At 61.4% G+C, this 45,079-nt stretch carries 36 protein-coding genes, 1 other RNA gene and 1 pseudogene; 29 read left to right on the forward strand and 9 right to left on the reverse strand.

The window, feature by feature from the left end:
- Nucleotides 1–54: 54 nt before the first annotated feature.
- The 3 genes and pseudogenes from Q1X90_RS01590 to Q1X90_RS01600 form a co-directional block, all read left to right on the forward strand.
- Nucleotides 55–1,341, forward strand: a complete 1,287-nt coding sequence (locus Q1X90_RS01590) for an ammonium transporter (protein WP_300765914.1) — start codon at nucleotides 55–57, stop codon at nucleotides 1,339–1,341.
- Nucleotide 1,342: 1 nt separating this feature from the next.
- A complete protein-coding gene (locus tag Q1X90_RS01595) occupies nucleotides 1,343–1,681 on the forward strand; it encodes a P-II family nitrogen regulator (RefSeq protein ID WP_300765915.1) in 339 nt (112 codons plus the stop codon).
- A 139-nt stretch (nucleotides 1,682–1,820) separates the two neighbouring features.
- Nucleotides 1,821–3,644: pseudogene (locus Q1X90_RS01600) on the forward strand (nucleotidyltransferase domain-containing protein); the annotation flags it as partial.
- Between the two features lie 46 nt (nucleotides 3,645–3,690).
- Here the strand turns inward: Q1X90_RS01600 and Q1X90_RS01605 are convergent.
- Nucleotides 3,691–5,055 (reverse strand): MATE family efflux transporter, encoded by a 1,365-nt coding sequence (locus Q1X90_RS01605; protein WP_300765916.1) that lies wholly within the window; start codon nucleotides 5,053–5,055, stop codon nucleotides 3,691–3,693.
- A gap of 322 nt (nucleotides 5,056–5,377) precedes the next feature.
- Here Q1X90_RS01605 and dnaB point away from each other — a divergent pair, with 322 nt between their 5' ends.
- The 6 genes from dnaB to Q1X90_RS01635 all read left to right on the forward strand — a co-directional run bounded on the left by dnaB (nucleotide 5,378) and on the right by Q1X90_RS01635 (nucleotide 12,029).
- On the forward strand, nucleotides 5,378–6,799 hold the full coding sequence (gene dnaB, locus Q1X90_RS01610; RefSeq protein ID WP_300765917.1) for a replicative DNA helicase: 1,422 nt from the start codon (nucleotides 5,378–5,380) through the stop codon (nucleotides 6,797–6,799).
- Nucleotide 6,800: 1 nt separating this feature from the next.
- On the forward strand, nucleotides 6,801–8,165 hold the full coding sequence (locus Q1X90_RS01615) for a MurT ligase domain-containing protein (RefSeq protein WP_300765918.1): 1,365 nt from the start codon (nucleotides 6,801–6,803) through the stop codon (nucleotides 8,163–8,165).
- Nucleotides 8,166–8,185: 20 nt separating this feature from the next.
- Complete coding sequence (locus tag Q1X90_RS01620) at nucleotides 8,186–8,935, forward strand: glutamine amidotransferase (RefSeq protein WP_300765946.1); 750 nt, start codon at nucleotides 8,186–8,188, stop codon at nucleotides 8,933–8,935.
- A gap of 44 nt (nucleotides 8,936–8,979) precedes the next feature.
- Nucleotides 8,980–9,243, forward strand: a complete 264-nt coding sequence (locus tag Q1X90_RS01625; protein ID WP_300765919.1) for a hypothetical protein — start codon at nucleotides 8,980–8,982, stop codon at nucleotides 9,241–9,243.
- Nucleotides 9,218–10,927, forward strand: a complete 1,710-nt coding sequence (locus Q1X90_RS01630) for an AarF/UbiB family protein (protein WP_300765920.1) — start codon at nucleotides 9,218–9,220, stop codon at nucleotides 10,925–10,927. The genes Q1X90_RS01625 and Q1X90_RS01630 overlap by 26 nt, the downstream gene beginning before the upstream one ends.
- 73 nt (nucleotides 10,928–11,000) lie before the next feature.
- A complete protein-coding gene (locus tag Q1X90_RS01635; protein WP_300765921.1) occupies nucleotides 11,001–12,029 on the forward strand; it encodes a glycerophosphodiester phosphodiesterase family protein in 1,029 nt (342 codons plus the stop codon).
- A gap of 45 nt (nucleotides 12,030–12,074) precedes the next feature.
- On the opposite strand, the gene upp is transcribed toward Q1X90_RS01635, so the two are convergent.
- The 4 genes from upp to Q1X90_RS01655 all read right to left on the reverse strand — a co-directional run bounded on the left by upp (nucleotide 12,075) and on the right by Q1X90_RS01655 (nucleotide 17,161).
- Nucleotides 12,075–12,713 (reverse strand): uracil phosphoribosyltransferase, encoded by a 639-nt coding sequence (upp, locus tag Q1X90_RS01640; RefSeq protein ID WP_300765947.1) that lies wholly within the window; start codon nucleotides 12,711–12,713, stop codon nucleotides 12,075–12,077.
- Nucleotides 12,714–13,055: 342 nt separating this feature from the next.
- Complete coding sequence (locus Q1X90_RS01645; RefSeq protein ID WP_300765948.1) at nucleotides 13,056–13,739, reverse strand: hypothetical protein; 684 nt, start codon at nucleotides 13,737–13,739, stop codon at nucleotides 13,056–13,058.
- Nucleotides 13,740–13,743: 4 nt separating this feature from the next.
- The gene (locus tag Q1X90_RS01650) at nucleotides 13,744–14,844 is read right to left on the reverse strand and encodes an NUDIX hydrolase (RefSeq protein ID WP_300765922.1); all 1,101 of its coding nucleotides are present in this window, start codon (nucleotides 14,842–14,844) and stop codon (nucleotides 13,744–13,746) included.
- Between the two features lie 79 nt (nucleotides 14,845–14,923).
- Entirely contained in the window at nucleotides 14,924–17,161 is a 2,238-nt protein-coding gene (locus tag Q1X90_RS01655; RefSeq protein WP_300765923.1) for an RNA degradosome polyphosphate kinase, read from the reverse strand.
- 823 nt (nucleotides 17,162–17,984) lie between these two features.
- Here Q1X90_RS01655 and Q1X90_RS01660 point away from each other — a divergent pair.
- The 14 genes from Q1X90_RS01660 to leuA all read left to right on the forward strand — a co-directional run bounded on the left by Q1X90_RS01660 (nucleotide 17,985) and on the right by leuA (nucleotide 31,151).
- Nucleotides 17,985–18,689 carry a hypothetical protein gene (locus tag Q1X90_RS01660; RefSeq protein ID WP_300765924.1) on the forward strand — a complete coding sequence of 235 codons (705 nt, stop codon included), beginning with the start codon at nucleotides 17,985–17,987 and terminating at the stop codon, nucleotides 18,687–18,689.
- Complete coding sequence (locus tag Q1X90_RS01665; RefSeq protein WP_300765925.1) at nucleotides 18,664–19,719, forward strand: ATPase, T2SS/T4P/T4SS family; 1,056 nt, start codon at nucleotides 18,664–18,666, stop codon at nucleotides 19,717–19,719. The genes Q1X90_RS01660 and Q1X90_RS01665 overlap by 26 nt, the downstream gene beginning before the upstream one ends.
- The gene (locus Q1X90_RS01670; protein WP_300765926.1) at nucleotides 19,713–20,447 is read left to right on the forward strand and encodes a hypothetical protein; all 735 of its coding nucleotides are present in this window, start codon (nucleotides 19,713–19,715) and stop codon (nucleotides 20,445–20,447) included. Before Q1X90_RS01665 ends, Q1X90_RS01670 begins: the two co-directional genes overlap by 7 nt.
- Nucleotides 20,444–20,989 (forward strand): type II secretion system F family protein, encoded by a 546-nt coding sequence (locus Q1X90_RS01675; RefSeq protein ID WP_300765927.1) that lies wholly within the window; start codon nucleotides 20,444–20,446, stop codon nucleotides 20,987–20,989. Before Q1X90_RS01670 ends, Q1X90_RS01675 begins: the two co-directional genes overlap by 4 nt.
- Nucleotides 20,990–21,194: 205 nt before the next feature.
- Nucleotides 21,195–21,485 carry a DUF4244 domain-containing protein gene (locus Q1X90_RS01680; protein WP_300765928.1) on the forward strand — a complete coding sequence of 97 codons (291 nt, stop codon included), beginning with the start codon at nucleotides 21,195–21,197 and terminating at the stop codon, nucleotides 21,483–21,485.
- Nucleotides 21,482–21,859, forward strand: coding sequence for a TadE family type IV pilus minor pilin (locus tag Q1X90_RS01685; RefSeq protein ID WP_300765929.1), 378 nt, complete (start codon nucleotides 21,482–21,484; stop codon nucleotides 21,857–21,859). Before Q1X90_RS01680 ends, Q1X90_RS01685 begins: the two co-directional genes overlap by 4 nt.
- Nucleotides 21,856–22,257 carry an Rv3654c family TadE-like protein gene (locus Q1X90_RS01690; RefSeq protein WP_300765930.1) on the forward strand — a complete coding sequence of 134 codons (402 nt, stop codon included), beginning with the start codon at nucleotides 21,856–21,858 and terminating at the stop codon, nucleotides 22,255–22,257. Before Q1X90_RS01685 ends, Q1X90_RS01690 begins: the two co-directional genes overlap by 4 nt.
- Before the next feature lie 30 nt (nucleotides 22,258–22,287).
- Nucleotides 22,288–24,879 carry a DNA polymerase III subunit gamma/tau gene (gene dnaX, locus Q1X90_RS01695; protein ID WP_300765931.1) on the forward strand — a complete coding sequence of 864 codons (2,592 nt, stop codon included), beginning with the start codon at nucleotides 22,288–22,290 and terminating at the stop codon, nucleotides 24,877–24,879.
- Nucleotides 24,879–25,481 carry a recombination mediator RecR gene (recR, locus tag Q1X90_RS01700; RefSeq protein ID WP_300765949.1) on the forward strand — a complete coding sequence of 201 codons (603 nt, stop codon included), beginning with the start codon at nucleotides 24,879–24,881 and terminating at the stop codon, nucleotides 25,479–25,481. The genes dnaX and recR overlap by 1 nt, the downstream gene beginning before the upstream one ends.
- Before the next feature lie 179 nt (nucleotides 25,482–25,660).
- The gene (locus Q1X90_RS01705; RefSeq protein WP_300765932.1) at nucleotides 25,661–26,425 is read left to right on the forward strand and encodes an aspartate kinase; all 765 of its coding nucleotides are present in this window, start codon (nucleotides 25,661–25,663) and stop codon (nucleotides 26,423–26,425) included.
- 143 nt (nucleotides 26,426–26,568) lie between these two features.
- Nucleotides 26,569–27,168 carry an ACT domain-containing protein gene (locus tag Q1X90_RS01710; RefSeq protein WP_300765933.1) on the forward strand — a complete coding sequence of 200 codons (600 nt, stop codon included), beginning with the start codon at nucleotides 26,569–26,571 and terminating at the stop codon, nucleotides 27,166–27,168.
- Between the two features lie 67 nt (nucleotides 27,169–27,235).
- Nucleotides 27,236–28,306, forward strand: a complete 1,071-nt coding sequence (locus tag Q1X90_RS01715) for an aspartate-semialdehyde dehydrogenase (RefSeq protein WP_300765934.1) — start codon at nucleotides 27,236–27,238, stop codon at nucleotides 28,304–28,306.
- A gap of 112 nt (nucleotides 28,307–28,418) precedes the next feature.
- Nucleotides 28,419–29,051 (forward strand): DUF5701 family protein, encoded by a 633-nt coding sequence (locus tag Q1X90_RS01720; protein WP_300765935.1) that lies wholly within the window; start codon nucleotides 28,419–28,421, stop codon nucleotides 29,049–29,051.
- A gap of 195 nt (nucleotides 29,052–29,246) precedes the next feature.
- Nucleotides 29,247–31,151 carry a 2-isopropylmalate synthase gene (gene leuA / locus Q1X90_RS01725; protein WP_300765936.1) on the forward strand — a complete coding sequence of 635 codons (1,905 nt, stop codon included), beginning with the start codon at nucleotides 29,247–29,249 and terminating at the stop codon, nucleotides 31,149–31,151.
- Nucleotides 31,152–31,366: 215 nt separating this feature from the next.
- On the opposite strand, the gene Q1X90_RS01730 is transcribed toward leuA, so the two are convergent.
- Nucleotides 31,367–33,712, reverse strand: a complete 2,346-nt coding sequence (locus Q1X90_RS01730) for a transglycosylase domain-containing protein (protein ID WP_300765937.1) — start codon at nucleotides 33,710–33,712, stop codon at nucleotides 31,367–31,369.
- Nucleotides 33,713–33,912: 200 nt separating this feature from the next.
- Between Q1X90_RS01730 and Q1X90_RS01735 the strand changes: the two genes are divergently transcribed.
- On the forward strand, nucleotides 33,913–35,055 hold the full coding sequence (locus Q1X90_RS01735) for an inositol-3-phosphate synthase (protein ID WP_300765938.1): 1,143 nt from the start codon (nucleotides 33,913–33,915) through the stop codon (nucleotides 35,053–35,055).
- Between the two features lie 652 nt (nucleotides 35,056–35,707).
- On the opposite strand, the gene glf is transcribed toward Q1X90_RS01735, so the two are convergent.
- Nucleotides 35,708–36,892 carry a UDP-galactopyranose mutase gene (gene glf / locus Q1X90_RS01740; protein ID WP_300765939.1) on the reverse strand — a complete coding sequence of 395 codons (1,185 nt, stop codon included), beginning with the start codon at nucleotides 36,890–36,892 and terminating at the stop codon, nucleotides 35,708–35,710.
- A gap of 256 nt (nucleotides 36,893–37,148) precedes the next feature.
- Here glf and ffs point away from each other — a divergent pair.
- The 5 genes from ffs to Q1X90_RS01765 all read left to right on the forward strand — a co-directional run bounded on the left by ffs (nucleotide 37,149) and on the right by Q1X90_RS01765 (nucleotide 43,562).
- An RNA gene (gene ffs, locus Q1X90_RS01745) (signal recognition particle sRNA small type) lies at nucleotides 37,149–37,239 on the forward strand.
- Nucleotides 37,240–37,373: 134 nt separating this feature from the next.
- Nucleotides 37,374–38,477 carry a phosphatase PAP2 family protein gene (locus tag Q1X90_RS01750; RefSeq protein ID WP_300765940.1) on the forward strand — a complete coding sequence of 368 codons (1,104 nt, stop codon included), beginning with the start codon at nucleotides 37,374–37,376 and terminating at the stop codon, nucleotides 38,475–38,477.
- Nucleotides 38,478–38,758: 281 nt separating this feature from the next.
- On the forward strand, nucleotides 38,759–41,758 hold the full coding sequence (gene topA / locus Q1X90_RS01755) for a type I DNA topoisomerase (protein ID WP_300765941.1): 3,000 nt from the start codon (nucleotides 38,759–38,761) through the stop codon (nucleotides 41,756–41,758).
- On the forward strand, nucleotides 41,755–42,396 hold the full coding sequence (tmk, locus tag Q1X90_RS01760; protein ID WP_300765942.1) for a dTMP kinase: 642 nt from the start codon (nucleotides 41,755–41,757) through the stop codon (nucleotides 42,394–42,396). Before topA ends, tmk begins: the two co-directional genes overlap by 4 nt.
- Nucleotides 42,393–43,562, forward strand: a complete 1,170-nt coding sequence (locus tag Q1X90_RS01765; RefSeq protein ID WP_300765943.1) for a DNA polymerase III subunit delta' — start codon at nucleotides 42,393–42,395, stop codon at nucleotides 43,560–43,562. Before tmk ends, Q1X90_RS01765 begins: the two co-directional genes overlap by 4 nt.
- 38 nt (nucleotides 43,563–43,600) lie before the next feature.
- On the opposite strand, the gene Q1X90_RS01770 is transcribed toward Q1X90_RS01765, so the two are convergent.
- Complete coding sequence (locus Q1X90_RS01770) at nucleotides 43,601–44,638, reverse strand: LacI family DNA-binding transcriptional regulator (protein ID WP_300765944.1); 1,038 nt, start codon at nucleotides 44,636–44,638, stop codon at nucleotides 43,601–43,603.
- Between the two features lie 9 nt (nucleotides 44,639–44,647).
- Entirely contained in the window at nucleotides 44,648–44,917 is a 270-nt protein-coding gene (locus Q1X90_RS01775) for an HPr family phosphocarrier protein (RefSeq protein ID WP_300765945.1), read from the reverse strand.
- Nucleotides 44,918–45,079: the final 162 nt, after the last annotated feature.

Genomic DNA, 45,079 nt, shown 5'->3' on the forward strand with positions numbered 1-45,079 from the left:
CCCGTCCGACGTGGGCAGTGCGTTCACGAAACGAGGTCAGAGAGGGAGGTAGATATGGACTCCGGAAATGCCGCATGGATTCTCACATCCGCGTCATTGGTGTTCCTGATGACGCCCGGCGTTGCGTTCTTCTATGGGGGAATGGTCCGCGCCAAGGCTGTGCTGAACATGCTCATGCTGTCGGTGGGCGCGCTTGCCGTGACGGGTGTCGTATGGATGTTCTGGGGATGGTCGATCGCCTATGCGGGCAACGACATCGGTGGAATATTCGGCGATCCCGCATCGGGCTTCCTGCTCAAGGACGCTGTCGTTGCCAAGGATGGCGTCTTCACCGCCACGGGCCTGAACGGCAACAAATACCCCGTGAGCATCGACGTGGCCTTCCAGCTTGCGTTCGCCATGATCACCGTGGCGTTGATTTCGGGAGCTCTCGCGGAGCGCATCAAGATGAGCACATGGATGCTTTTCGTGGCTTTGTGGATCACCTTCGACTACGCGCCCATGGCCCACATGGTCTGGAACGGTGGCCTTCTGTCCAGCACTGGTGCGATTTCCACGGCCATTGGCGCCGCCGCCCATGATTTTGCAGGAGGCACGGTCGTCCACATCAACGCCGCAATCGCCGCCTTGGTGATTGTTCTGATTATCGGTAAGCGCAAGGGCTTCGGAACGGAGCCGATTCGTCCGCACAATGTCCCCTTTGTGATGCTCGGCGCGTTCCTTCTGTGGTTTGGATGGTTCGGATTCAACGCAGGCTCTGCCTTCGCGGCCAACGGAACCGCCGGATACGCATGGATCTCGACCACCGCCGCCACGTCGGCCGCAACCCTCAGCTGGCTTTTCACCGAGAAGATTCGCAGTGGCCACTACACGGCCATGGGCGCGGCCTCCGGCATGGTCGCCGGTCTGGTCGCCATCACCCCCGCGGCGGATGTTGTCTCCCCGATCTGGGCCATGGTGCTTGGTGCCATCGCTGGTGTCCTGTGTTGCTTCGCCTGTGGGCTCAAGTTCAAGCTCGGCTATGACGATTCGCTCGATGTCGTCGGCGTCCATGGCGTCGGCGGTCTGACGGGCACCGTCCTCATCGGTTTCTTCGCCGAGGGAACGGGACTGTTCGCCGGTGGCGACGGCAAGCAGCTGTTGGTGCAGATCATCATCGCGCTGGTGGCCATCGCCTACTCGGCCGTCATCACCGCGATCATCGCCTTCGCGCTGGAGAAGACCATGGGCTGGCGCGTCACCGAGGCGCAGGAGGTCTCCGGGGTCGATCTTGTCGATCAGGGAGAACGTGCTTACGATTTCGCTGGAATGTCCAGTTCGGTTCTCAAGGAGGTGAAGTGAGATGAAGCTCATCACAGCGATCATCCAGCCGCATAAGCTCGATGATGTCAAGCAGGCGTTGTCCGCCGCCGGAGTCCACGGGCTCACTGTGTCGGAGGCGAACGGCTACGGCCGTCAGCGTGGGCACACGGAGGTGTATCGCGGCGCCGAGTACACGGTCGACCTCATTCCCAAGATTCGCATCGAGGTTCTCGCCGACGATGCTGATGCTGAGACCCTGGTCTCCACCATCGTCAAGGCGGCTGGATCGGGAACCATCGGCGACGGCAAGGTATGGGTCGCTCCTCTCGACTCCGTCACCCGCGTGCGGACCGGCGAGAACGGCTCCGCCGCAATCTGATGGCGTGTGGCGTCTGATCTGACGCGTGCGAATCCCCGTATGGACGAGTGTCATACGGGGATTCCTGTATCCGCAGCGGTGTGATGGGCATGGTCGTGGACGAACACACGGCGGTCGGTGTCCGGGAAGTCGGGTTGACATGGCAAATGCGGTGGATGGTCTGAAGAAGCGTTTCATGGCCTTGGGCAGGCCCGATGCCGACGGTGTGTACAGGGACGGGGCCGTCAAAAGACGTGAGCGTTCATCTCTTGCGGTTGACGCCATATCACGCCTATGGTCGCAGGCTTGTGAATCGTTGCAGTTCGACGTGCCTACGGAGGGGATCGCGTTGGCGGCCGTCGGCTCGTTGGCGCGCGGCCAGATGGGTCCCAGCTCCGATCTGGATCTCGTCGTCATCATGGAGCCTCGTGTGCTTAAGGACTCGCAAATTTCCGAGTTGACGAACAAACTGTGGTATCCCCTATGGGACTGCGGACTTGATCTTGACCATTCGGTGCGCACCCGGCAGCAATGCGAAAGCGTGACCGACCAGGACCTCCCCGCGGCCATGGGCTGGCTGGATGTTCTTTCAATCGCGGGAGATGCCGGCTTGGTGGAGCGCACATCGTCGTCCATTCTTGAGCGCTGGCGGCGGGCGGCGCGCAAACGGCTTCCCGAGCTTTTGGAATCCGCGTCGGCCCGATTGGAGGAGTTCGGTCGAATGCCGTATCTCAACCAGCCCAATGTCAAGGAGGCGCGGGGGGGGCTGCGTGACTCGGTTCTCGTCTCCGCTCTCGCGGCGTCATGGCTGGCGGACCGGCCGCATGGCGGTTATGACGATGCGGTTGGCAGGCTTCTCGACGTGCGCGACTGCATCCATCTCGTTGCTGGCAAGGACACGGATCTTCTTCTCGCGCAGTACCAGCCGTCCGTGGCGCGGATGATGGGATTGTGCGATCCCACCCTTCCCGAGCCCGATAGGGCGGTGAACGCGGTCGAGGATTTGCAGACGCTGCTGTCCCGTCTCGGCAGGCGCATCGCCTTCGCCCTTGATGCCACGGCCTCGCATGCGGAGCACACGGTGACGCATGAGAGGCCGCGCTTCGCCTTCTTCCAGATGATGCGCCCGCAGTCCGCGGGGCGTCGTGAGGCTCCACGATTCGATGTCATCGCTCCGTCAGTGGCTGAGCATGAACATGAGGTGGTTCTGGCGCCGGGAGTGGATCCCGCGTCGGATGCCGAGCTGCCGTTGAGGGTGGCGGTCGCGGCGGCGGAGTTTGGTTTGCCCATCAGTCCGGTCACGCTGGTGAATCTGCGCCTGTGTCCGATTCGTGACGATATCTGGGATGAGAGTTCCAGAAGCCTCTTCATCCGACTCCTGGCGTCCGGAGATTCGCTTATCCGCGTTTGGGAGGAGATCGATTATGTGGGGATTCCCGGACGGTGGATGCCGGAATGGCTGGGCGTGCGCAACCGTCCATCGGCGTCGGCCGCGCATCGGTACACGATCGACCGACACATGGTCGAGGTGGTTTCCAGACTGGGAAGGACATCCCCTGATGGAGTGCGCTACGACGATGACCACTACTGCGCTCTTTTGCTGGCCGGTCTGCTGCATGATATCGGCAAAAGGTCGGGAGTGCGTGACCATGCGGCCGAGGGGGCGAGGCACGCCCCAGTGATTCTGCGTCGCATGGGGTATCCGGAGACGATTGTGGACATGGTCATCGTGCTTGTCCGTGAGCATCTGACGTTGTCGGAGTTCGCCACGGGTAGGGATCCGGCGGATCGTTCAGCGGCCCAGGAGCTGGCGGACAGGCTGGGCGGCGATCCGGTGATGCTTGATATGCTGTGCGATCTGACACGTTCCGATGGCTCATCGTTGGGGGCCACCGCGGGCGAGGTGATCAGTCGGCAGTATGGGTGGTCGAGGTGGAGGGAGACCACGGTGCGGATGATGTACGCCGCCGTGCGAGACGTCATGATGGACTCCTGGGAGACCGACTCTGCGGCCGATGCTGATGGAGATGTCAGTGCATCCACTGGTCCGAGCGGATCCGCAGACCGTTGAAAACGGCTCTGGGCCCGATAAACAGGACGTTGATGAGCATCCATAGAACGACCATGCGCATGGTGTCGGTTGTGAGGATCCGTCCGTTGGCCGCGTCGGCCGCTCCCAGGGCGGGGATGTAAACCAGTGCCGTCAGTGTGCAGGTGACGGCCAGATAGCGATAGTCCCGGGCCCCTATGAGGATGCCATCCAACGCCCACATCCACCCGGCAAGCGGAAGGAAGACGGCCTGCGTGATCATTCCGATGGCGATGAGTCGGACGATCGAGGGGTTGGGGCTGAACAGCGGCGAGGTGAGCCACGCCAGAGCCAGCATGGCCGCCGCGATGAGCAGCCCGGTGACCAGACCGGCCTTGGATGCCATCGAGACGGCCTTGCGGGCCTGGTCACGGTGTCCCGCTCCCAGCTGGAGCGCCACCAGAGCCTGTCCTGAGATGCCGATGGCGTCCAGCATGTTGAGGACGAAGTTCCATACGGCGTTCACCGACTGGTAGGCGGCCAGGATGTGGTCGCCCATCCGTGCCGCCAGCATCACCGTGCCGACCAGCGCGCACCGCAGCGCGAGGGTGCGGATGAACAGGGGGCCGCCGTCACCGGCGCTGCTTAGAATCCCTTTCATCCGTGGAGCGAGACGCGCGCCGCCATCGTGGGCCCATCGCAGTGTGGGCACCAGCATGATGAGGCAGGTGAGCCATTGCGCGATCAGAGTGGCCACGCCCGACCCCACTATCCCCCAGCCCAGTCCGATCACCATAATCACGTCGAGGATGGTGTTCATGGCCGCTCCGCAGACCGCGGCGACAAGAGTCAGACGTGTGCGCTCGAGGCCGCGCAGAATGCCATTGCACGCGTAGACCAGAAGCGCCCCTGGAAGCCCTCCGATCATGACGAGCAGATAGGCGGTGGCGTTGTCCAGCACCGACCCTTGGGCGCCCAGAAGCGAGCATAGTGGTCTGGCGGTCAGTCCGATGATCGCGGCGACCGCCACCCCGATCGCCAGCGCGAGCCACAGCCCGCTGACCCCCTCCTCGAATCCCTCGCGTCGATGTCCGGCACCCATAAGGTGAGCGACCCGCGAGGTGGTTCCATAGGCCAAAAACACGCAGAGTCCCACGGTGGTGAGGATGATCGTCGATCCTATGGACAGTCCGGCCAGGGCGGAGTCGTTGACATGTCCCACGATTGCGGTGTCGATGAGGATGAACACAGGTTCGGCGATGAGTTGGCCGAAGGTGGGGATTGCCATGGCGACGAGCTGGCGGAGCATGTCACGCGATGATTGCGATGCGGATGCAGGGGAGGACTGGTCGGCGCTGGGGCTCATGCGGCCAGCTTACGGGCGTGGGTGTGCAACCGACGTGGTTGTTTCATTCCCACCGTCCCTTTCCTGTGACGGCGCATTACCACAGTGCCGGTGGTATCCGGACCGTCGCACTGCGTCGGGGGGAGTAATCCCCACACTATGCACAGAGTTATCCCCACCATGTGGATAACTCGGGGGATTGTCCTCTGTAAGATGCCTTGAATGTGGATAACTTTTTTTCTTGTCCACACGGAAGGTGTCGGAGTGTCGCCGCTTGAGTACGAGTCTGGCGTTCAGCTGACGGATTCCGGCGGGTCACACCCGGGACCCTATACTCATAGGCATGGCAGATGGTGATTCATGGGACGATTCTCGGCGGCGGTTGGGTGCGAGTGGCTCCGTGGCGTCGACGACGGCCACGTCCGGCGCTATTTTCGACCGTGTTCCCCCTCATGATGATGAGGCCGAGATGGCGGTTCTCGGCGGCATGCTGATGAGCAAGGACGCGATCGGCGAGGTCTCGCAGATGCTGTCCACCACCGATTTCTACGAGCCGCGCAATCAGACTGTGTACCAATCGGTCGTCGATCTTTTCGCTGCGTCGCAGCCGGTCGATGTGGTTCTTGTCGCGAACCAGCTGCTCAAGGATGGTGATCTTGACAAGGTGGGAGGAGCCGATTACCTCCACAGCCTTGTCGCGTCGGTTCCTACGGCGGCGAACGCCACGTACTACGCGCAGATAGTGCATCAGCGCGCCATCCTGCGCAACGTCATCGCCACAGGCACCAAGATCGTGCAGTTGGGGTACTCCGCCGAAGGATCGCAGGCCGAGGATGTGGTGAACATCGCGCAATCCGAGGTCTACGAGATGAGCGTGGGCAAGGTCCGGCAGGACTATGCGCCCATCGGCAGCGTCGTCCACGACACTCTCGACCAGCTCGACAAGATGCAGAACAATGAGATCGAGAAGGGCGTCCCCACAGGCTTCCGCGACATCGACGACGTGACCCAGGGGCTTCAGCCCGGCCAGATGATAGTCGTGGCGGGACGCCCCGCGATGGGAAAGTCGACACTGGGCATCGACTTCGCCCGTTCGGCCGCTTTGCACCACAACATGACGGCTGTAGTCTTCTCGTTGGAGATGAGCAAGGTCGAGCTTGCGCAGCGCATCATCTCCGCGGAGACGAACATTCCTCTGGTGGCATTGCGGCGGGCCGACGACATCTCCCCCGAACGGTGGAACACACTCAACAACTTCTGGACGCGCCTGCAGGACGCGCCTTTGTTCATCGATGACAGTCCGAACATGAGCCTTATGGAGATCCGGGCCAAATGCCGTAGGCTCAAGCAGACGAACGACCTCAAACTCGTCGTCATCGACTATCTGCAGCTCATGAGCTCCGGGAAGAAGGTCGAAAGCCGGCAGCAGGAGGTCTCCGAGTTCTCCCGGGCGCTCAAGCTTCTCGCCAAGGAGCTCGAGGTCCCCGTCGTAGCGCTCAGCCAGCTCAACCGTGGACCTGAGATGCGCAACGACCGCAAGCCGCAGCTGTCCGATCTTCGAGAGTCGGGATCGATTGAACAGGACGCCGACGTGGTCATGCTCGTCCACAGGCCGGATTTCTACGACAAGGAGGACCGTCCAGGGGAGGCCGACATCATCATGGCCAAGCATCGCAACGGTCCGACCGAGACCTTCCATCTCGCGTTCCTTGGCGCCACGTCGAAGTTCAAGGACATGCCGCAGGACAGTCAACAGGGGGTGTGATATGACGGCGAACGCGATGAACGTCATCACTCCGGCGGTCGGCAGAATGGCGTCGGCGGTCTCACGGTTGACCGGTCATGGGGGCAGCGCGTTCCCGGGGCTGGTGGCGGAGCGCATCGATCCGGGATTTCTCGCGCGGACACTGTCGCGGCTTCCCTATGGTGTTGTGCTTGTGTCCGGCACGAATGGCAAGACGACCACAACGCGCATGATCGCCACCATGCTGGAGGATCTGGGACTGCGCGTCTTCACCAATCCCACGGGGTCGAACTTCACCCGCGGCGTCGCGTCCGCCCTTGTGGGTGCGGTGGGTCCGATTGGACGCCTGTCGGCAGACATCGCCGTGCTGGAGCTTGACGAGGCGTATGCCGTCCGTTTCGTCGCCCAGATCAGACCGCGGTACTCCGTGCTGCTCAATGTGCTGCGCGACCAATTGGACCGATTCGGGGAGATAGACCACACCGCCGACCTGCTGGGTGCCGTGGCGTCCGCGACGACAGGAGCCGTGGTGCTCAACCGCGAGGATCCGCGTATCGCATCTCTGGCGTCCCGTGCGTCCGATGGAGTGGACGTGAGGTATTTCGGACTCGAGAAGGGACTGCGCGCGCTGTTCCCCTCCGATGACGACATGCACGACGACGACCTTGGCGAGTCTTCCTCAACGACGTGCGGCGCCGTGCCATCGACCGACCATGCGGACGCGATTCGCGCGGATGTAACTCTCGCCTCCGTTGGCGACCACAGGGCGACTTTTATCGTCGACGGTCGGGAATCCTCCACCGATGTCAGGCTCGAGGGAGTGTACAACCTCTACAACGCGGCTGCCGCACTCGCCGCGGTGCGCGCGGTTCTTCGAAGCGTGCCCTCGGAGGGGAAGGGGCCGCATCCGACGGATGAAGATGTCGTCAGGGCCTTGTCCGGTGTCACTCCGGCATTCGGCCGCGGCGAGTCGATTGACGTCGACGGAACATCCGTGGAGCTCCTCCTGGTCAAGAACCCCATGGGATTCCGCCTGTCCCTGGCGTCCTTTCCGCCACAGGACCACGACACGATGATCGCCATATGCGATGAGTACGCCGACGGTCGGGACATGAGCTGGCTATGGGACGTCGATTTCCGCTCCTTGGTTGGTTCCGGCGTCGATATGGTGTCGGGTACGCGGGCCTGGGACATGGCGTTGCGTCTGGAATACGACGACGTGCCGGTCGGGTCGGTGGACACGGATCTTGAGTCCGCGGTCGAGCGGTTCGTCCGCTTCGATCCCGAAACTCCTAAACACATCTACTGCACGTACACCGCCATGCTCCGCGTCCGTTCCGCGCTCGCGAAGGTGGCGTCGGTGGCCCAGGTGGGCGTTGGCCGCTGACACGGTCGAAGGGAGTCATGATGGCCAAGGTGATAGACGTCGTATCCCTCTATCCGCGGGACATGAACATCTACGGAGACTGGGGAAACATTCTCACCGTGAGACGGAGGCTCGAGCTGTATGGGTATGAGCCACGCCTGCATTCCTACAATCAGGGAGATGACTGGCCCGAGCATGTGGATGTGGTGCTCGGCGGAGGTGGTCAGGACAACTGCCAGAAGCGCATCACCGCGGATCTCTTCCGGCGTGCCGCCGATCTGCGCGCGCTGGCGGCGGACGGTGTCCCCATGCTGATGATCTGTGGTCTGTACCAGCTGTTCGGAGAGTATTTCCAGACGAATGACGGGTCTCGTCTTGAGGGGATCGGTGTTCTGGGCGTGTACACCGAGGGGCACGAAAAAAGGATGATTGGGAATCTCGTCGAGCATACGAAGGATTTCGGGGACGTGATTGGTTATGAGAACCATTCCGGTCAGACATTCCTTCGAGGGGACACTGCGGCTTTGGGCCATGTGGACCACGAGGGGATGGGCAACAATGGCGAGGACCACACCGAGGGCGCACGTAAGGGGAACGTCATCGGAACATACATGCATGGATCGGTTCTACCCAAGAATCCGCGTCTGGCGGACTTCCTCATTCGTTCCGCAGTGGAGCGTCGCTATGGCGCTTTCGAGCCATCGTCCGACAGTGTTCTGCGGGCTCGTCTGAAGCATCTTGATGAGGTGGCCGGCAGGGCACGTGATGTCGCAGCGACGCGTCCCCGATAGGGTTTTGTGCGCTAGAGTGGACGTACCTTGTCAAGGAGGCAATCATGGGTGATCTCAATTTCGGCGAAGGTCTGCGCAGGGTGTTTCTGGCGGGTGTCGGGGCGCTGGCTACAACGGTCGAGAAAAGCCAGGAGATAGTCGACGGTCTGGTCGCCAAAGGTGAGTTGACGGTCGAGCAGGGAAAAGCGCTTAACACCGAGCTGAAGAGGAAGGCCGCGGAGAACCGAGCCACGGCGTCCGCTCCTCGCGAGGACGAGGCCGATTCCCAGAAGGACGATGCGGATGGAGCGGCCGACGACGTCCAGTAGCGCCGGGTCCGCCCAGCCGTCCTTCGCGGACGAGGAGACCATCGGGCTGCTGGGTGGACGGCGGCAGTCCATGTCGACGCGTTACCATCTCACGCGCCGGGGGGCGGTGCGCCGTCTTGTCCAGATCGCCAAAATCGCCAACAGGTTTGATGTCCTCCATGGATTGACGCCCATCAAAATGAGGCTGATGTTCGAGGCGCTGGGGCCGACGTTCGTCAAGGTCGGCCAGATTCTCTCCATGCGCTCGGAGATCCTTCCGCAGCAGTTCTGCGATGAGCTTGCCAAATTGCGGGCGAACGCCGACCCCATGCCGTATTCCACGGTTATCGAGGTTCTGGAGCGCGAATACGGTCGCCCCGTCGATGAGGTGTTCGAGAGTATCGACCCCAGTCCTCTTGGCTCGGCGTCGCTGTCGCAGGTGCATCGCGCCACGCTTGTCGGGGGCGAGGATGTGGCGGTCAAGGTGCAGCGTCCCGGTGTCCGTGAGACCATGGCGCAGGACGTCGCCATCATGCGGTCGATCGCGTCCACGGCATCCAAAGTGGTGCGCAAGCCGCAGGTCGTCGACCTGAGGGGCGTGGTGGAGGAGCTGTGGGAGACCTTCGAGGCGGAGACCGATTTTCGTGTGGAGACCCGCAATCTTGTCGAGTTCAAGAGGTTCTGCGGTGATTTCGCCTACATGGACTGTCCGAAGCCCTTCACTGCCCTGTGCACGGAGCATGTGGTCGTCATGGATTATGTCGATGGAATCTCCGTGTCGCGTCCCGATCTCCTCACGTCCGAGGGATACGACCTTTCCGAGATAGGAACGAAACTCGTCGACAACTATGCCACGCAGATTCTTGACAGAGGCTTCTTCCACGCCGATCCGCATCCGGGGAACATCATCGTCTCGGAGGGGCATATCGTTCTGATAGATCTGGGCATGACCGGCCGCCTCAACGGGCGCATCCGTTCGGTGCTGCGGGACATGATCTTCGCGGTCGCTCAGAAGGATTCCCCGCGGCTGGCCGATGGACTGCTCCGCTTCGCGGGCGCCGAGGCCGAGGTCGGCGACTATCCTGCTTTGCTGGCGGATTTGGACGCCATCGTCCAAGAATACGGCACGGTGGATCTCAGTGACCTTGATCTCGCCGCTTTCCTTGCCGCGATCACGCAGATGGCCACCCGGCATGGAATCGAGGTTCCCAGCAGCGTGACCACAGTGGGACGCGCGTTAGTGACGCTGGAGGGAACTCTCGACGAGTTCATCCCCAATGTCAACATGATCGAGATCATTTCCAAGCACATGGCGGCCTCCCGCAGCGCCTCGTCATTGGCTTCCGACGAGCTGGGCAGGCTGGGCTCCGAAAGCCACCAGGCGGTGCATGGGCTTCTCGCGGCGCTGTCGGAATCCAGAGTGGCGGCGCGCATGCTTACGCGCGGCCAGTTGAGAATCAACCTTGAGCTGGTGGGGTCGCGTGAGCCGATGCTTCTGCTCTCCGATATGGTGAATCGCTTGACAATGGCGTTGATAGTCGTGGGACTGTTCGTGGGGTCGTCGATCGTCTACTTCGCTGGCATGAAGCCGGTGGTTTTTGGAATTCCACTGATAGGTTTCCTTGGATACGTCGTGGCCTTCGTTTTGTCGTTGTGGATCGTGGCCGACATATATGTCAAGGGGCGGCGTGCGCGCAGACAGTAGCGGCGTTGCAACGGGCGGAGTGGAGCCTCGGAAAGGAAAGGGCGTTGAGATGCTGAGCAGAGGACGGGGAAAGATGACGCGATCATCCATCGGATCAAGGTTGGTGGTCGCCGCTGCGGCTGCCTGCGGAATCGTGGCATGGGCGGTGTCGCCTCGGATGAGGAGTGATGCCGTTCGCCGTGATGTGCCTCAGGTGCCACGCGTATGGTACGCCCATCGTGGATTGCATGACGCGGGATCCGGACTGACCGACGCGTACTCGGCCCATAGTGGGGAATATGTGGCGCTGGCTCGGCGGATGGCGTTGCGCGCCGGCTATGGGTCGGCGGATTATGACGGTCCGTTGGCTCCCGAGAACTCTTTGGCGTCCTTTGCCGCCGCCTGCGAGGCCGGTTATGGAATCGAGCTCGATATCCAACTCACACGCGACGGGCAGGTCGTCGTGGTCCATGACTCCACCCTTATGCGTGTGGCGGGTGATCCGCGACGTGTGGGGGAGCTCACCTATGAGGAGTTGTGTGGGATAGCGCTGTTTCCTGCGCCTTCCCGTCCCGGCGACGCGAAGTCGGCACCGGCCGGCGAGGCATCGGAGCGCACGGTGGATGGACGGGCGCAGCATGTGCCGCTGTTCTCTGATGTTCTCCGGCTTGTCAATGGGAGGGTTCCTCTGATCGTTGAGTACAAGATGCCCTCCCTGGACCGATGGGATGAGGGTTGCGAGAGGCTTATGGAGAGCGGGGATCGACTGCTCCGGGAATACGACGGCGACTATGTCGTCGAATCGTTCCATCCTGGCGCGCTGAGATGGTACCGCATGAACAATCCGTCGGTGTGCCGGGGGCAGCTGGCGGCGCGGGCGGATGGCGGCTCGAAGGACATTTCGGCCAGACTGGCCGGATTGCTGGCGTTGAATTGGATGTCGCGCCCTGATTTCGTTGCGTACGACTGGGTCGATGGCGGCACTCCCGCCGTGCGTCTGGCCCGTGCCCTGGGTGCGGTTATGGTGTCGTGGACGGTGAGAAGTCCGGAGGAATGCGAACGAGCCGGCATGATGTTCGACCGGCATATATTCGAGGCTTTCGTCCCGTCCGGTATGGCCTGAAACGGACGGGACGGCCGTCATCCTGGGATGTAGTGGGAGACGGGATTAGTCGATCAGTCCATACAGGCGATCGCCGGCATCTCCCAGACCCGGGACGATGTAGGCGTGCTCGTTGAGACGCTCATCGACCGCGCAGACCACCACTTTGAGGTCGATGGAGGGATCGATGTCTTTCTTCAGCCTCTCAAGTCCCTCAGGAGCCGCGATGATGTTGATCGCCGTGATGTCCTTGGCGCCACGTTCGGCCAGGTAATGGGTGGCGGCGACAAGGGTTCCGCCGGTGGCCAGCATGGGATCGAGGAGGAAGCACTGGCGGCCGGTCAGATCCTCGGGGAGGCGGTTCGCATAGGTGATGATGTCCAGGGTCGCCTCGTCACGGCGCATTCCCAAGAATCCCACCTCCGCGGTGGGAAGTAGGCGGGTCATGCCATCAAGCATCCCGAGTCCCGCGCGGAGCACCGGAACGACCATGGGTTTGGGGTCGGCGATTTTCTTTCCGACGGTCGGCGCTACGGGGGTGTCGATGGGTTTTTCGACCAGATCGAGATTGCGAGTCGCCTCGTAGGCTTCAAGCGCGACAAGCTCGGACACCAGTTCACGGAAGATGTTCGAAGGGGTGTTTTTGTCACGAAGGACGGTGAGTTTGTGTTCGACCAGAGGATGGTTTACGACGTGAAGTTCCATACGCACAAGCCTAAGCCCTCGACGTGCCATGACGCACGCCATCACGGCGTTTCGGCTATCGCGTGACTGTTCCCTCCATCGAGCCGTATCGGGTACGGAGACATGAGGTACGTGGGTTGATGTCGTGACGAAAGACGCGACCAAAGACGTGTGTGAAGACGTCGGACCATGAAAGCGCCTGTCGGCGCAAACGCCGCTCGCGGCGGCAACAAATGGAGCCCGGGGCTTAAGCACGGCCCGACGTCGACCCTCAGTATATCCCCCGCGTCACTGGTTCATCGTACGTACGCGTGGGGTGGAAAAACGACTGTAGGGAATCCGGTTCCATCCCCTACTCCGACGCTATTCCAGACGCCCACGGCGCCATAGGGCCGCACCGTGGTGGAAATCCGATGACGTTGTGTGCAGGTTCGCCGCCCTGTGGACAAGTTGGGCCTTCTCTTGGGGGATGTCCGTCCCTGTCTGCGCCTGGGATCGCAGGCCGTTGGCGATGACCGCGGTGAAGGCGCTGGCCCTGTCCAGGGCGATGGCGAAATCCCCGGTGAAGGCGCCTGACAGAATCGAATCGGCGGTGTGTGCGATGTCATCCGCGGTGGGAGCCGAATCCAGACCCGCTATCGCGCTGGCCGATGTCGCGACGGGTTCGCCCTGGGACCACAACCGCGCTATCGTTTGGGGCTCTCGGTGCATCCATGAACGCAGCATATACAGGCGCCATAAGATGCCCGGAAGTGAATCCGGATCCGCGTTGCTCCAGAGTTCGGCGATGATGTCCACGCCTTCGGTGTCCACCACGGTCAGCACCCGCCCCACGATCTGTGGGTCGGTGCTGTGGTGGACACGGTCAAGAAGCGCCGCGGCCGACACGTGGCTCATCTCACTGATTGCCTGGGGGTCCATGCCGCCGGCAAGATGTTCCACGGTGCCGGGGGCGAGCTGTCCTGGGCGGGAGGGGCGCCGCGATCCCGTCGACGGCGGCGTGAAAGCGGTTCCGCTGGTGGTGATGGAACCGTGCTGGAAGGAGATCGAATCAGTGGACAAGGGGAACCACTTTCTGAACGTCGATTATGGATGGTCCGTCAGGTCCCGCTGCCAAGGACATCACCAAAGCGGTTCCTGTGGGCATGAACGGGGATGATTCCACCAGAGCGGAGGCCTGCGTCCGTGAGGAGCATAGTGGACGCAGATGACCGAATACGGAGCCGATGACAGGGCGGTGCATGCAGATGGCGGTGGTTGAGGTTGTGCTCATGCAAGCCTCCATCTCGTTGAGAAGCCGATTCCAGGAAGATTCGGGATTTTGGGCGAAGGATTCCTCGGTCAGCTCGTCCGCCCTGCCTATTGGCATCTCGACATGGAATGAGTATGGGGCCAGCGTCTGCATACAGCGCAGCCAAGATGAGGACACGAGCCGGGAAGGGGCGAAGCAGGCCAGCTCACGGACCAGTGCATAGGCCGCGGCCGCGCCTTTGGGGGTGATGGGCCGATCCTCATCAACGCCACGCCACTGCTTGCGTGGTTCCGCCTTCGCGTGGCGCACCAGGATGAGGGTTGCAGCGCCAGCGGCTTCCTCCAACCGATCGACGAAGGCGTCGAGGATGTCGCGATCCTGCGAGTGGGAGAGGAGTTTGCGCGCTTTCCGGATTGGAAGCCATCGCCGTTCGTCGATTTCGGCGGCATCGGCGGGAGTCACCGGACCGAACGCCGGCCGGCGGCGTCGTGCCGAATCGTCGTCGATTATCTGCGCCATCCAGTACACGACATGTTTGGTGTCGCTGAGGGAATCGCGAGACTTCCTGCCTTTGTGTCCCTCGGAATCCACAGGGTATTCGATCTCGCCAAGACGGGGGCCGAGGCGCACGGGTTGGCCTGACTCCTCTTCGATCTCCCGCACGGCCGCATGGCGGTGCGACTCGTTCGGTTCGAGCTTTCCCTTAGGCCAGCTCCAATCGTCGTAACGGGGGCGGTGCACTAGACAGACCTCGATGTCGTCGAAGGACTCAGCGGAGGTGTCCGCCTGGCCTTTGGACCCATCGTTCCGGGGGGAGGTGGTGGGGGCGCCCGTGTCCGAGTCGGCCAAGGGTCTGGTGCGGTAGACGATTCCTCCCGCCGCTTCAATGATTCGTCTCATGCGTGCTGAGCCCCCAATCCTCGGCAGGACGTCCGATGCTGTGGTGTCGTATGGTCCGGCTCCTCGCCGGCGCCGTCAATCAACTGGCCGTGTGCGGACGGCGCTGGTGTTTGCGGATCAGATATTCCTGCGAGTCGACCAGCGGCCGGCCGTCCTCATCGCGGGAGTGACGGTCGTATGCCCCGTTCGCCTGCATGTGCCAGGACACCGTGCTGTCTGACATCTGTAGGTCGATGTAGTTGACGAGCTCATCCACCTGTTCGGGCGCCGTGACCCTGACCAGAGCCTCGACGCGTCGATCCAGGTTCCGGTGCATCAGGTCCGCGGATCCGATCCACACTTCAGGCCCTGAGGACGGTCCCTCGCCGATTTGTGGTCCGTCGGAATTGGCGAATGCGTAGATTCTGCTATGTTCCAGGAATCTTCCCAGAATGGAGCGCACGCGGATATTGTCGCTCAGCCCGGGAACTTCGGGTTTGAGCGCGCATATGCCACGTTCGACGATATCGATTTTCACGCCCGCCTGGCTGGCGCGGTACAGCGCGTCAATCGTCTTCTCGTCGACGATGGAGTTCACCTTGATCCGGATCCACGCGTCCTTGCCATCGCGTGCCGCCGCCTCCTCGCGGCGGATGCGCTGTATCAGGCCCGTCCGGACTGTCCTCGGAGCGACGAGAAGCCGGTGGAAGCTTGATTTCGGCGCATAGCCGGACAGCTGGTTGAAAAGACGCGTGAGGTCCTGCCCCACAACCGGGTCGCAGGTGAGAAGCCCGAGGTCGGTGTACGACCGGGCGGTCTTCGGGTTGTAGTTGCCGGTTCCCACATGGCAGTACCGGCGAAGACCATCGGTCTCCTGTCTGACGACCAGTGACAGCTTGCAGTGCGTTTTCAAACCCACGATTCCATAGACGACGTGCACTCCCGCGCGTTCAAGCTTCCGCGCCCAGGCGATGTTGGCGTCCTCGTCGAAACGCGCCTTGATCTCCACCAGGGCCAGAACCTGCTTTCCCGCATGGGCGGCGTCGATGAGCGCGTCGATCACCGGTGAGTTGCTGGATGTGCGGTAGAGCGTTTGTTTGATTGCCAGAACCTTTGGGTCGGCGGCCGCTTGGGAGAGGAACGCCTGCACTGATGTGGAGAACGAATCGTAGGGGTGGTGGAGCAGGATGTCGCGCTCGCGGATGGCCGCGAAGATGTCCTGTGCCCTGCTTGATTCGACCTCCGCGATCTGACGGTTCGTCGTTGGGATGAAGGGCCGGTATTTGAGGTCGGGCCTGTCGATGTCCTGCAGCTCGAACAGCACGGTCATGTCCAGGGGCGGCGGAAGACGGTAGACCTCATCCGCGCTGATCCGCAATTGTCCGGCAAGAAGCTGGGACAGGAATGGGCTGGTCAAATCGGATATCTCGAGCCGGATGGGAGGCCCGAAGCGGCGTCGGAGGAGTTCCTTCTCCATCGCGTTGAGAAGGTTCTCCGCATCGTCCTCCTCGACGTCGATGTCCTCATTGCGGGTGAGCCGGAAAGATCGGGCCTCTTTGATGATCATGCCCGGGAAAAGCGTCTCCAGATGCGAGATGATGAGATTCTCCATGGTGATGAAGCCATACCGCTCTTCACGTCCCTCCTCATCGGTGAGATCGTCGACCGGGACAAGGCGGTTGAGATTTCCGGGGATCTTCACGCGGGCAAAATGCGATTTTCCGGAATTGGGGTTCTCGACCAGTACCGCCAGATTGAGGGAGTTTCCCGAGATGTAGGGGAAGGGGTGCGCCGGGTCAACGGCCAGGGGCGTGAGGACGGGGAACACCTGTTGGCGGTAATAGCGCGAAAGCCTCTCCTGCTCTGTGGTGGTGAGCTTATCCCAACTCAGAAGCACAATGTGTTGGTCGGCGAGTTCGGGGAGAATGCGGGTGTTGACGTAGTTGGCGTGCTCCTCCTGAAGTCTGTGGGCCTCCTCGCTTATCGCATGCATCTGCTGACGTGGACTGAGACCGGATGGTGCGGTGACCGCTATGCCCGAATCGATGCGCCGCTTGAGCCCGGCCACTCGGACCATGAAGAACTCATCAAGGTTTGACGCAAAGATCGCGGCGAAATTGGCTCTTTCGAGCAGCGGGACATCCTCGTCCTGCGCAAGCTCGAGGACGCGCTTGTTGAATTTCAGCCAGCTGAGCTCTCTGTCGAAAAACCTGTCGTCCGGAAGCGCCTGCTCACCGTCGGGCGAGATGCGACGGTCGGTTTTGTCGATCTCGGCGATGTGCTCGGCGATCTGGCTGCGCAGGAGGGCCTGGGAGGGTGCGTCAAAATTCTGTGCCATGTACTCACTGTAGGTCGCCGGGGGTGAAGTGTGGAGCCCGACCCGCATAAATTCAGACGGTGTTTACATTCTTCCGCAGTCACGGGGATTTATGCGGCTCGCAGCGTGGCTGGTGCGACACGCCGAGGGGGAGGAGAAGCGAACGGAAACGAACATCCAGGTCTGGTTTCATGTTCATATTCGCTCAACGATGATGTGCAAACGAGAGATATGCGACAAAAGGCAAAAGTTGGGAACATGCGCCTGATCTGGGTTGTCATGGCCTCGCGAGCGTGCATAATAGGAGGTGCAAGCACAAGTGAAGAGGTGGAAGCCCACAAAGGTTAATGGTCACGAGGACCATCTGTTGGACGGGCATTGGACAGACTTACCGTCGCAACAAAGGAGTTGTGCAGAGATTCCACTGATTTGGTGCTTGCAGGGAGGCCCGCGGGATGCGGGCCTCCCCTTTTTATTGCTTCTATTCGTTGCTTCTACCACCGGTTATGCGTGGCGTCGCCATCGGACTCCGCCGGCCCTGCTTCCCCGCTCCCGAAGGCCGTGCGTGTCATCATGAACTCCGAAGGATGACGATTGGCCACATTGCCTTCTCAGCGGCTTGGAGGCACGCTTCCTGATGTTGGCTGAGGTTATGCATTCTCAACAACCAAAGTCCCTCTCGACGGTTCGGTCCTCTACGGAAGTAAATTCCGGGCTCCTGCTGGAATCGCCGCATCGGTCGTCCAATCGCGGCGCGCGTGGCGCCACCGCGAACTGGGATGGCGCGTCGGCAGGGCGGTTGGTTGTCGTTGTTGGGGCATCCGGCGGCATAGGAACCAGCTCCTTGACGGCGTTGATCGCGCGGTCGTTGACGTCGAAGGACGACAGGGCGATTCTCGTTGATGCGGATCGTCAGGGTGGCGCTCTTGATGTGTTGCTCGGGATTGAGCATGAGACCGGTGCCAGATGGCAGAACTTGGGACTGGAGGAGTCCCTTCCCGATCCGAGGTCGCTGTCGGTGAGGATCCCGTCGTGGGACGGGGTCTCGGTTCTATCCCTTGGCTCATGGTCGCGTGATTGTCCCGATGTGCGGGATATGTCTCAGGTTGTGTCCGTGCTGGCGGGAGCGTCCCGCGTTCTTGTGGATTCGGGACGGTCGTGCGAGATGTTGGAGTCTGTCTCCGTTGACCCTCTTTGCTGTCTTGTGGTGTGCGAGCTTTCGGTTCATGGGCTTGCGCGCGCGAAGGGTCTTATGCGGGACATCCGGACACGTCCCGCGTGCCTTGTGGGGGTCAGTCCCCATATGGCACGTGCCGGTCGTGTGGGCATTGACATCGCTGATGCCGCAGACTACCTGGACTGCGGTGACGATGTGGTGGTCGCCGGTCCTCTTCCATCATCCCGTTCCCTTAGTGAGAACATCCTCACGGGTTTGGGGTTGTCCGATGTCAATCGGCGGGTGAGAGGTGTGGTGGAGTCCGTCGCAGGCTTCATTCGGAAGTGTGAGGAAGGAGTCTGCGGAGATGCGGATAAGATTCGGGCCTCTTGATCCCGTTATCACCGATTCGTTGGTCACCGACGTCGCCATCACCGTCGATGGACGGGTGTGGACCGATAGGGGATTGGGAATGGAGAGGGATCCCAGGGTGCCGGATTTCCGCTCTCCGAGGTCGGTTCGGGAGTTCGCCGTGGGTCTGTGCGCGCAGCTGGGAAGCCGCTTGGACGATGCGTGTCCGATAGCCGACGCGACCTCGTCGGATGGAATCAGGGTCAATGCCGTCATAGCTCCTGTGGTCCCAGATGGAGCGAGCGTATCCATACGTATACAGCCGAATACGGCTCCGGGGCTTGATGATCTGGCAGCTCGAGGCATGATGCCGGACTCATGGACGGTTCTGCTCCGGAGAATGGTGGCAAGCCGGGCCAATATCCTTATCGTCGGAGCGACGGGATCGGGGAAGACGACCCTTATGCGCGCGTTGCTGCGTGAGTGCGCTGCGGGGGAGCGTGTGGTGAGTGTGGAGGAGGTGCGGGAGCTGGGCGACATCGGCGTTGACAACCATGTCGCTCTGGCCGTCAGAAAGGCGAACGTGGAAGGTGCCGGGGAGGTGGGGATGGAGGATCTGGTCAGGGCCTCGCTGCGGATGCGCCCGGACAGGATTGTGGTGGGTGAATGCAGGGGCTCCGAGATGGCGGAATTGGTGAGGGCCTTGAACTCGGGACATCGGGGAGGTATGACAACCATCCATGCGAACGGAATCGAGGCGGTCGCGTCTCGTCTGGTGGCTCTTGGTCTTCTGGCCGGAATGTCTCCGCAGACGGTTGCGATGATGGCCCATGAGGCGTTTGACGTGATCATTCACGTTGGGCGTCTCTCTGGCGTCAGGCGTGTCCGCGGACTGGGTCGTCTCAGCTGCCATGCGGGGATTCTCTCGTCTCATTCGGTTGCGTGGTGGGATCCCGGGGACGCATCGGGACCCCGCTATGGCCCGGACTGGGGTGAGTTCAGCAGGTTGTGCCTTTTCGCTGATCCTGCGTGCGCGCCCGACGATGTCGAGGAGGGGACAAGCGGATGCTGATTCATCTCGTTGTGCGTCGTGGAGTGCGTCGTCGGTTGGCCTCGCTGCCCTTGGCGGTTCGCGTGGCCGGAGTCGTTGTTCCGGTGGAGGGGGATGACGTCGATGGGGACGAGGAGGTATCGCGTCTGGTGTCCATGGTGAGGGCTCGCGTGATTTCCGGCATGCCCATCGCACGGGCCATGGATGTGGCCGCTCCTCTTTATGCGCATGCGAGGTCGTCGAGGGACTCCTCCGAATTTTCTCGCTCGACGTTTTCCCGCTCCGCGATTGAGGGTGTTCTGGGAAGCGGCGGTGGATCCCGGCTTCATGACGTGGGCCATGTTGTACGTGGATTCGACGCCATCATCCGAGTCTGTTCGTTTTCGGGAACTCCCATGTCGCCCTGTCTGGACGCACTTCTTCGCGATGTGGCGGAGCGTCGCGCCGTGCGTGATGGGATGGAGTCGGCCTTTGGCGTTCCGCGTGCCACCGCGCGGCTTCTTGCTGTTTTGCCCATGCTGACGATTGGACCGTCCGAGTTGGTGGGAATCCATGCTGTGGGATTTCTTCTATCGGGCAGGGCCGGCTTGATCTGTCTGGTTGTGGGATTGGGGATGTACACCGCGGGGCTGCTGTGGATTCGTGTTCTTCTCGGATCGCATGCATTGGAGGCGACGATGCCTCGTTGGGGTCATGGGCGCATCCGGCCGGCGCGCCAATGTTCGGGAGACTTGTGGACGTCATCATGATGGTGGTTTTGGCGATTGGTTTTCTGGCTGCGACGGCCATGTATCCACGAAGGATGCTTCTGAGACGTTTGGGTGCGCTTGACGTGCCCCCAGCGATGTGGGAGCACCACATCTCGGAGACGCTGCTCATTGGACTGGTCTCGGTGCTTATGCGCAGTGGAGCCTCCGTGCATCGCGCGCTCGACGTGGTCGGCGGTGTTGTGGATGATTCGCGAGGCGATTGCCTCATGTGCGTTGTTGATCATCTCAGGTCGGGCATCGCATGGGACGAGGCGTGGGAACTTGCCCGGATTCAAGGGTTCGACTTGGATGGATTGTCTCTTTTGCGTGAGGGATTGCGATCGACGTGGGTGGATGGCTCTCCGCCGGCTGCGGGATTGGATGAGGCGATTGCGCGGTCCGAGTTGCGTGCCAGATCCGCTTCGTCAAGCGCCGCATCCCGTCTCTCCGTCAGGCTGCTCATGCCGGTGGGTTTATGCATGCTTCCGTCTTTCATCTGCCTTGCCGTCATCCCCGCCATCGTGTCCGTGGTGTCGTCGTAGGCATGCGGCCATTGGGTCCATCATGCACATGCTGTCGGGCGACGCTTGACCACAGTTCTTTCGGTGCATGTGATGGGGGGCCTTTGTCGGCAAAAATGGTCTGTGGCGGGGAGACCGCTCTTCTTCCCTCCAAAGCCACAAGAAGGCATAAAGAGCGAGAACGAAAAGCATAAGAGAAACTTCATAATCCTAAGCGGGAAGGACCATGATGATGAACGTTGATAACCGTAATAGCAAAGGACATATCGGGAAGGCTGCGACCCTTGATGGCCGGCCGCGCGGACTCGCGCAGCGATGGCGGAACATGATGTTTCTGGCCGACGCGCGTCTTCGTCTTCTCCTGTCCGGGGAGGAGCGTGGGGCCGTGACCGCCGAATACGCCGTGGTTCTTGTGGCGGCCACCGGCTTCGGGGCCTTGCTGGTGTCCCTTCTTAAATCTGATGTGGTCAAGAATCTTCTGCTGGACATCATCAAGAAAGCCTTGCAGCTGTCATGACCGACATTGGATCGTCCTTTCGCGGGTCGTCGGGCGGGTGGTGGGATCGTGGTTCCGTGACGGCGGAGTTCGCGGTGGCCATCCCCGCCGCCTTGGCGCTCGTTCTTCTTCCACTTGCTATGGTTCCCGCCATCACGGCGACGGTTCGTTGCCAGGACGCGGCGTCCTCTATAGCGCGGCAGGTGGCGGTGTCGGGGTCTTCCGAAGATGCGGATCGGATGGGTCGTCGGGTCGCCGGTGACGGGGCGGTGGTGGATGTCACGAAGGATGAGGAGGGGTATGACATCGTAGTGGTGTGTCCCCTGCCCTCGGACCCTTGGGGCTTGCTGCCGTCCACGGTCAAGCGTCATGCTTTTGCGGCGGTGGCCGCATGAAGCGAGAGCGAGTCCACGAGATTAGCCAGCGTGGGTCGGGATCCATACTCGCGTTGATGGTCGTCGTCTCTGCGCTTGTCACGCTATCGGCTACGATGCTCGTCTCGTCGATTGTTTTGGCTCGCGCGGAGGCTCGTGCGGCCGCTGACACCGGTGCTGTCGCCGCCGCATGGTCCGTGCGTTTCGGGGGTTCGGCGCCATGTGAATCCGCGCGTGCCGTCGTTGCGCGCTATGGGGGCGAGATGGTCGACTGTCATCGCGAGGATGGTGATGTTCGTGTCACCGCGGATATTCCTGTTCCCGGCATACCCTCGGCGCTTACGAGAGCGGTGGCGCTCGCCGGCCCCCGCGACTGCGGCGCCGCGTCCGAAAAGTCTTCCTCCGTGTCGGCGGCGTGAAGATATCACGGGGAAGGTAGGTTGGATGATATGGCACTTGCACTGTATCGACGTTATCGTCCTGATGTCTTCGCCGATGTCATCGGTCAGGATCAGGTGACGGTTCCATTGAGCCGTGCCCTGGACGAGGGCCGGCTGACGCATGCGTATCTGTTCTCAGGTCCACGGGGTTGCGGGAAAACCAGTTCTGCCCGAATTCTCGCTCGCTGTGCCAATTGTGCTAAGGGGCCGACATCGCATCCCTGCGGTGAGTGCGACAGCTGCCGTGATCTTGCCACGGGAGGCCCTGGATCCCTGGATGTCGTCGAGGTGGACGCGGCCAGCCACAATGGAGTGGATGACGCACGTGACCTGAGGGAGAGGGCTGGCTTTGCCCCTGCGCGGGATCGCTATAAGATTTTCATCCTCGACGAGGCGCACATGGTCACGCAACAGGGATTCAACGCCCTTCTCAAGATCGTGGAGGAGCCTCCTGAGCATGTGATGTTCATTTTCGCGACGACTGAGCCCGATAAGGTTATCGGCACGATACGGTCGCGCACACACCATTATCCGTTCCGTCTTGTGCCTCCGGAAGTGATGGCGCCCTTCCTTAAAAAGGTGTGCGCGGCGGAGGGCACCACCTACGACTCAGGTGTGCTTCGTATGGTGATGCGTGCTGGCGGAGGATCGGTGAGGGACACCCTGTCGGTGCTTGATCAGCTCATGGTCGGCGCTCGCGATGGCCACATCGAGTACGATTCGGCAACGGCACTTATGGGATTCACCCCCGATTCCCTTATCGGCGCGGCGGTGGACGCCGTGATTGATTCAGACGGTCCGGGGTTGTACGGCGTGGTAGAGAAGGTCGTGGCATCGGGATTTGACCCCCGGCGTTTTGTCGATGACCTTCTTTCCCGTGTGCGTGATCTTCTCGTGCTGCGTCTGGGGGGTGAGCGCGCCGAGGAGTCATTGGGCGACGATCTGGGTCCCGACGATCTTCGTGATCTGAGGCGTCAATCCCAATGTTTGGATTTACCCCAATTGACATCCATGGCCGAGGTCATTGATTCGACTTTAAGCACGATGGCCGGAGCGGTGTCGCCTCGAATGAGACTTGAGCTGCTTGCCGCTAGACTTCTGGACCTCAGGGATGAGTCCCGCGGCGGCGCAGTTGCACTGCCGCAGGCCGGAGGGCGGAAGCCGTCGGGAGAAGGGGAAGACAGCTCCTCGGGTGCAGAGCCACCGGCGGCCGGTTTCGTGGGATCCTCACGTTCCGCGGCGACGGGTCCCTCCGCTCCGGCCGCGCCGTCCTCGTCCTCGTCCGTGGCGTCGGCGAATCCGGTCGCCGCTACGCACCCTTCCCGGCAACCAGTGCCATCTCCCGCGTCACAGACTGCATCCGCACCTGATCCGGCCTCCTCTCAGATTCGGCCGAAGGATGCCGAACCGTCGAAAGAACAGGATTTGAACGGCATGTGGGACGCGGTTCTCGCGTCTCTTCCGGACGACGTCCGCTCGTACGTGGACCGGCATCATGTGCCGCGCGTGTCGATGTCCACCAAAGCCAACGGCATCCAGGTGCTGGTTATGACCTTCGACTGCGCGCTCAGCCAGCATGCCTTCGCTTTGGCTGTTGATGGGCAGGGGAAGAAGGCGTCGAAAACGGTTCTGCGCGCGGTCCGCGAGGTTTTCGGTCCGCGAAGCACCATCATGCCTTCCCCTGTCGCGGCGGACGGCGAGCATGTGGAGACCGCTAGCGCCATGCCTCCCGAGAAGCTTGCCGACGTCAAACGTAGGATCGCCGTGGCTCGGGCGAATCTCGCGGTGGGGGAGTTGTCGGCATCCATCGTCGGAACCTCTGCGAGGGATTCGGAATCCAGTCGTGAGACGCACGTAGGCAAAGATTCATCGAACGTCTCGGACGACGATGATCCCACCCATCGAGGCGCATCGTCGGAGAGCCAAGCTGCGGGAGCACGTGGGCGATCGAGTTTTCTCTCCGATGTCGACGATGTTGACGCATCCTGGTATGAGCCCATACCTGTGAGCGGATCTATGACGTCCGTCGATGCCTCGTCCCCGGCTGACCGCACCGTGGCCATGCAGTCGAATGCCGTCGGTTCCCGGGATGACGAGACCATGCGCGGTGTCGATGTTTGGGCCGATCGGACGATGGCTGATGACGGAGAGCCGTCCGCGGATTCGCATCCCCGCACCTCCGGCTATTCGTCGGAACCCGGTGCACACATGGGCGACGGGAAGAATGATGGTCGTAGGAATGGTAATCGGGACGACGCTGGCCAGAAGAACGCCAACGGCCAGAATGCCGGTCCGGAGGGCGACCCTTGGATGTCGGCGCCTCCAGGGGACGCCCCCGAGGGAAGACTGTCGCCGGAGGTGGCCCACCAGTCTGCGGATCGGACTGCAGGTCAGTCTTCAAGCCAAGCGGTTGGCCGACCTGACGGTTCGGAGCAAGATGACGAGTATTCGCTGGCGGACCGATCGCTGGAATCACAGACCATGACCCTTGACGAGATGACGCAGATGTTCCAGGTGTCCACTGTGGAGAGATACGCGGCCAACGATCCACGAAATCCATTGGGGTCCGCGGACGGTGATGGTAGCGAGGGGAGAGAATGATGGCGCTCGCCTATGGAGGGTCCATTGAGAGGCTTATCGATTCATTGTCCAGACTTCCCGGAATAGGCCCCAAGGGAGCCCAGCGCATCGCTTTCCACATACTGGGAACCAGTGAACAGGATGCGCAGGATCTTGCAGACGCGATTCTTGAGGTCAAGGCCAAAGTGCGTTTCTGTGATGTGTGTGGCAACATCTGCGAGGCGTCCCCGTGCCCCATATGCGCGGATCCGCGTCGGGACCACGCCATGATCTGCGTTGTCGAGGAGCCCAAGGACGTGATGAGCATTGAGCGCACCCGCGAGTTCCACGGTGTCTACCATGTCCTCGGTGGAGCCATAGATCCTATGGCCGGCGTCGGACCTGCGGACCTCTCGATCGCGGGGCTGTTGGAGAGGTTGCGGGATGGTTCCGTGACCGAGGTCATACTTGCCTTGGATCCGAACATCGAAGGTGAGGCGACGACGTCCTACATTGCTAGGCTTCTGTCGCCATTGGGGATAACCGTGAGCCGTTTGGCCAGTGGGCTCCCCGTCGGTGGCGATCTCGAGTATGCCGACGAGGTGACCTTGGGCCGTGCGCTTGAGGGAAGACGCCGGATCTGACGTTCCGGCAGGATGGCGGGTTGTGGGGCCGCGGGGTGGGAAGTGCCATGGGGGTGTCCGTAGGACGCCCGGATGGGCGCGGATGTCCAGATGGTGGGAAAAGCCGCGTGCATAACCAATTCTCGTCCCCGCCGAGTGCAATAGTCGGGAGCGATTGTCGACAGAAGGATGGGATTGTCGTGGCTCTGATCGTGCAAAAGTACGGTGGCTCATCGGTCGCCGACACCGATTCCATCAAACGCGTGGCAAGACGCATCGTCGAAACCCGTAGGGCGGGGAATGACGTGGCGGTTGTGGTCTCGGCCATGGGGGACACCACTGACGACCTCATCGATCAGGCGATGAGCATCGACTCGAACCCTCCTGCCCGTGAAATGGATATGCTCATGACCGCGGGCGAGAGGATCTCCATGAGCCTGCTGGCCATGGCCATCCACGCCGCGGGGGCCCACGCAGCCTCATTCACCGGCTCTCAGGCGGGATTCATGACCGATGCGCGTTTCGGGGCGGCGCATATCAAATCAGTTCGTCCGGACCGTGTCCGTAAGGCCATAGACACAGGTCATGTGGCCATCGTGGCGGGATTCCAGGGAATCAACGAGGGAGGAGATCCGACGACACTGGGGCGTGGAGGGTCGGACACCTCCGCCGTCGCGCTCGCCGTCGCTCTCCATGCCGACATCTGCGAGATCTACACCGACGTCGATGGTGTCTTCACCGCGGATCCCCGGATTGTTCCCACCGCGCGAAGGATTCCATGCATCGGCTATGACGAGATTCTTGAGATGGCGTCCTGCGGCTCGAAGGTCCTTGCGCTGAGGTGTGTGGAATACGCGCAAAGATTCCGCATGCCGCTGCACGTGAGAAGCTCGTTCTCGCACCGCAGCGGAACGCTCGTTCTCCCCGACGGGGTGGATCCCAGAACGCTCCCCAACTTGGAGTGAGCGGCGAAGCGAACGGTGAGTGATGGACGGTGAGTAGTGATGCGCATAATACAGGCAAGACAATCTGACTAAACAATTCGGCATCGCGCGTCCGTACGCGATGCAGGAACAACCCCAGCAGAACCGACCGAGACGGGATGGCAATGAGTGACAGCAGCGACAGCGAAGAGCGCAGCAATGGCGCCGAGACAAACGTGTCCATGGGGGATATATTCCCGGATCTTGGACCGGAATCACCGGTGATCTCCGGAGTCGCGCACGATCGCAGCGAATGTCTTGTGACGTTGCGGGCAGTTCACGATGAGCCCGGCATGGCGGCGAAGGTGTTCACGGCTCTCGCCGAGGAGGGAGTCAATGTGGACATGATCGTGCAGGCCAGCGCATCGACCGGCACCGTGGACATATCCTTCACCGTGCCCGAGTCCTCCTCGAGAAGCGTTGAGGAGGTTCTCAAGGAGAACCGTGATGTGTTGGGATACCAGGCTGTGGATGTCAATCCGAGGGTAGGCAAGGTCGCAGTGGTGGGCGTCGGCATGAAAACCCACTCGGGTCTGGCCGCGAAGTTCTTCACGGCCCTCAGCGAGCATGGAATAAACGTTCTGATGATTTCGACCTCCGAGATCCGCATCGCGGCGCTCGTCGGTCTGGACGATCTGGACGAGGCCGTGCGGGCGTTGCATACTGCCTATGGATTGGATTCCGATAAGGTCGAGGCCGTCGTATACGGAGGAACCGGCCGGTGACGGACTGCGGACCGCCTGACAGTGGCGGGACGCATGGCACAATGCCAATGACGAATGGGAGCATGACATGGTGAAGATCAGTGATCGCGGGGTCGATGTCGCCGTTCTTGGAGCGACGGGGCAAGTGGGCATGGTGATGCGCAGGGTGCTCGACGAGCGGGACTTTCCTGTTCGCAGCCTTCGTTTCCTGGCGTCGGCGCATTCCGCGGGAACGGTGCTGACATGGCGTGGTGTCGACATAGAGGTCGAGGACGTGGCCACGGCAGACCTCTCCGGCATTGACATCGCCATATTCTCGGCCGGTGGCGGCACATCGAAGGTGTGGGCGCCGAAGTTCGCCGCGGCCGGAGCGTACGTGGTGGACAACTCATCCCAGTGGCGGATGCATGATGACGTCCCGCTGGTCGTCGCGGAGGTCAATCCCGATGATCTGGATGATGTCCCCGGACGTATCGTGGCCAATCCCAACTGCACGACCATGGCGTGCATGCCTGTTCTCAAGCCTCTTGCCGACGCCTTCGGGCTCAAACGCCTGATCGTCAGCTCCTATCAGGCGGTGTCGGGTGCGGGTCGCGCGGGTGTGCTGCAGCTGATGAATGAGGCCAAGGCCGCCGTCGATCAGGGAGCGGACAAGCTTGTCTTCGATGGCTCGTCAATCGATTTCCCCAAGCCGACGAAAGTCGTGCGGACCATCGCCTTCAACGCGGTTCCGTTCATCGGCTCCCTTGTGGACGATGGGTCCGAGGAGACCGACGAGGAGCAGAAGCTGCGCAACGAAAGCCGCAAGATTCTGCATCTGCCCAATTTGGCAGCTTCCTGCACATGTGTGCGTGTTGGTGTTTTCACCGCCCACGGTATGAGCGTCAACGCCGAGTTCGATTCGGATGTGACGCCAGATATGGCCCGTAAGGTGTTGTCCTCGGCACCGGGCGTCAGACTCGATGACATTCCCACTCCGCAGCTGGCCGCAGGGAAGGATCCGAGCTTTGTCGGTCGCATCCGTCAGGACCAGGCCGTTGATGGAAAGAAGGGCTTGGCGTTTTTCATTGCCAATGACAATCTGCGCAAGGGCGCTGCCCTCAATGCCGTGGAGATCGCGGAGATAATCGCCCGCAAGCATTACGCGGACCGTCTCTAGTTATACGCGGACCGTCCCTGGCTTTTCCGGGCACTCATCGCGGGACATGGGCCTGTAGCCGTTGCGTTTCCCTTCTTCCGGTGGCGGACCGGTGAGGTGACATACTGGAGTTATGTCAGCAGCTTCGAATGAGGTACGGCGTCAGCTCAGCCGTCTTGTCGCGTTGGGGTATCCCGATGTCGCCGATGTGAGCGCCGACGCCTTCGTGGCGTTGGCCGAGCCGATTGTTGATGCGTTGGAGCGCGAGCCCTTGGATGGCGACATCCTTCTGATACCCACGCGCGAGCTGGTGTCGCCGGAATCGCTTATCGCAAGGACCAGCATCAATCGTATGGCCGGATTCACCACGATGCCCCCACGCGACATCGTCAGCTTTCTTCCTCAGGATGGCTTCGAGCCCCCCGAAGGACCGTTCTATATCGTTGTGGATCCGCACACAGGAACCGCATACGACAACAGGGAGCCCGATGTCGCCCGGAAACTCATAGACTCCGATGACAGGCTTCCTCTCACACTTGAGGAGGGGTTGGCGATCGCCACGCAGCATCCGGATTGGTTGGTCGACCGTAACGGTTTCAACCTTCTTGGATCCCGAAGCGCGGACGGGCGTGTTCCCAGCATCTGGATGAGCCAAGGGGCGCCGCGGTTGGGCGCGGTGTGGCCGAATTCACGTCATACCTGGTTGGGGAATGCCTACTGCTCCGGTCGCCGCGGGGCATCGCTGTTCGCGTCCGACCTCGTCTGACCATGACCCACGCAGTCGAGTCGGCGGGCTTTCCGGTCAGATTCCGAAACCCGCCGATGGCTCGGCGGAGTGGTCTGGCTACACTGGTTCCTTACGCCCCCAGCGGGGTGGCGTGACATTTGATGACGATGCGCCCGTGGGCGTCCGCATGGATCGCATGCGGATATCGGGTGCCGGACATGACAAGGAGGAGTGATGGGTCAGGATCAATCATCCGTATTTGATCTTGCGGCTGTTGCCGCGGCGTCCAATGGAGGGAACAACGACCTGCTGCTGCCTCCGCCGCGCTTCATCGGAGGGCCACAGCGTCCAAGCTCCATGCCCTACAACAAATACGTCGCCTACGACAGGCAGGTGCCATTCGACTATCCTCAGCGCACATGGCCTGAGAAGAGGCTTCGCCGCGCGCCCCGGTGGTGCTCGGTCGATCTGCGTGATGGCAATCAGGCGCTTGTCAATCCCATGGATCCCGAGAGGAAACTGCGCTTCTGGAACCTGCTTATCGGCATGGGCTTCAAGGAGATCGAGGTTGGATTCCCCAGCGCGTCCGAAACGGATTATGACTTCATCCGCATGCTTATTGAGCGGGAGCTGATTCCCGACGATGTGACGATCATCGTCCTCACGCAGGCGCGCGAGCATCTGATACGAAAGACATACGAGGCGCTGCGGGGTGCGAGGCGGGCGGTCGTCCACTTCTACAACTCGGTGTCCATGCTCCAGCGCGAGGTCGTCTTCCACAAGGACAAGGCGGGGATTAAAAAGCTTGCCACTGACGCCGCCCGGCTATGCAAGGAGCTCGAGGGCGAGGCCGAGGGAATCGACATCTACTATGAGTATTCGCCGGAGTCCTTCACCGGCACCGAACCCGAGTACGCGGTCGAGGTGTGCAACGCGGTCATCGACGTGATCAAACCGACTGTGGATCACCGTATGATCATCAATCTCCCTGCGACGGTGGAGATGACCACTCCGAATGTCTTCGCCGACGAGGTGGAGTATGTGTCGGACAACCTTCGCGATCGCGAGGCTGTGGTGCTGTCGCTGCATCCGCACAACGACGAGGGAATGGCCGTTGCGGCCACGGAGCTTGCCGTCCTCGCCGGGGCGGATCGAGTCGAGGGATGTCTTCTCGGAAATGGCGAACGCACCGGAAACGTCGACCTGGTCACGCTGGGGCTGAACATGCTCACCCAGGGCATCGATCCGCAGATCGATTTCTCGGATGTTCCGGAGATCCGCAAAACGGTTGAGTACTGCAATCAGGTCAAAATCGCCGAAAGGCATCCCTACGCCGGAAGCTTCGTGTTCACGGCATTCTCCGGATCTCATCAGGATGCGATCAAGAAGGGCCTTGAGGCGCGTCAGCTGGCTGCGCAAAGGCAGGGTGTCCCTCTGGACTCCTTCGTCTGGCTTGTGCCGTATCTCCCCATCGATCCCAAGGACATCGGCCGCAGCTACGAGGCGATCATCCGCGTCAACTCGCAGTCAGGCAAGGGCGGCATGGCCTATCTGCTCAAGACGAACCACAATCTTGACCTGCCCAAGCGTCTGCAGGTGGAGTTCGAGAAAGTCGTGCAGAACTTCGCCGACTCGACCAAGCGCGAGGTCAAGGACGAGGACATCTGGCGCCTGTTCAAGGACGAGTACCTTCCCATCGAGGCGTCTGGCGTGACGGCTGCGGGTTCGGCCGTAGGAGACACGGGGGATGAGAGCCTCACGCAATGGGGACGTCTCAAGCTTCTGAAGGTGTCCGTCTCCTCAGGGGAGGATGGATCTGACACTGTCCTCAAGGCGCGGCTTCTCGACCGTGGCGTCGATGGCGGTGAGCCCGTTGAGCGTGAGATCTCGGGCATGGGGAACGGGCCCATCGCGGCGTTCCTCAACGCCGTCAGCGGGATGGGAATCACCGTGTCGGTTATGGATTACGCCGAGCATGCCATGACAGCAGGGACGGACGCCATGGCCGCGTCCTATGTGGAATGCCAGATTGGCGAGTCTCCGGAATCCAGCATCATCTGGGGTGTCGGCATAGATTCGTCGATTACCACCAGCTCCCTGAAGGCCATCATTTCAGCGATCAACCGTTCTCAGCGCTGACAATCAGTCGCGCGTCCAGTTGCGCGTCGCCAGCCGCCAGCCGCCGATTTCGTTCAGCGGCTGGCGGCTTTCTCTATTGGTGTGGAACCTCCGGATTGGCCTCCGGGCTGACCTCTGGGCTGACCTCCAGGCTGGCTGGGAACTGCCGGGCGCGGTTCCCGCGGAATGCCGTTTGCGAAGAGGTTTCCTCTGGAGGATAAGGCCTTCTCGCAGGGTTAAGGCGTCTGCGATTCCGAGAGTGACTCCGATGACTCTTTCTTCCCCTCTGATTCCTTCGAGGATTCCGAGCTTGTGCCGGATCCGGTTGTGTCTCCGGTTCCTGATGAGGACCCGGACGCAGTGCTCGCATCCGATGTTGGCGAGCTGGTCGACGTGCTCCCCTGCGACGGTGTGGAGGTCGAGCCACTGGAGCCGGAGGATGGACTGGCTGTCTGCGTTGATTGCGTGGACCCCGTTCCCCATGTGCCATCCGTACCGCCGACCTTGCCTGTATCGGTGACGCTGGGGAAGGCCTCGTCGGCGGTGTTGGCCAAGGCCGCCTTCATATACACCGTGAACAGGTGGATGGGATACTCGCTGGCGGCGGTGTAGCCGTCAAAAGCCGGAATCTCCTGCGGATTGCCCTTCGAATCGGGATACCACATCGCGAACACCGTGACCATGTTGGGCGTGAATCCGGCGAAGCTTCCGGCGGTTCCGTCATTGGCCGTGCCGGATTTCCCGGCGACCGTCTTTCCGACCGCACGCGCCTCTTTGCTGTATCCGTATGTGACGACACTGCGCATGGCTTTTGTGGCGAGTTCCGTCGACGTGCTGTCAAGCACTCTCGTAGTGGATGTGGGCCCCGTGTATAGGACGGTCTTCGCGTTGCTTGAGGTCACGCTTTGCACTATGTGCAGAGTGCTGCGCTTGCCCTGGTTGGCGATGGTGGAATAGGCCCGGGCGACGTCGGTGAGATGGACTCCGTCGTTTCCCAGAACCGTGAAGGGGTTCTTTCCCGTGATACGTGAGGAGCTCATCCCCGCCGCGACGGCGATGCTGGCCACCTTGGCGATGCCCAACTTTTGTTGGAGCTCCATGTACACGGTGTTCACCGAATAGGCCGTCGCATGGTACAGGTCGATTGCGCCGTAGCCGATATTGCCGTAATTGGATACCGGTTCGGAGATGCCGGTATATGTCCGGGGGGAGTTGCCATTGAACTTGGTGTCGAGGCTCACCCCGGCCTGGATGGCTCCGATGAGCGCGAAGGGCTTCATCGTCGATCCCGGTTCGTACAAAGCCTGCGTGGCGTTGTTCAGAGGCTTGGTGAGATGGTCGTCACCGGCGTACACGGCGATGATCGCGCCGTTGGTGGGATTCACCGATATCCCTCCCACCTGCAGACCGTCCGGGACTATTCCCTTTCCTCCCTTGGTGGGGCTTGCCGTCTGCACCATAAGCGCCTGTCGTGTCTTGTCGATGCTGGTGACGATCCGGTACCCTCCAGTGTCCAGCTCATCTGTGGTGAAGGCCTTGTTCGATGTCAGCTCGTCCCTGACCATCTGAAGAAGATAGCCGTTTGTTCCCGCATAGTCATTGTTCTGGCGAACCTTGGCAGTGGCGGGCATGGTGGCCGATTCCCGCTGTTTGGCCGTGATGTACCCGTCCTCCGCCATGATCCGCAGCACGCGTTTCTGCCGCGCCTTGGCCTGCTTCGCGTTAACCGCCGGATCCCAGCTGCTTGGAGCGGGAATGATGCCGGCAAGAAGGGCGGCCTGGGAGACGGTGAGGTTCTTCGCATCCTCATTGAAGTACGTCTGGGCGGCGGCCTGGATGCCGTATGCGCCCCGGCCAAAATAGATGGTGTTGAGGTAGTTGCACAGCACGGTGCTTTTGTCCTGCGTGCGCGAGATCTTCAGGGCGAGGACGGCTTCGCGGAGCTTGCCGACGTAGGATGTGGTCTCGCCGAGATAATACCGTTCGGCGTACTGCTGTGTGATGGTCGATCCGCCCTGCCGGGATCCGGTGGTGATGTTGCTGAGGGCTGCGCGGGCGATGCCTTTCAGATCGATGCCGTTGTCCGTGTAGAAGCTTCTGTTCTCCGAGGCGACGACGGCGTTGCCCACATAGGATGGGAGCGATGAGCAGGAGATGATCTCCCGGTTCTGGTCTCCAAAGGATCCGATGGCGGTGGTGCTATCGGAATAGTAGACCGTTGTTTTCTCAGCCATCGCGATTTTCTCTGGCTGGGGGATGTCCGTGGTCAGATACAGGTAGGAGAACGCCGCCGTTCCGCCGGCGAGGATGAATCCCGCGATGGAGAGCAGACTAATGAGGATGATACGTCTGATGGAGCGTCGTGGCTTGCCGTTGTGACGTCCACGTGACCGGGAGGCACGGCGGCCGTTGTCGTGTGGTTTTCTATGCGGTGGCGTCGATGATGGCCTTCGGGACTGTGTGGACCGTGTGGACCGTGAGGACTGCGTGGACTGTGAGGACTGCGTAGAGTGCGATGATCGCGTTCCTGTGCCGCCGCCGGACACTCGGCGCGCCGATGATAACCGGTTCGGTGATGCCATGGTCATCACGCTAGCGTCAAAGTCTGGACTAGTCGAACGAGCTTCGCTCTGAATGAGAAGCGTGTGGATACTGCGAAGAAGGTGGCACAGGCGCGGGTGCTACCGTCATCTGGTGGCGTTCTAGCGGTGGTCCGCGTTGATGCGCGGCTATGCTTGAGCGTGGCAATAGACTAGTGCCAAGTTTTACAGGAGGGCCTGATATGACTATTCGCGTGGCGATCGCCGGAGTCGGCAATTGCGCATCATCCCTTGTGCAGGGTGTCGAATATTACCGCGACACCGCGGATGACGATAAGATCCCAGGGTTGATGCATAACAATTTTGGCGGATACCGTGTCAAGGATATCGAGTTCGTCGCGGCATTCGACGTTGACGCGCTTAAGGTCGGCAAAGACCTTTCCGAGGCCATCGCCGCGTCACAGAACAACACCATCAAGTTCGCGGACGTTCCTAATCTTGGTGTCGAGGTCCAGCGCGGTCCGACCTTCGACGGTCTGGGCGAGTACTACCGTCAGATGATCGAGGAGTCCCAGGAGGAGCCGGTCGACGTCGCCCAGGTCCTGCGTGACCGCAAGGTCGATGTGCTTGTCAGCTATCTTCCTGTCGGGTCCGAGAAGGCCGACAAATCCTATGCCACCGCGGCCATGGAGGCGGGATGCGCGTTCGTGAACTGCCTTCCGGTGTTCATCGCGTCCGATCCCGAGTGGGCGCAGAAGTTCCGTGACGCCGGAGTCCCGATCATCGGCGACGACATCAAGAGCCAGGTTGGGGCGACGATCACGCACCGCGTCCTCGCCCGGCTGTTCGAGGATCGTGGAGTCCGCCTTGACCGCACCTATCAGCTCAACGTCGGCGGCAACATGGACTTCATGAACATGCTGCAGCGCTCGCGGCTTGAGTCGAAGAAGATTTCGAAGACGCGCGCGGTCACCTCCGTCGTTCCACACGAGATGGATCCGCATAACGTCCACATCGGACCGTCCGATTACGTCGCATGGCTTGACGACCGCAAGTTCGCCTTCGTCCGTCTTGAGGGAACCACCTTCGGTGATGTCCCGCTGAACCTTGAGTACAAACTCGAGGTATGGGACTCTCCCAACTCCGCCGGGATCGTGATCGACGCGGTGCGCGCCGCGAAGATCGCCCTTGACCGCCATCTTTCGGGGCCGGTTCTCGCGCCGAGCTCATACTTCATGAAGTCGCCCGCCGTCCAGCATGAGGATGGGGAGGCCCGCCGTCTTGTTGAGAGCTTCATCACGGGTGACGTCGAGTCGAACGAGTCCCAGCTGGATGAGGATGTCGCGAAGGCGAAGGCCGATGGCAAGGATGTGTGGAGGGCCTGACCCTGTGGGGCCTGTGCGGGTTCCGATAGGGTTTCCACTGGTGTAGCGTCGGGGACCCTGGGATCCATCGGTCAGGTCCGGGAGCCGTTGATACTCTCCGCCCAATTGAGAGGCTCTTCGAGGTTCCCCTCCCATTTTCAGTCGGGTTTATGGCCGAAAGGGGCCGGTGACGCGTGCATTGCGTCACCGGCCCCTTTCATTGGGCGGATTTGGCCTTCGTTGGGCGGGTCCTGCGGATATCCCCAATCAAGAACGGCATGATAGCGCCATTCTTTTTCTTACTTACCTGGTCGGCCCCGCCCAACGAACACGAAAAGCGCCCAATGAGACTGGCGGGGCTTATCGGAGGGGGTATTGGGGGGGATCTTATTGAGGAGCAAGTGCTTTCCGATGAGCGCGGGGCAAAGTTGACAGCGGGACAAACATGTTCCCGCCCTTTTTGCCCCGCTCGCCAGGAAGGGCTTGCCAGAAGCAGCGCGTCCGCACTCCGCTCCGTCACAGGGCTTTCGTCAGGAGTGGCTCGTCACACAGCGGTTCCCACACAGCGCTTGTAACCTGCTCCCCACATATGCTCCCCACGCCGCGCTCGTCAACTCAGCTACCCACATCTCGCTCGATTTGGCTCGAGAGCGAATCGGTGCCGCGCGTTGAATCAGTCCTGCCCGGAATCGCCCTCATCTTTGGCCAGAAGAGCCGCCACCTGATGCTCATAGGCGTTCAAGGCCGATCCGATGACGTTGTGCATGTCGTAATAGGCGTAGGTTCCCAGACGGCCGCCGAACACCACACCGGGCTCTCCCTTAGCCTTGGCCGAGTACTTCTGGTAGAGGGCCTTGTCCTCGGCGGTGTTGACGGGATAATAGGGTTCGTCGTCCCTTGTCGCGAAGCGGCTGTATTCCTCCCACACGACGGTTTTCTCGGGGTTCTGGGAATCCCTGCGTTCGGGATTGAAGTTCTTGAACTCGATCGCCCGCGTGTAGGGGACATCGGAGTCGGCGAAGTTCATGACCGGGCATCCAAAATGGTCGCCCTCGTCGTAGCGGATCTCCGTGAAATCGACCGTCCTCCATTTGAGCTCGCCCAGCTCGTAGTCGAAGTACCGATCCACCGGGCCCGTGTAGACGACCGGTACCTTGCCCACGAGGTTGCGGCGGTTCAACGGCTGCGTCTCGTCAAAGAAGTCGGTGTTGAGCGTCACGTGGATGCGCGGGTCGTCGATCATCCGCTCCATCCAGGCGGTGTACCCATCCTTGGGCAATCCCTCCCATGTGTCGCGGAAGTAGCGGTTGTCGTAGGTGAGACGCACGGGAAGGCGGCGGATGATGCTTGCGGGAAGCTCGCTGGGATCGGTCTGCCACTGCTTGGCCGTGTAGTTTTTGATGAACGCCTCGTACAGAGGCCGACCGATGAGGCTGATGCCCTTGTCATTGAGGTTCTCGGGATCGGTTCCGGCAAGCTCGCCCGCCTGCTCGTCGATGAGCGCCTTGGCCTGCGCGGGCGTGTAGTGCGCGTGGAAGAACTGGTTGATCGTTCCCAGATTGATGGGGAGCGGATAAACCTCGCCGTCATGCGTCGTGTAGACGCGATGGACATAGTCGGTGAACTCGGTGAAGCGGTTCACGTATTCCCATACCGTCGGGTTTGAGGTGTGGAAGAGGTGCGCGCCGTATTTGTGGATCTCGGCCCCGGTTTCCTCGTCCATATACGAATAGGCGTTCCCACCGATATGGTCGCGCACGTCGATGATCTCCACCCGGGCTCCCGCGCGTTCGGCGGCTTGTTGTGCGATGGTAAGTCCGAAAAGACCCGCGCCGACGATTACCAGATCCGCATCCATGACGTTGTGTTCCTCCCGCTGTCGTCGGGGTGGTGGCAATATTGGGATCCCCCGAGTCAATCATTTTTGTCGGTGCCGCGGCGATCCCTGGTCGCCATCGCGCGGTTCGCCTCCACAATCATGGTACCCGTGGACGTCCGGGGTGGGAATTTCCGGGCATGGCGTGAGATGTGCGCCGGTATGTGAGGATGAGTGCGGATGAATATGGGGATGCGCGCGGAGGCACGGTGGGTGGGGAATGATGTTACACTGGTGTTCGCCTCCGTACGGCGTTATGTCGCCCAATCCCCCCAGGGCAGGAATGCAGCAAGGGTAAGCGGCCTCTGACGGGTGTGCGGGGGTTTCTCATGTCTGGCCGGATTCCGCGCCACAGCCGTGGGACGCGGCCGATTCGGCCCGTGGGAACGATTGTGTGATTATTTCGATTGGGCATGTCACGTCGGGCGGTGTTCGCGGCATCGACGCTCTACAGTCGACAATTATGACCTCAGATATTCCTTCGCCGACGCCCCGCACGCCGTCATCCGATGGCCACGCGATTCGAATCCTTGTTGACGACTACCCGGAGGACGGTTCCAAGTCCGCGTCCTCCAAGTCCGATGAACCGAAGAACGCCGACCGCGGTGACTCTCCCGCCGAGCTGGACGTGGAGGGGGGACTGGCGCGGATCGACCCTCTGATGGTCAAGCCGCGTCGGTCCTCGGTCGTTCTGTGCCTTGTTCTCGCTGCTCTGCTTGTCTTCGCCGCGGGGGCGGCGTGGTGGCTGGCGGTTCGAACGGTTGACGGACAGTCCTATGAGGATATGGTCTGGCAGTATTTTCCCTCGATGGCTTATGGTCCGGTGGAACATGTGTCGGATGTCTTCACCAATTCCGCGGTGGTCATCGCCATGACGGTGGTGATTGGCGTGGCCGCGGCGGCAATCACCATTGTGCGCAGGAGATGGCGGCTTGTCTTCCAGATGCTCTTCGTGGCGGGTCTGTGCTACGCGGCCACATGGCTTAAGCCGCTTCTTCCCCGTGAGGCTTTGATCCACACGGTGTCGCGGCAGGCGAATTCGGCTCCCTCGGGCCATACGATGATGATGGCCGCGGCGGTGATGATTCTTCTTCTTGCCGTTCCCCGGCGTTGGAGGGCTGTCACGGCAATCGCCGCGGTGGCTTTGTCCTCGGCTGTCGGCTTGTCCGTCATGATGGGTCAGTGGCATAGACCGGTGGATGTCGTCATGTCGATTCTCATCGCCGCGGCGATTGCGTTGCTGGCGCTCGCGTTCACAAGGCGTTCGGGAATGGACGCCCCGGGGGATCGTGCCAGCACTCCCTCGATCCAAGTTGTGGGTTCAGTGCTGATCACAGCTGGCGTGATGGCGGTTTTGTATGGCGTCTATGTGATATGGCAAATATATCCCGGACTTGATGTGTCTGCCCGGTGGGCGCGGGCCGCCGCGGTGTTGTCCGCCCAGGTCCTTGTATGCGGGACGGCGATTCTCTGCTGCGGAATCGTTGTGGTGATGAGGCAGCTCGTGGCCAGTCCTCTCACGCGGCTGGGAGTGATAGGGGCTCCTCCCTCCCCTCCGAAAAGCTGAGACATGGAGTGCCGCTGAGACATGGAGCGGCGAGGATGGTGGAGCGGCGAGGATGGCGAGATGGCGCGGATGTCCGGGTTCGCGGCTTGGGCCGTTACCACGTATGTGGAGGTGTGATGCGCGGCATGGGTGGTGCGCTGCAAAGGAGTGGACGGAGGAACGCGAATATGCGGTCTCATATGGGGGTCCTCCGTCCTCAGAATGGCCTCGTCGGCGTAGTTGACGATGGGCAATGAGTATGATTGCGTGCGAAAAGGGGACCAAGCCTAAGGAGTGAGTCAATGGCAGCCGGCACCAAGCTTGTGATTGTGGAGTCTCCCACGAAGGCCAGGAAGATCGGGGGGTATCTTGGCGATGGGTACAAGGTCATGGCGTCGGTCGGGCATATTCGCGATTTGGCTCAGCCAAGTCAGGTTCCGGCCGCGAAGAAGGCGACGTTTGGAAAGTTCGGCGTTGATGTCGATGACGGCTTCGAGCCGTATTATGTGGTCGGCCCCGAGAAACGCAAAACGGTCACCGAACTCAAATCTGCTCTGAAGGATGCTGGCGAGCTGTTTCTGGCGACTGATGAGGATCGCGAGGGCGAGGCAATAGCGTGGCATCTGGTGCAGACGCTCAAACCCAAGGTCCCGGTTCGGCGCATGGTGTTCCACGAGATTACGCCCGAGGCCATCCGCGCATCACTGGGGAACACCCGTGATGTGGACGATCATATGGTCGATGCCCAGGAGACGCGTCGTGTCCTCGACCGGTTATATGGGTATGAGCTCTCGCCGGTGCTGTGGCGTAAAGTCGGGCCGGGCCTTTCCGCAGGCCGGGTGCAGTCGGTCGCCACGCGACTGATCGTGGAGAGGGAGAGGGAACGCATGGCCTTCGTGCGCTCCCCATACTGGGATGTCGTCGCCGATCTGTCTGATTCGGGGCCTTCCTCGGCCGGCCCGTCCGATGTCTTCCACGCGCGGATGGTGGAGTGGAGTGGCCGTCGCCTCGCAGCGGCCAAGGACTTCGCTGAGGATGGGACGATGACCCCCGCGGCCGTCCGAGATGCGGCGGTCCGACTGGACGAGGAGACCTCCGCACGACTGGCGGATGAGCTGGTTTCGGCGGATTTTACCGTCGTGTCCATGGAGACGAAGCCCTATCGCCGTCGTCCGCTTCCGCCCTTTACCACGTCGACACTGCAGCAGGCGGCCGGAAACCGGCTGTCCATGAGCTCGCGCCAGACGATGAGGGCGGCTCAGGGTCTGTATGAGAACGGCTATATCACCTATATGAGAACCGATTCCGTCACGTTATCGAGTGAGGCCATCGCGGCCGCGAGGGATGCGGTGAAAAGGGATTTCGGGAACGAGTTCCTGTCGGATTCTCCGAAGCAATACGCCACCACGACGGCGGGCGCCCAAGAGGCGCATGAATGCATCAGACCCGCCGGATCGTCCTTCAGAGAGCCGTCGGAGCTGTCGTCACTGGTTCCGCCGGATCAGCTTCGGCTCTACACCCTGATCTGGCGGCGCACGTTGGCATCGCAGATGGCTGACGCCACGGGGGCGACCGCGACCGTTCGTCTGTCGGCCACCGCGGGAAATGACGGAGAGACCGTGTTCCAAGCTTCGGGAACCGTTATTGAGTTTCCCGGATTCCTCAAGGTCATGGGGCAGGACCGGTCGTCATCAGCGGGCCATGATGGCACGGAGGCGCTTCCGGCGATGTCGAAGGGCAGCGTGCTCTCCGCCGCGTCCGTCGAAGCCGACGGGCACGAGACGCAGCCGCCCGCGCGGTACACCGAGGCCTCGCTCGTCAAGACTCTGGAGGCCAAGGAGATCGGGCGCCCTTCGACATACGCGAGCATCATCTCGACCATCATCGACCGCGGCTATGTGTATGAGCGTGGCCGGGCTTTGATCCCCTCGTGGCTGGCCTTCGCCGTCACCAAGCTTCTCGAGACAAAATTCGCGACCTACGTCGACTACCGTTTCACGGCCGAGATGGAGAATGGCCTGGACAAGATCGCTCGTGGCGAGGAGACCGGCAGGGACTGGCTCACGCGGTTCTATTTTGGTTCCGGGAAGGATTCCGCCCAGTCGTCACAGCAGGCCCATGAGGGGTTGCAGCAGCAGGTCGCCCAGCTCGGCGAGATCGACGCTCGAGAAATCAACACCATCGATATCGGTGACGGATTGCATGTGCGTGTGGGACGGTATGGCCCCTATCTGGAGGATGTGAACTCGCAGGATTCGCAGGGGAATCCGCGGCGGGCATCACTTCCCGACGATTTGGCCCCCGACGAGCTCACCGTGGAGAAGGGCCATGAGCTGATCGAGAAGAATGCGACGGGTCCGCGGGTTCTGGGCATCGATCCTGTATCAGGTGGATCGGTTGAGGTTCGCGTCGGACGCTTTGGCCCCTACGTGGCTTTGGTCGCTTCCGACAATCAGGATGACGCCGGACCTGTGAAACCGCCCAAGCGTGGATCCGAAACGACGGCCGTCAAGCCCTCCAAGCCTGCGAAAACCGCCAAGACGAGAAAATCGGCGAAGGACGCGACACCCAGACCCCGCATGGCCTCGCTGTTCTCCAGCATGGATCCGGCGACGGTCACGCTTGAGGACGCACTGCGGCTGTTGAACCTGCCTCGTGAGGTCGGCACCTATGATGTCGCAGACGAGCAGGGTGTGGAATCCGCGATGACGGTCACCGCAAGCAATGGACGCTATGGCCCCTACCTCACCCGTACCGACGCGAAAGGGAAATCGGAGACACGGTCACTCACGTCCGAGGATGAGATATTCACCGTGACGATCGACCAGGCCAAGGAGCTTTTTGCCCAGCCGAAATATGGTCGTCGGCGGGGGGCGTCGGCGAAGCCGCCGCTGCGAGAGCTGGGGCCAGATCCCGAGACCGGGAAGCCGGTGGTGATCAAGGATGGCTTCTACGGCGCCTATATCACCGACGGTGAAACGAACAGGACGCTTCCCAAGCAGTTCACCCCCGAGTCGGTGGATCCGCAGGAAGCTTTCCGATTGTTGGCGGAGAAGCGGGCCGCGGGGCCCGCGAAGCGTCGTCATGGCGTCAGAAAAGCCGCCACCAAGAAAGCCGCCACCAAGAAAGCCGCCACCAAGAAAACCTCCGCGACGAGGAAGGCGGCCACGGCGAAGGCCGCCACCACGACGACCTCTTCGAGGAAGTCCACGGCGGCGAGGAAGACAGCCGTAAAGAAGACAGCCGCGAAGAAGGCGACAGCTCAAGGTACCGCCGTGACGCGCAAGGCATCCGCACAATGAGCGGATTGTTTCTGTCCTTTGAGGGCATCGACGGAGTGGGCAAAAGCACCCAGGTCGAGCTGCTGCGTGAATATCTGCACGATCGTGGTCGTGAGGTTGTGGTCACACGCGAACCCGGTGGCACTCCGATGGGTCGGGAGCTGCGGTCGCTGTTGCTGGAGGGAAGCCCCGATGGCGCCGAGATTAGCCCGCGGGCGGAGGCCTTAATGTTCGCGGCGGACAGGGCGCAACATGTGCATCAGGTCATCCGCCCGGCGTTGTCTCGTGGCGCTGTCGTCATATCCGACCGATACATCGACTCGTCCCTCGCATATCAGGCCGGTGGCAGGGAGCTGACGGTGGAGGAGGTGCGCTCGCTGAGCATGTGGGCGACCGCGGAACTGCTTCCGACGAGGACCTACCTGTTGGACCTGGACCCCCGTGAGGCGTTGGATAGGGTTGGACGGGAAAGGGACCGCATGGAATCGGCAGGCGAGGGATTCCGCAGACGCACGCGTGATGAGTTCCTCGATCTTGCCCGTGCCGACGCGACGAGGTTCATGGTGGTGGATGCCGCGGAGACGGTGGATCAGGTGGCGGCGCGGATACGCGCCGATATCGATCGATTGGTGGATTCGGCGAACGGGATGTCCGCATGAGTGTGTGGGATTCGATTGTCGGGCAGGAACGGGCCGTTCGCATGCTGTCGGCCGTGGTCGCCGGGGATCCGTCAGGCATAGCCCAGTCCTGGCTTATCTGTGGACCTCCAGGGTCGGGTCGGTCCAATATCGCCAGGGCCTTCGCCGCCGCGTTGGAGAGCCCGGACGGAGGTCTCTCCTCCGAGCCGACGCGTCAGACCCAACAGGTTCTGGCGGGAACGCATCCGGATGTCACCGTGCTGGCCACGAACAAGGTCACGATCGGCATCGATGACGTCCGCGATCTGATAGGCCTTAGCGAGCAGAATCCGTCGACCGCTCCGTGGCGGATAATCATCATCGAGGATGTTGACCGGATGCTGGAGCGGACCACCAACGTGCTGCTTAAGGAAATCGAGGAGCCGGCCGAACGGACGATCTGGCTGTTGTGCGCTCCCAGCGCCCAGGATGTCCTGCCGACCATCCGTTCGCGCACCCGACTGGTGAATCTGACGGTTCCGGCTTTGTCCCATGTGGCGGCATTCCTCCGATCGCAGGATGTGGATGCCGATCTGGCAGCCAGATGCGCCCGTCTGTCCGAAGGGCATATAGGTGTCGCATCGCTATATGCGCGGGATGATATGGCGCGGCATGGCCGCGATGAGCTGGTGGTGGGAGTGCTGGGGTTGAGGCGCGCATCCGATGCTGTCGTTCTGGCCTCGCGTCTGGTCAGCGAGGCCTCGCGGCAGGCCGAGCACGAGGTGGAGCGTCTGATTGCCGCAGAGGAGTCGGAATTCCGACGGATCAACGGTCTTGCCGAGGGGGATAGGATACCTGCGTCCATCAGGTCGTCATTCAATGCGATCGGCAAGAAGGATGAGGTCCGCAGACGGATCACGCGATTGAGCCGTGACGTGCTGGACAGGGCTTTGACATCCATCGCCAGTGTCTATCGTGATGTCGCGGTGCTGCAGAACTCCGCGCAGGATGATGCGGGGCTCGTCAACCTTGAAAACAGGGATGCCATCATCGGCATGTCCGTGGAGATGGATCGTTCCGAGGCGATAGAGGCGTCCGAGGAGATTGAGAGGGCACGCGGCCGGCTTGCCGGGAACGGCAATCCCACATTGGTGTTCGAGGCGCTTTTCTGCTCTTTCGCCATGCTTCGGCGGTCTGGAGGCCGTTGACCGTCTCGGCGGTGGCGGGTTCGGTCTGGCGGATCGACTCAGCTGGCCTGAACGAGGCCTGATACGAATGACATCGGGACTGCGTGGCGTTGCGGGACATGGACGCGCTCGGGAGAGTCCTTGCGGGCGAGGGATGTCAGTGCGGTGGCCATCGCGGTGGCCATCGCCATGAAGTCGGGACGAAGAAGGGCGATTCTTTCGTCGATTCCGGCGTGTGTCGGATGGTCGTCTATGGCGACGATCGGTGTCGATATGTCGTGAAGGGAATCCAGCGCGAGACGGGCCCCGCTGGCGACTTGGGCGTCGACGCATATCAGGGAATCCGGAGCATCCGACGTTCGAGTCATGAGCCGCAGGGCATCGGCGTATCCGCGGGCCGCGGTTCGCGGTCCCAGAAGAACCCATTCGGGTCGTGTCGTCTGATTGACGACGTGCGTCGATTCCTCGAAGGCGATAAGATACGACGCGTCGCGTAGGGGATTGCTCGATCCGAAATTCGGGGCGGCCCCCAGAAACGCCGTTCTGTGGGCCCCATGAGAGGCAAGATGCGTGACCGCGATGTCCATCGTCGAGTTCTGGTCGATGAACACACAGGGAAGGTCGGCGTTGATGGCATGCGGACTGACCACGATGTCGACTATGGAGGAATTCAGAGGTGGTTGAGACGATGGGCAAGAGGCCGGAAGCAGGATTCGACCCTCAATGCCATACGGATGGGAACGTCTTTGGATGGATGAATCGTCGCGACGGGCGTGGCCCGAATCGTCGAGCAACGTCGTGAGGACTCGTTTCCCGCAACTTGAGGCCACGGCGATGACGTTCGGAAGGAGTGAGCAGGAGAAGCCGTCGGTGGGATCTGCCATCGCCATCTCCCACGTGTTCGTGGATTCGCCGCGTAGCGCGCTGGCCGCGTCGTTGACATGATAACGGAGATCGTTCGCCGCCTGTCGAACGCGTCTGTCGATTTCATCGTCCTTGGATCGCCGACCGGACAAAACCCTCGAAACGGTGGCCGTCGACACTTTCGCGAGGGCGGCCACGTCGATGATGGTCGCGATCCGAGGAGATGAGGACATGATGGGACGCTATTCGCCCTTGGTGAGTGTGGCGATAAGGGAATCGGCGACGGCGTCGGAGTCGGCGCCATTCACGATGATCTCGACGGTGTCGCCCCCCTTGACTCCCAGACCCATGATGGACAGGATGCTTGATGCGTTGACGCCGGGGGTTCCGGGCTCCTTCGAGATGGTGACGGAACAGCCCGAGGCGGCTACGGCCTGCGAGAACTCGGCCGCGGGGCGTGCGTGAATCCCGACGGGATCGGTGATGGTGGTCGTGCGTGTGGCGGTGGACATGGGACTCTCCTTCGCGTCATGTGGCGTTTCCGTATGGAATGCCGGACGGCGTCCCGACACGGTCGCCACGGGGGTGGACAACGTGACCCAGCATACCATCGGACGGGCGACTTGCAGCAAACGTTTACCGTTGCTGCGACAATGGTCACTGTGTACACTTAA

Source organism: uncultured Bifidobacterium sp. (assembly GCF_949292005.1).
GTDB lineage: Bacteria > Actinomycetota > Actinomycetes > Actinomycetales > Bifidobacteriaceae > Bifidobacterium.

Excerpts from the sequence above, each read along its gene's own strand:
- Q1X90_RS01590 (WP_300765914.1), top strand. The coding sequence starts at position 55 with ATGGACTCCGGAAATGCCGCATGGATTCTCACATCCGCGTCATTGGTG.
- Q1X90_RS01595 (WP_300765915.1), top strand. The coding sequence starts at position 1,343 with ATGAAGCTCATCACAGCGATCATCCAGCCGCATAAGCTCGATGATGTC.
- Q1X90_RS01605 (WP_300765916.1), bottom strand. The coding sequence starts at position 5,055 with ATGAGCCCCAGCGCCGACCAGTCCTCCCCTGCATCCGCATCGCAATCA.
- dnaB (WP_300765917.1), top strand. The coding sequence starts at position 5,378 with ATGGCAGATGGTGATTCATGGGACGATTCTCGGCGGCGGTTGGGTGCG.
- Q1X90_RS01615 (WP_300765918.1), top strand. The coding sequence starts at position 6,801 with ATGACGGCGAACGCGATGAACGTCATCACTCCGGCGGTCGGCAGAATG.
- Q1X90_RS01620 (WP_300765946.1), top strand. The coding sequence starts at position 8,186 with ATGGCCAAGGTGATAGACGTCGTATCCCTCTATCCGCGGGACATGAAC.
- Q1X90_RS01625 (WP_300765919.1), top strand. The coding sequence starts at position 8,980 with ATGGGTGATCTCAATTTCGGCGAAGGTCTGCGCAGGGTGTTTCTGGCG.
- Q1X90_RS01630 (WP_300765920.1), top strand. The coding sequence starts at position 9,218 with ATGGAGCGGCCGACGACGTCCAGTAGCGCCGGGTCCGCCCAGCCGTCC.
- Q1X90_RS01635 (WP_300765921.1), top strand. The coding sequence starts at position 11,001 with ATGACGCGATCATCCATCGGATCAAGGTTGGTGGTCGCCGCTGCGGCT.
- upp (WP_300765947.1), bottom strand. The coding sequence starts at position 12,713 with ATGGAACTTCACGTCGTAAACCATCCTCTGGTCGAACACAAACTCACC.
- Q1X90_RS01650 (WP_300765922.1), bottom strand. The coding sequence starts at position 14,844 with ATGAGACGAATCATTGAAGCGGCGGGAGGAATCGTCTACCGCACCAGA.
- Q1X90_RS01655 (WP_300765923.1), bottom strand. The coding sequence starts at position 17,161 with ATGGCACAGAATTTTGACGCACCCTCCCAGGCCCTCCTGCGCAGCCAG.
- Q1X90_RS01665 (WP_300765925.1), top strand. The coding sequence starts at position 18,664 with ATGCGGATAAGATTCGGGCCTCTTGATCCCGTTATCACCGATTCGTTG.
- Q1X90_RS01670 (WP_300765926.1), top strand. The coding sequence starts at position 19,713 with ATGCTGATTCATCTCGTTGTGCGTCGTGGAGTGCGTCGTCGGTTGGCC.
- Q1X90_RS01675 (WP_300765927.1), top strand. The coding sequence starts at position 20,444 with ATGATGGTGGTTTTGGCGATTGGTTTTCTGGCTGCGACGGCCATGTAT.
- Q1X90_RS01680 (WP_300765928.1), top strand. The coding sequence starts at position 21,195 with ATGATGATGAACGTTGATAACCGTAATAGCAAAGGACATATCGGGAAG.
- Q1X90_RS01685 (WP_300765929.1), top strand. The coding sequence starts at position 21,482 with ATGACCGACATTGGATCGTCCTTTCGCGGGTCGTCGGGCGGGTGGTGG.
- Q1X90_RS01690 (WP_300765930.1), top strand. The coding sequence starts at position 21,856 with ATGAAGCGAGAGCGAGTCCACGAGATTAGCCAGCGTGGGTCGGGATCC.
- dnaX (WP_300765931.1), top strand. The coding sequence starts at position 22,288 with ATGGCACTTGCACTGTATCGACGTTATCGTCCTGATGTCTTCGCCGAT.
- recR (WP_300765949.1), top strand. The coding sequence starts at position 24,879 with ATGGCGCTCGCCTATGGAGGGTCCATTGAGAGGCTTATCGATTCATTG.
- Q1X90_RS01710 (WP_300765933.1), top strand. The coding sequence starts at position 26,569 with ATGAGTGACAGCAGCGACAGCGAAGAGCGCAGCAATGGCGCCGAGACA.
- Q1X90_RS01715 (WP_300765934.1), top strand. The coding sequence starts at position 27,236 with ATGGTGAAGATCAGTGATCGCGGGGTCGATGTCGCCGTTCTTGGAGCG.
- Q1X90_RS01720 (WP_300765935.1), top strand. The coding sequence starts at position 28,419 with ATGTCAGCAGCTTCGAATGAGGTACGGCGTCAGCTCAGCCGTCTTGTC.
- leuA (WP_300765936.1), top strand. The coding sequence starts at position 29,247 with ATGGGTCAGGATCAATCATCCGTATTTGATCTTGCGGCTGTTGCCGCG.
- Q1X90_RS01730 (WP_300765937.1), bottom strand. The coding sequence starts at position 33,712 with ATGGCATCACCGAACCGGTTATCATCGGCGCGCCGAGTGTCCGGCGGC.
- Q1X90_RS01735 (WP_300765938.1), top strand. The coding sequence starts at position 33,913 with ATGACTATTCGCGTGGCGATCGCCGGAGTCGGCAATTGCGCATCATCC.
- glf (WP_300765939.1), bottom strand. The coding sequence starts at position 36,892 with ATGGATGCGGATCTGGTAATCGTCGGCGCGGGTCTTTTCGGACTTACC.
- Q1X90_RS01750 (WP_300765940.1), top strand. The coding sequence starts at position 37,374 with ATGACCTCAGATATTCCTTCGCCGACGCCCCGCACGCCGTCATCCGAT.
- topA (WP_300765941.1), top strand. The coding sequence starts at position 38,759 with ATGGCAGCCGGCACCAAGCTTGTGATTGTGGAGTCTCCCACGAAGGCC.
- tmk (WP_300765942.1), top strand. The coding sequence starts at position 41,755 with ATGAGCGGATTGTTTCTGTCCTTTGAGGGCATCGACGGAGTGGGCAAA.
- Q1X90_RS01765 (WP_300765943.1), top strand. The coding sequence starts at position 42,393 with ATGAGTGTGTGGGATTCGATTGTCGGGCAGGAACGGGCCGTTCGCATG.
- Q1X90_RS01770 (WP_300765944.1), bottom strand. The coding sequence starts at position 44,638 with ATGTCCTCATCTCCTCGGATCGCGACCATCATCGACGTGGCCGCCCTC.
- Q1X90_RS01775 (WP_300765945.1), bottom strand. The coding sequence starts at position 44,917 with ATGTCCACCGCCACACGCACGACCACCATCACCGATCCCGTCGGGATT.